Genomic DNA, 57,671 nt, shown 5'->3' with positions numbered 1-57,671 from the left:
CCGGTGGGCACCATGGACTGAATGTCCAGCCCCAGCAGACCGCCGTAAAAGTTCAGGCCGTTGTCGATGTAGTCCATGAAGCTGCCCACGGGCACCGTCTTGCTGCGCGAGACGCCGTGCAGATCGGCCTGTTCGAACCGCACGAAGTGGATGTCGTGATCCCTGATGGTCTTCTTGATGGTATCGATGATGTGGGACTTGGCCGGAAACGCGCTCATAGGGCTTCCCTCGCTGGAGTATTCGGACTCGTGGCCGGGCGTATGGACTTTTCCCTTGCCAGCAATGTCATTTGGCGAGCACCTATCAATTCCCGTGCCAGATCGGCCAATCCACATTTTCTCCTTATTTTTCAGTATATAATAGATAACTCTCCATAACGAGCCCCCATACACGCCATCCACTCCAATCTTCATTTCTCATTTTCAATAATTGTTCTATCGGAAACGAGAATGCAAATTCGCGCGCCATACTCAGCTATATTTCTATATTTTCAGTGTATTAGCACAAGCACATCGATCATTGCCAAGTCGCATGAGTTGGACTACATCTTGCGAAAGGGGTGAATTCTGAAAAATGTAACCTTTCACTCACCCCACCTGCGCCCGCCAGTTGCCGTAGCGGGCCGGAGCGTTGCGCCATGACCGCCCAGCCTTATTCCGCCCCCGTGCCCCCGCCCTCTTCCGCCTTTCTGCGCTACGCCGAAAATGCCCCCGGCGCGCTGGCCGTGTTCGATGCGCACAACCGCCTGACCTACGCCAACCGGGCATTCCGCGAAACGCTGCTGACCTTTCCATCAGGTTCGCGCGGCGGATGCGACGATGCGGACGACGCACGCCTGCGCAACCTGCCCCTGCCCGCTTCCTTCGCCACCGCCCTGGCGGGCGGGCTGGCCCTGGCCCGACAGGAAGGACACGAACAGCACTTCTCGTGGCAGGAAGCGGACGACGAGGAGCCTGGCCGCCGCTGGTGCCGGATAGTGCCCGCCGGAACGTCGGCCGGATCGTCCGCAGGAGCGGCAGCCTGCCAAGCCGCATGTCAGGCAGCAGGACTGGTCGGGACGTGTTGCGCCCCGGACGGAGCCGGACAGGATGCGGGCAAGCCCAGCGGCGTCATGTCGGATGGCGTCATGCCGACAGGAGCCATGATCGTCGAGGTGCACGACACCCCCGCCCCGGAACGGCTGAAGGAGGCGCTGAGGGCCGAACGCATCGTGCGGCGTCAGGCGGAATACCTGAAGCAGCGCGGGCGCGAGCTGTTCTTTCGGGTCATCGATCAACTGCCGGTGTTCGTGTACATGCAGCGGCCCGACTACCGGGTGGCCTACGCCAACCGCAAGACCACCTCGTTCTACGGCGAGGCGGAAGGCCGCCTGTGCTACGAGGTGTTCTGCAACCGTACCTCGCCCTGCCCCACCTGCCCCACCTTCCGGGTGTTCGAAACCGGAGAGCCGGAGGACTGGCAGTTCACCGACGGCAAGGGCCGCACCTTCCACATCTACGACTACCCGTTCGAGGACGAAAACGGCGCGCCGCTGGTGATGGAACTGGGCATCGACGTCACCGAGTTGAAACGGGTGGAGCGCGAACTGTTCCAGGCCCAGAAGATGCGCGCCATCGGCGTGCTGGCCGGGGGCATTGCCCACGACCTGAACAACAATCTGGTGCCCATCATCTTCAACATCGACCACGCCCTGGGAAAGACCGGCGAATCCGGCCTGTCCGAACCGTTGGGCGAGGCCCTGCGCGCCGCCTATCGCGCCGCCGACCTGGTGGAGCAGGTGCTGGACTACAGCCGCCAGCAGAACCTGAACCGCGCGCCGCTCCGGCTGGTCCCGCTGGCGCAGGAGAACCTGGAACTGTTGCAGGCATCCCTGCCGCGCAACGTGGAACTGCGCGTGGGCTACGCCACGGACAAGGACTGCATCCAGGCCAACCCGTCCCAAATCCAGCAGCTTCTGCTCAACCTGTGCCGCAACGGGGTGCAGGCCATGCCCGCGGGCGGCACCCTTACCGTCACCCTCAGCCACGCGCTCATCCAGCCATTGCGCCACAACACGCACCCCGGCGTGCAGCCGGGCGAGTACGTGGTGCTGCGCGTGACCGACACCGGCCACGGCATCGAGCGCGAGCGGCTGGAACAGATATTCGAACCGTTCCACACCACCAAGCGCAACACCGGCGGCACGGGCATGGGCCTGGCCGTGGTGCATGCCATCGTCACCAGCAGCGGCGGGCACATCTTCGTGGACAGCATGGTGCAGGTGGGCACCACCTTCACGGTGTACCTGCCGCTGTACCAGCCGGGCACCACGCCTTCGCGCCGGGCGGTGACCATGGGGGTGAGCCAGGATGCCCCATATGGCATGGCGGATGGCCTGAGGGATGGCGGCACGCGCGGCGCGGCTGATGGCGGGCTTGGGGTGCCCCCCACCGGAAGCGCGGCGGGCGGCATGGACGGCGGCATGGACGACGAAACGGACGGGACGGGGCGCAACGCCCCCCGCCGCCTGCTGCTGGTGGACGACGACAAGGGCGCCTCGCAGGCCATGCAGCGCGTGCTGCGCGATGCCGGGTTCCAGGTGGCCACCGCCGACAGCGGCGAGGCGGGCCTGCACGCCTACCGCGACGGCGGCCCCGGCTACAACCTGGTGGTGGCCGACCAGTCCATGCCCGGCATGACCGGCATCGCCATGGCCCGGCGCATCCTGCAACACGACCGGGCAGCGCGCATCGTCATCTGCACCGGGCACGTGGCCCCGGAACTGGAGGCAGAGGCGCAGGCCGCGGGCATCGCGGGCTTTCTGATGAAGCCCATGACGCCGGGCACGCTCATCGAGAACATCCGCCGCCTGTGCGGCGCGGCGCGGGGGTAGGCATGGGACGCGTACTGGTCATCGACGATGACATGCTCGTGCGCAACAGCCTGTCGCGCTGCATCGCCGACATGGGGCACCAGGTGCTGCTGGCGGGCAGCCTGGCGGAAGGGTTGGAACTGGCCGAAAGCGGCGTGGACGTGGTCTACCTGGACCTGAACCTGCCCGACGGGGACGGCCAGCACGCCATCGACACGCTGGCCGCCAGCGCCGGGCGGCCTGAAATCGTGGTCATCACCGGCCTTGGCAACAACTACGGAGCGCAGGGCACCCTGGCGCGCGGCGCGTGGGACTACATCACCAAGCCCGCCTCGCCCCGGCTGATCCGCGAATCGCTGACCGCCGCGCTGGAATACCGGCGCGAACGGGCCGCGCCCGCCGCAACCCGCCCCTTCGACCCGTGCGGCATCGTGGGCGACGGACCGGCCATGCGCAGGGCGCGCCAGATGCTGGAACGCGCGGCGCACACCGACGCCGGGGTGCTGGTGCTGGGCGAAACGGGCGTGGGCAAGGAACTGGCGGCCAAGGCCATCCACGCCAACAGCAGGCGCGCGGACGGCCCCTTCGTGGTGGTGGATTGTTCCAACCTTACGGAAACGCTGGTGGAAAGTGTGCTGTACGGCCACGTGAAGGGGGCCTTTACCGGCGCGCACGCCGACCGGCGGGGGCTGGTGGCCGAGGCCCACGGCGGCACGCTGTTCCTCGACGAGGTGGGCGAACTGCCGCCCGCGCTCCAGAAATCCTTTTTGCGGGTGTTGCAAGAACACCGCTTTCGCCCGGTGGGTGCCGGACGTGAACAGTCCAGCGACTTCCGGCTGGTGGCGGCCACCAACCGCGACCTGGAGGCCATGACCCGCGACGGGCGCTTCCGCCCCGACCTGCTGTTTCGCCTGCGCACGGTGGAAGTGCGCCTGCCCCCCTTGCGCGAACGCGGGGACGACGTGGTCCTGCTGGCCGCGCATCTGGCTGGGCAGGCCTGCCGCCGCTACGGCCTTGCGCCCAAGACGCTGTCACCCGCGCTGGTGCGCGCCCTGACGGGGCACCACTGGCCGGGCAACGTACGCGAACTGGGCAACGTGATGGAGGCGGCGGTGATCGAGGCCGGAGCCGACCCGGTGATCCACCCCAAGCACCTGCCGGGCCAGTTGCGCATGGCCGTGCTGGATGGCGGGACGGGAGGCGGCACCGGAAGCCGGACGGGCGAAAGCGCGAGGGCGGAATGGCCGGGCGGCGACGCCATGCAAGCCTTCGAGGGCGTGCCCGCCCATGACGACCGCTGGTCCGACGATGTCATTCCCGGCGCGCGGGTGTGGACGCCCCGCGCGAGCACGGGCGATGCGGGGAGAGACGGGACCGTCCCGGCCAGCGCGAACCTGCTCCCTGGGTATGACGATACTCCCTCCCTGCCGTACGGTCCGCACACGCCGCAAGACGTGACCCACGAGCATGCTGCCTTCCCCGCACCACCGATCGCCCGGGAACACCACCGGCAGTCCGAAAGCGAGGGACGGAGTGCACCGGGTACGCCGGGCATGGCGGGCTTGGCCGAAACGGAGGATATCTTTGCGGCGGGGGGCCTTTCCGTGGCGGGGCAGCAGCAGCCAGAGGCACCTCACCCTTTCCCGTCCGCATTCCCGCCCGCATTCCCGCCCGCATTCCCACAGGACATGCCCGCGCAGCCGCGCGGTACACGGCGGCCCGCCGGGCGGGACCTGCGCGCCGGGCGGGAGGTGCGTGACGGGCGGGAGGTGCGCGACGGGCGCGACGGGCAGGCCCAGCCCCGTGCAGCCTCGCCCGTGCCCCGCGCCCCCCGGCAGGATGCCGCCACCTGGAACGGCATGCCCTACCACGACTACAAGGCCGTCCGCGACCGCGCCTACTTCCAGCACCTCATGGACGTGTGCGAGGGCGACGTGGTGCGGGCCAGCCAGCTTTCCGGCCTGAGCATCGCCAGCGTGTACCGGCACCTGGCGCTAGCGGGCATTGCCACGCGCACCCGCGCCAAGCGCTGAGGGGGCAGCTGCCCGGCGGCCCTGGCCCGCCAGCCACGTCCATTGGGCACCCCCTCGACATGGTCCCAGCCGCCACCACCCAACGGGCCCTCTGGCACCCGTCCGGTCCCCTCCCTCCTCTTGTGCAGGGGACGCCCCGGCGCTACAACCATGGCGACACGGACCGCGTTTCGCGCCCCTCCCCGTGCGCGCCCGCTCGTACGCACGCGCGCCGATTGACACCCACGGCGCCATGGGGCAAGGGTGCCACAGGCTGCCGCCCCGCCGCGCGCACCGTTGCCCCACTGGCCGATATGGGCTGTTTCTGGCCGCAACGGGACGCACCGCGCGGCATCACACCGTCGCCACCAGCGCCGCCACCGTCACCACCCATATGGCGGGCCGCCCGGCCACGTGCCGCGCCCGCAAACCATACAGGAAGCCATCATGTCCAACGGCAAAATCCGCGTCGCGGTCTTCTTCGGCGGGCGTTCGCCCGAGCATGACGTCAGCATCGTCACCGGCTTGCAGGTCATCCAGGCGCTGGACGCCGCGCAGTACGAACCCGTGCCCGTCTACGTGGACCGCTGCGGCGCCTGGCGCACCGGCGAGAAACTGCTGGACCGCGCCACCTACATCCCCGCCCGCGATGCCGACGGCCTGTCCGCCGTCTCGCTGGAAATCGCCCCCGGCAAGGGCGGCATGCTGGTGGAGCAGACCTCCAAACTGTTCGGCAAGCCCAAACGCATTGCCTTCGACGTGGCCATTCCCGCCTTCCACGGCCCCTACGGCGAAGACGGCGACATGCAGGGCCTGTTCGAGGCTGCGGGCATTCCCTACACCGGCATGCGCGTGCTGGCGTCCGCCATTTTCATGGACAAGGCCGCCACCAAGCAGGCCCTGGCCGGTACGGACATTCCCATGCTGCCCTGCGCGGTGCTGCGCAAGCCCGTGGGCGGCCTGCTGCCCGCGCGCGCCGACATCGAGGCCGCGCTGGCGGGCATCACCCTGCCCGGCTGCCTGAAGCCCGCGCACCTTGGCAGCAGCATCGGCGTGGCCAAGGTGGATTCCGTCGAGGACATCGAGGCGGTGTTACCCGGCCTGTTCAAGAACGACACCGTGGCCATCGTGGAGCCGTACCTGGACGGCTGCGTGGAATACAACATTTCGGTGCGGCGCGACGGCGAGGGGCACGCCACCTCGGCCATCGAGCGACCCAAGCGCGACAGCGAACTGCTGGACTTTCGCCAGAAGTACCTTTCGTCGGGCGGCAAGACCGGCGGCAAGACGGGGGGCGGCACCAAGAGTGCGGGCGATTCCGGCAGTGCGGGCATGCTTTCGCTGACGCGAGAGATCAACCCCGACCTGCCCGAAAGCCTGGAAGGCCGCATCCGCGACCTTGCCGTGCGCACCTACGCGGCCTTTGGCGGCACTGGTGCGCCGCGCATGGACTTCATGTACGACGCCACCCGCGACGAGGTGTGGCTGAACGAGGTGAACCCCATCCCCGGTTCGTTCGCCTTTTTCCTGTGGGAAGCGGCGGAAACCCCGGTGCGCTTCACCCGGCTGCTCTCGCTGATGATCGACGAGGCGCGGGCCATGGCCCGGCACACCGCCTGCCCGGAAGATCCGACCCCGGAGGCTGCCCGGCTGTTCCCCCGCCGGTAGCCAGAGCGTCAGCTTGCCCGTTGGCTACGTCAAACCTCGCCTGCCATATCGGTCGAATACAAGAAGAGTATACTCCCTCATGGCAGACTTGTTTTCCTTGCCAACGAACAAGCTGACGCTCTGGCAACAGCCTCTGCCGGGGGTATGATCGCCTCCGCATGCAGCGCGCGCCGTCCCCACCGGGCGGCGCGCGTTTCGCTTATCCGCGCCTGACGCCTCCACCGCACGTAGGGACTTGCCGTCGCGCCCAACACCCGTCCGACGCCCGCCCCCCATCCGGCACGCATCAGGCCGCCCCTTGCCCCTTCGCGCACCCCCGGTGTACACCACGGGGCGCGCCACGCCGTTGGCCCCGCCCGTTTCCGCGGCACTTTCCGCACGCAGGCAATGGCCGCAGCGCCGAACACACCACCTTGAGGCCAGCATGGATTCCGCCCCGTTCACAGCCACGCCCCCCGCCGCCGCAGCAGACCCGGCAGCCCCGCACCTGCACGTGGTGCACCTGCCGAACGCCGCGCCCGCCCGCCGAAAGCCGGGGAACACCGGCGCTGCGGATGCCGCGCCCCCCACCGTCCCCCAGACCGCCCCGCAGACAGCCCCCCAAATCGTCCCCCAAATCGTCCCGCAGATCATATGGGCGCACGGCTGGATGCACACCCACGCCAACCTGCTGCCGCTGGCCAACACCTGCACCCACGGGCGCGACAACTACCTGCTGGACATGCCCGGCTTCGGTCGCTCCGGCATGCCGCCCGCCACCTGGGGCACGCAGGACTACGCCGACCATGCCGCCGCCTGGCTGCGCACCCTGCCGCGCGGCAAACGGATATGGGTGGGGCATTCCTTCGGCTGCCGGGTGGGCCTGCAACTGGCGGCCCGCCACCCGGACCTGCTGGACGGCCTGTTCCTGATGGCCGCCGCCGGGCTGCCCCGCCGCCGAACCCCCATGGAAAAATTCACGCGCGGGTGCCGCATCGCCGCGTTCAAGACGCTGAAGCACCTCAACTGGCTGGGCTTTGGCGCGGAGCGGGTGCGCCGCTTCTTCGGCAGCGCGGACTACGCCAACGCTGGCCCCTTGCGCCCCGTGTTCGTCAGCGTGGTCAACGAGAACCTGTCCGACGTGGCCGCCCGCGTGGCCTGCCCCGTGCACCTGCTGTACGGAGAAAACGACACGGAAACCCCGCCCTCCATGGGGCAGGACTTTGCCCGGCTGCTGGCGCACGCGCACTTGCAGGTGCTGCCGCGCTTCGGGCATCTGGACATTCTGACGGCGGGCGGCCATCAGGCCGTGTACGCCCTGGACACCTTCTGCGAGGAAATCTTCGGTGGCTAGCTCTCTGTTTCTGGGCGCGGCGTTTCTTGCGTTCGCCGTGCGGCGCAGCCTGACCTGGCTGCACATCTTTCAGCAGGAAGAATACGACGGCCCGCGCTTTTTCCGCTGGATGGCCGCCGCCCGCGCCTTCGACAAGCGCGCCACCCTTCCCCTGCTGGCCTGCTGGGGCGCGGCGCTGGCCGCGCCTGAGTCCGCTGCGTACGCCAAATGGGCGGCGGGCCTTGTGCTGCTGGCCGTGGCCGCCGTGGAAGACAATCCGCTGCACGCCGCCAAGAAAAAACTGGTGCTCACCGCGCGGGTCAGGCGCATCCTGTCCGTGGCGCTGACACTGACGGCGGTGTACGCCGTGGCCCTTGCCCTGTGCCCGGCCACGCCCGCTGCGCTGCTGCCGTTCTGGATACTCGGGGTGCAGGCCCTGCCGCTGACGCTGGTGGCGGCCAATGCATCGCTGGCCCCGCTGGAGGCGCGCATCCAGCAGGGCTTCTGGAACGAGGCGCACGAAAAGCTGCTGCGCCTTGCGCCCACGGTGATCGCGGTCACCGGTTCGTACGGCAAGACCAGCGTGAAGCACATCCTGGCCCACGTGCTGGGCTGCTACCACCCCACGCTGATGACGCCGGGCAGCATCAACACGCCCATGGGCATTTCGCGGATCATCCGGGAAAAGCTGACCGACGCGCACCGCTTCTTCATCGCGGAAATGGGCGCCTACGGCATCGGCTCCATCGAACGGCTGTGCAGGCTGGCCCCGCCCGATTTCGCCATCATCACCAACGTGGGCCCGGCGCACTACGAACGCTTCAAGGATCTGGCCACCGTGGTGCGGGCCAAGTTCGAACTGGCGCACGCCACCGTGGCCCGTGGGGGCCGGGTGGTGCTGCCCGCCGCCCTGCTGGGTTACGACCATGCGCGCGACTTTGCCGCTGCCAATGCGGGCGCGGTGCTGCTGTGCGCGGGTACGGACGGGGGCGCCGGACCGGACGTTGCGGGCGCGCCGGAACCTTCCGTGCGCGTGCTGGAGGCCGGGCAGGACCTTTCCGGCATCCATGCCCGCCTGCTGTACCAGGGGCAGGAATACGAGTTGCGCGCGCCCATCCACGGCATGCACCACGTGGACAACGTGGCCCTGGCCTTTGCCGCCGCGTGCGGGGTGGGCGTGGAGCCGCAGCGGGTGGTCAGCGCCCTGCGCAGCCTGCCGCAGATCACCCACCGGCTGGAGGTGAAGCCCCAGCCCGACGGTTCCGTGCTCATCGACGATGCCTACAATTCCAACCCCTCCGGCTTCGCCTCCGCCCTCGACCTGCTGGACCTGTACCGCAAGTCCGGGCGGCGCGGCGTGCTGGTGACCCCCGGCATGGTGGAACTGGGCACCCTGCACGACAGCGCCCACGCCGACCTTGGCGCGCGCGCCGCAGCCTGCGCCGACGTGCTGCTGGCCGTGGCCCCGGCCCGCATCCCCACCCTGGTGGAGGCCTTCCGCGCCGCCGCCGGGCCGGACCAGCTTGTGATGGAATGCGCGGACTTCGCCACCGCCCGCGCCTGGCTGGCCGCCAACATCGGCCCCGGCGACGCCGTGCTGCTGGAAAACGACCTGCCCGACCTGTACGAGAAGAAGGTGCGGGTGTAGGGGACAGCTTCCCCTCCCGCCACGCATCTCCCGTCATCCCGCCCCCTTGACGGAACCGTTCCGGTACGCTCTACTGCCTCAGGCACGGTGACGGAGACGACACTACGGCGGGCACGAGTCCGCCCCGCAAAAGCACTCCGCGCGTGTGGCATCCGCGATGTGCAACTGCAACCGCATGTGGCCCCGTACGCACAGCAGGCACACACTTCATGACGTACCTGTCCACGATCCATGTCGACATCCTCATGTGTCTCGCATTGCTTCCCGCCATTGTCGTGGCGGGCATCAAGCTGGACAAGGGCATTCCCGCGCATCGACATCTTATTGCAGCCATGGTGTGCGTCTTCACACTGCTGGTACTTGAAGCATGCAGTGTGGCGCTGGATACCAATTTCAACGGCGCGATCCGCGACAACGCGCAGCTTGTGCCCTTCGGCAAGCTGGTCAACAGCATCGGCTTTCTGCTGGTGCCCGTGCCCGCCTTCCTGACGTGGACCTTCCTGCACCATTGGACCGGCACGCGCCTTGCCGCATCGTCCGTCCTGTTCTGGGCGCTTCCCCTGGCATGCAACGCGGCACTGGCCCTGCTCAGCTACCACGCGGGACTGCTGTTCTCCATCGCCCCGGACAACACCTACTCGCGCGGGCCGTGGTTCGCCGTATCCCCCGCCATGTTCTACGGTTATCAGGCACTGGCGGCGGGGTTGCTGATTCGCCAGCGCAACCGGCTGAAGCGGGAAGAAATGGCCCTGTTCGCCCTGGCCCTGGCCCTGCCCGCCGCCACCGCGATCATCCAGCTTACCTATTTCACGTTTCTTACAATATGGAGCAGCTGGGCCATCTCGTGCATCATCCTGCTGGTGTCCGTGTTCATCAATTCGTCCGAGCGCGATGAACTGACCAAGCTGGCCAACAGGACGGCATACCGCAACGCCATCGCAAAGGCCCGCCGCATGCGCGAACTGAAAATGTGCGTGGCCCTGCTGGACATGGACGGCCTGAAGGCCATCAACGACAGGTACGGGCACGCGGCCGGGGACCAGGCGTTGCTGACGCTTGCGGAAGGGCTGCGGGATACCTTTGGAGAGGGGTTCAGCGTGATGCGTTTTGGCGGCGACGAATTCGCCGTGGTCCAGTTCGACAACGAACCCGCCGCGTTCTACGAACGGCTCTGCACCCTTGAAAGCACCCTGGCAGATCAGGATGCGGCCTCCGGCAGGCCGTACCGGGTGGCCTTCAGCTACGGGCTGGCCTGCTCGCGCGACGGCGAATGCGTTGACGCCCTGCTGAAGCGGTGCGACACGCTGATGTACGACCGCAAGCGGCAGAAGCACCTGAAGGCGGGCGCGACTGCCCCCTGAGTGTCGCCTGCCCGTCGCCCGACTGGCCCCTGCGTGGCGTTTCGTCCGGCTGCCCCTGACGCAGCCGGGCAGAGCTGGCACCCCTTCCCGCTCCGGCCTTGGCGGGGCAGGCGCAAACCGCCGGTTCCCCACCCTTGCCCCACACCTGAACACACCCTGGGAAGCAGCATGCCCACCGCCCGCGCCTTCATCCCTTGCCCTGTCGCCCCTGCTTCCCGGCTGTCGGGCACTCCGCACATGCTCGCCCCGTTCCTGTATGCCCTGCTCCTGTCCGCCCTGCTCCTGTCTGGTGGATGCGCGACCCGGCACGCGAACGCGCCAGATGCTCCCCCCCCCACCCCCCAGGCATCCTCACAAGCCTCACCGCAGACCGCCAGCCAGGCCGTCAGTTCCGTCCAGTTGGTCCAGTCGGAGCGCAGTTGGGACGGCGCCATGCTGCCCGCCTATCCGCAGGGCCAGCCACAGGTCACCATCCTGCGCATCACCATTCCCGCCGGGGCGCGCCTGCCCCTGCACCATCACCCGGTGATCAACGCCGGGGTGCTGACGCGCGGGCAGCTTGTGGTGGTTACGGAGGACGGCAAGGAACTGCGCCTCGCGGCGGGCGACCCCATCGTCGAGGTGGTGAACACCCCGCACCTTGGCTTCAACCCCGGCAGCGAGCCCGCCGAGATCATCGTCTTCTACGCCGGGCAGGCGGGCACTCCGCTGGCCGTCAAGCAGGGGCAGTAACGAGCCCGCCCGGCCTGCCGCAGCGCCGCTGTTACCCCCAGCCCCCCAGCCCCCTACCGCCGCCCCCTCACCCGGCCCCCCCGATTTTCCACGCTCTCCACCATTGCGGCGGTTCCGGCTCCCTCGCTGTTCCGGTTCCGCCGCATTTGCCCTGCGCCTGTCCGGACACCGGCCCAAAAAAATCAGGGACTGCACATTCCCGCAGGATACACTACACTCAGGGCTTCGGGCGCAATCCCGGTGCGGGTTGGCGCATGCCAGGGCCTTTCGCACCCTGCCGCGCCCACAGGGCACAGGCGCTCGCATCATGCTGCCGCGCCGGAACACACCGGGACATTCCATGAGCACCAGCGCCCCCTGTCTCCGCTTCAGCCGCTGTCCCAGCCCCGGTCCCACCCCGCAGCGGTGCACCGGCCCTGCCTCGTGCCCCACGTCCGACAGCCCACGGCTTTCCGCCCCGCCATCCGCACCGGGCGGGGGGGCGGTCCGATACCGCATTCGCCCTGCCCCCCTCCCCATTCTCCGGGCCGTGCTGCTGGCCTGCGCGTGCTGCCTGGCCCTGGCCGCGCGGCCCGCACCTGGTCATGCCGCACCGCAACGCGCCCTGCTGATCAGTTCCTACCACCCGGCATTCCCCACCTTCTTCCAGCAGATCGACGGCATCCGCTCCGAGTTGGACCCGGCGGGCGTGCCCCTGGACGTGGAGTTCATGGACAGCAAGCGCTTCAACGATCCGCCCAATCAGGCCCACTTTCTTGATCACCTGCGCTACAAGCTGTCCCGCGTGGCCCCGTACGACGTCATCATCACCTCGGACGACAACGCGCTGAACCTCGCCCTGGAGCACCGGGACGCCCTGTTCCCCACCACCCCCGTGGTCTTCTGCGGGGTCAACAACGTGGCGCTGGCCCAGGGCCTGAGCGGCGGCGCCGCCTTCACCGGGGTCATCGAGGCGGTTTCCATGCAGGAAACGCTGGACCTGATCCACCAGTTGCGCCCGCGCGGCACCATCCACGCCATTTCGGACACCACGCTGTCCGGCCGGGCGGACGCTCTGACCTTTCGCGAACTGGCGGCCCACAACGCCCCGGCGCCCAGCGGAGAACTGTCGCTGGAAGACCTGACCTGGGACGACCTGGCCCGCCGCATGGCCGCCCTGCCCCCCGGCGACGCCATCCTGCTGCTTTCGGCCTACGAGGACGCGGTAGGCACGCCCAAACAATTCGAGGAAAGCCTGGCCTTCATCCTGCGCCACGCCGGGGTGCCGGTGTTCCACCTGTGGGAACACGGCCTGGGCAAGGGGCTGGCGGGCGGCAAGGTCATCTCGCATTTCGAGCAGGGACGCGTGGCGGCACAACTGGCCCTGCGCATCATGAACGGCACCTCTCCCGCCGACGTTCCCGTGGTGGGGGGCGACGCGGCCAACCGCTACACCTTCGACCACCACGTGCTGGCGCGCTTCGGCATCGCGGAAAGGCAACTGCCGCCGGACAGCCGCATCATCAACGCCCCTTCGTCGCCGTGGATCATCTACCGGCGCGAACTGCGGGTGGCGGCGGCATCGCTGGTGGTCATCCTGGCCCTGACGATATTTCTGGTCTTCCACGTCATCCGCCTGCGCCAGGCCAAGACGGACATCCGCCACAGCCAGGAGCGCTACCGCATCCTGTTCGACCAGTCGCCCGTGGGCATCGCCCACTTCGATGACGAAGGCCGCATCATCGACCTGAACGCCAAATTCCAGGAAATCGTCGGCGCGCCTCGCCAGAAGGTGCTGGGGCTCGACCTGCGGCACGACCTGCGCGACCCCGAGATGCTGGGGGCCGTACGCACCGCCTTCCAAGGCGGCATAGGCCTGTACGAAGGCAACTACACTTCGGTAACGGGCCGCAAGACCACGCTGGTCAGCTGCATCCTCAAATGCATCATCGCGCCCGACGGCGGTCACCTGTACGGGCTGATCATCGCGGAAGACATCACCGAACGCCGCCGGGCGGAAGACACCCTGCGCGAACACGAAATGTTCCTGATGGAAACCCAGCGCATCGCCCGCGTGGGCGGCTGGAAGGCGGGCATCCGGTCCGACACGCTGGTCTGGACCGACGAGGTCAACCGCATCCTTGAAGTGCCGCCGGACTACAAGCCGGGCCTTGCCGAAGGCATTTCGTTCTACGCGCCGGAATACCGGCCCAGGGTGCGGGAGATGCTGCAAACCGTGGCCCGTGACGGCACCCACGTGGAACTGGAATGCGAGATCATCACCAGCCGGGGCACCCGCAAGTGGACCCACCTGCGCGCGGTGGGCCGGGTGGAAGAGCACGGGGAACAACTCATCCTGGGGACGTTCCAGGACATCACCGAGCGCAAGACGGCGGAGATCGAACTGGTCAACGCCAAGCTGCGGGCAGAGGCGGCCAGCAAGGCCAAGAGCGAGTTCCTGGCCAACATGAGCCACGAAATCCGCACACCGCTCAACGGCATTCTCGGCATGCTCCAGCTCATGCACACCACGCGGCTGAATGCCGAACAGAAAGACTACGCGGACATCGCCATCCAGTCCGGCAGACGGCTGGCGCGCCTGCTTTCCGACATGCTGGACCTGTCACGCATCGAATCGGGCAAGCTGGAAATCCGGCACGTTCCCTTCCAACTCGCGACATCGGTGCAGCAGGTGGTGGAACTGTTCCTGCCCATCTCGCTGCAAACGGGGATACAGCTCAAGATGCGCATGGACCCGGCCATCCCGGAAACGTTGCGGGGCGATACCGTGCGGGTGCAACAGGTGCTCACCAACCTGCTGGGCAATTCCTTCAAGTTCACCAGAAGCGGCGGCATCACGCTGGCGGCCCGCCGCCTGCCACCGCTGCACGGCCCTTCCTGCCGGGTGCTGTTCACCATTGCGGATACCGGGTGCGGCATTCCGGAAGACAAGCTGGGCGAGTTGTTCGAACCGTTCACCCAGGTCAGCAACGGAATGCGCCGTTCGCACCAGGGCGCCGGGCTGGGGCTTTCCATCTGCAAGCGGCTGGTGCACCTGATGGGCGGGGACATCACCATCGAGAGCGAGGAAGGCGCGGGCACCACGGCCTGCGTCAGCCTGCCCTTCACCGTGGTGTCCGACCCTGGCGAGGGGATGGATGTGCCCGATGCACCGGATACGCAGGATACGCAGAATGCCCCAGACAGGCCGGACAGGCCGGACAGGGCAGACAGGCCGGACAGGCCGGACAGGGCAGACAGGGCGGACAGGCCGGACAGGGCGGATACGCAGGACTGGACGGGCGTGATGCCCGGCGCCATGCCGGACGTTCCCCCTCCCTGCCGGATCCTGCTGGTGGAAGACGACCCGGTGACCCAGATGGCCCTGCGCCGGATGCTGGAAAAGGCGGGACACGCCGTCACCGTGGCGGGCGACGGACGCGCGGGCCTGCAAGCGTTGGCCGCCGAAGCCTTCGACATGGTGCTCATGGACATCCAGATGCCCATCATGGACGGCATGGAGGCCGTGGAACGCATCCGCAAGGGCGAGGCCGGGCCGGACAGGGGGGGCATCCCCATCGTGGCGCTGACGGCCTATGCCATGGAGGGCGACCGGGAACGGTTCCTGGGCGCGGGCATGGACGCCTACGTCACGAAGCCCGCGGACATGAATACCCTGAATGCGGTCATCGGTCGCTTTTGCGAACCGGGACAGATCACGGGACAGGGGTAGAGCCCCCTGCACGGGGCTTCGGGGGCGCCCGCCGGTACGGTGCCGGGCGGGCACGGCACCCGGCGAAAGCGCGCGGGAAAGGGGCGGAAGCCTCAGTCCGCCAGGGCGGGCGCCGGGGCAAAGGGCAGGTAGTCCCCCGGCATGTCGTCCTTCAGGTTCACGCCGGTCAGCCCGGCCGCAAAGGCTCCCTGCACCAGGTAGCACAGCTTGCGCACGCCGTCTTCGATGGGGAGACCGCCGGGGCGCACGTTGGAAATGCAGTTGCGTGCCTCGTCCGTACAGCCGGGAACGGGCGCGAAGGTCAGGTAGACCCCCAGCGAATTGGGCGAACTGAGGCCCGGTCGCTCGCCGATCAGCATCACCACCAGCCGGGCGCCCAGCAAGTGGGCCACCTCGTCGGCCACGGCCACGCGCCCGTGATCCACCAGCGCCACGGGCGTGGTGGTGTACCCTGCGGCGCGGGCCTGTGCCAGGAACCGGGTGGCGAAGGGCACGGCGTTCTCGTGCACCGCGCGGGCAGACAGTCCGCTGCTGACGACCACGCAGATGTCCGCCCCCCTTGCGCCCGTGGCCTGCGCGGCCACGGTCTCGCGCAGGATGCCCCGCGAGGCCTCGGAAAGCTGGCGCCCCTTGTCGGGCCGGGCCAGGAATTCCGCCGTGTCCGCCGCCGCGCTGTGCAGTTCCAGACACTGCTCGCCGCCCTGTTCCAGAGCAGCGCGTACCCCCGCCATGTCGAAGGGGGTCAGCACCGCGTCACGCGCCTTGGCGTGGGCCATGCGAAAATCCAGCCACCGGCCATGCGGCAGGCTTACGCCACAACGGCCCAGGGCAATGCGGGCGTCAGTGTGGCGGCGCAGGTCGCTCCACGTATCGTCGGTCACCGGCGCGGGCCGCGCCGCAGGCTCGTCGTGTCGTGCGCTGTCCATGGCGTTCCTCCTCAGTCGTCCTGCCGCACGCGCTGCTCAAGCCCCAGCAAGGCCCCGCCCGGCGGCAGCAGGTTGCCGTCCCCGTCGTGGATGCCCATGCGTTCCAGCCACGCCTCGAACTCCGGAGCCGGGCGCTTGCCCAGCAGCTTGCGCAGGTAGGCGGCATCGTGAAACGACGTGGACTGGTAGTTGAGCATGATGTCGTCCGCGCCGGGCACACCCATGATGAAATTGCAGCCCGCCGTGCCCAGCAGGGTCAGCAGCGCATCCATGTCGTCCTGGTCCGCGTCGGCGTGGTTGGTGTAGCAGATGTCCACGCCCATGGGCAGGCCCAGCAGCTTGCCGCAGCAGTGATCCTCCAGCCCGGCCCGAATGATCTGCTTGCCGTTGTAGAGGTATTCCGGGCCGATGAAGCCCACCACCGTGTTCACCAGCAACGGGCGGTACCGGCGCGCCACGGCGTAGGCCCGGCATTCCACGGTCTGCTGGTCCACGCCGTGGTGGGCGTTGGCCGAAAGCGCGCTGCCCTGCCCCGTTTCGAAGTACATCACGTTGTCGCCCAGCGTGCCGCGCTGCAATTCCAGCGTGGCCTGGCTCGCCTCGTCCAGCAGGCCGAGGTTGATGCCGAAGCTGGCGTTGGCCTTTTCCGTCCCGGCAATGGACTGGAAGCACAGGTCCAGCGGGGTGCCCCGCCGGATGAGTTCCATGGCGCTGGTCACGTGGGTGAGCACGCAGCTTTGGGTGGGTATCTCGTACCGGGCAATCAGTTCGTCCAGCAGGTGCATCAGCCGGGCGATGTTTTCCAGGCTGTCCGAGGCCGGGTTGATGCCGATGACCGCATCGCCCGAGCCGTAGTACAGCCCGTCGATGGTCGAGGCCAGGATGCCCCGGGCGTCGTCCGTGGGATGGTTGGGTTGCAGCCGGGCCGAAAAGTGGCCCGGCAGCCCGATGGTGTTGCGAAAACGCGTGACCACCCGGCACTTGGAGGCCACCAGCACCAAGTCCTGCAAGCGCATCAGCTTGCTGGCGGCCGCCACCATTTCCGGGGTCAGGCCGGGGGCAAGGGCGGCAAGGCTGGCATGATCGACCGCGTCGGTAAGCAGCCAGTCGCGGAACTGGCCCACGGTGTACGAGCCTACCGGCGCGAAGGCCGCCGCGTCGTGGCTGTCCAGGATCAGGCGGGTGATCTCGTCGTCCTCGTAGGGAATCACCGCCTCGTCGAGAAAGCGCTTCAGCGGCACGTCGGCCAGCAACATCTGGGCGCGCACGCGCTCTTCGTCGCTGGCCGCCGCCACACCGGCCAGGACGTCCCCCGAACGCAGGGGGGACGCCTTGGCCAGCAGTTCGCGTAGCGGACTGTGCACATTCATGGCTGCCTCTCTTACAGGAGCACGCGGGGCAGGAACATGGCGATGTCGGGGAAGACCATGACAAGCACCAAGCCTATGAGCATCAGGATTACCATGGGGATGATGGAGCTGTATATGTCGCTCAGGGTCACGCCCTTGGGCGCCATGGCCTTCATCAGGAACAGGTTGTAGCCGAAGGGCGGGGTCATGTAGGCTATCTGGCAGGTGATGGTGTACAGCACGCCGTACCAGATGGGGTCGAAGCCCAGCGCCTTGACCAGCGGAATGTACAGCGGGGCCACGATGACCAGCATGGCCGTGTCGTCCAGGAACATGCCCATGACCAGGTAGGACAGTTGCATGATGATCAGCACGCCCCACGGGCTGAGGTGCCAGCCATCGAGAAAGAGCGTCTTGATGGCGTGCACGGCGCCCAGGCCGTCGAACACGGAGCTGAAGCACAGCGCGGCCATGATGATCCACATGAACATGCAGCTCACGCTCAGCGTCTGCACCAGCACCACCCGCATCACCTTGCCGTTGAGGCGCCGTTTGACCAGCGCGGCCAGGGTGGCCACCAGCGCGCCTACGGCAGAACTTTCCACCAGGCTGGTGATGCCGGTCATGAAGGCCCCGGTCACGGAAAAGATGATGGCCAGCGGCAGCAGGCCCGCCCACAGGCTGCTCCACTTTTCGGCGCTGGTGATGGCGTCGCGCTCTTCCTTCGGCAGGGCCGGACCCATGGCCGGGTTGAGCTTGCAGCGGATGACGATGTAGCCGATGAGCATGACCGCGAACATGATGGCCGGGCCAATGCCCGCCAACCACAGGTTGCTCACCGGCTGGCGGGCGATCATGCCGTACAGCACCAGCACCACGCTGGGCGGCATCATGATGCCGAGCGAACTGCCCGCCTGGATGACCCCGGAAACCATGCGCTTGTCATAGCCGCGCTTGAGCATTTCGGGCATGGCGATGGTGGCGCCGATGGCCATGCCCGCCACGCTCAGGCCGTTCATGGCCGAAATGGCCACCATCAGCACCACCGTGCCGATGGCAAGGCCGCCGGGCAGCGGCCCCATCCAGACGTGGAACATGCGGTACAGGTCGTTGGCGATGCCCGATTCCGACAGCATGTAGCCCATGTAGATGAACAGCGGCAGCGTGATCATGGGGAACCATTTCATCAGGGTCATGCTGGCGTTGAACGCCATCTGCGACCCGCCCGTGCCCCACAGGAACACGGCCGCCACGGCACCCACGAAGCCGATGGCCGCAAAGACACGCTGCCCGGTGAGCATCAGCATGCCCATGGAAGCGAAGAGAAGAAGAGCTATGCTCTCGTGCGATAGCGTGAAGGTGATGTCGAACATATCCTCGCGTCCTTTACCGCGTCCACATGCACTGAAGCCGGGAGTGTACTCGAAGTGAACAGTTAGCGCGGGCTGCCCAGCGCATGGGCAGGGGCCAGTTCGGAAGCCAGGGCGGCGCCGTCCGGCATGCCTGCGGACTCGCGGTCCTCTGCCGGTTCGGCACTGCCGGTTTCCACGATCAGCCGTTCGGGAATCTCCTCACCCAGCAGCAACCCGCGCGACCGGGCAACGGCCTTGAAGAATTCCGAGATGGACTGCAACAAGGTCAGCGCTATGCCGATGGCCATCAGAATCTTGATGGGTGCAAGCGACGGCCCCCATGCGGTGTTGTTGCGCTGGTTGAATTCTATGGAATACCACGTGCTGGACAGGCCGCCGTACAGCAGCATCACCAGATAGACCACCAGGAAGAACGACGTGAAGACGTCCATTTTTGCCTGGTTGCGCCATTTCAGGCGCCCGTAGAACACGTCCATGCGCACGTGCGAATTGACCAGCAGTGCGAAGCCGCCGCCCAGCAGGTAGTAGGCGACCATGCAGAACTGGGCCATCTCCACCCCCCAGATGACCGGGGAATGGAAGAAGTACCGGGAAACGGCCGAGTACAGCAGAACGGCCATCATCACGAAGACGAGATACAGCACCACCCGCCCCACGAGGCGGTTCACCGCGTCCACATACCGGACAAACAATCTGATGCAATTGGGCATGTCAGCACCCTCCGCGACGTGGCGACCGTGCACGACCTGTCATGGCCGGTCAGGGCTGATCGGGACTGGTCAGGACTGGTCAGGGCCGGTCAGGGCCGGTCAGGGCCCGTCGCATATTCGTGTCGATAAACGGCGTTGCACGCCGCCGCCCCACCGGCCAGGCAAGCGGCGGTCGGACGGCGGCGCGACCGGGCGGGCGGAAGGTCCGCCCGCCCCGTGAAACCACGATCAATACCGGTAGGGGCGGCCAGCCTTGACCATTTCCGCGTTGTACTTCTTCAGGATGTCCACGACCTTGGCGCACCGGGCGCTCTTCTTGGCCGTTTCATCCCAGAACTTGTGGGCGGCGGCTTCCACCTGGCCCCATTCGGCATCGGAAATGGAGGTCATCTCCATCTTGCCGCCGTTGACGCGGTAGTGCGCCTCGCCCCACCAGTACCAGTGCTGGCGGAAGTAGTTGGAACTGTCGCAGGTGAGCTTGAAGAGGGTCTTGAGATGCTCGGGCACTTCCGCCCACTTCTTGCTGTTGGCGAAGTACGAGCCGATCCACGCGCCGCAGATGTTGTTGGTGAGGTAGTACTTGCACTGCTCGGACCAGCCGGAAGTATAGTCTTCCGTGATGCCGGACCAGCACACCCCGTCCAGTTCGCCGGTCTGCAAGGCCACCTGGATGTCTTCCCAGGGCAGGCTGACGGGCACCACGCCGAACTGGCTCATGAACTTGCCGCCGGTGGGGAAGGAGAACACCCGCTTGCCCTTGAGGTCGGCCAGCGAACGGATGGGCTTGGTGGTGGCGAAGTTGCAGGGGTCCCACGCGCCCACGCCCAGCCATTCCACGCCCTTGATTTCGCTGTAGGCTTCCTTCCAGATGTCGTTCAGGCCCCAGTGCTCGAACAGGGCGGGCACGTCCAGCGAGTAGCGGGTGGCAAAGGGAAAGTACGCGCCGAAGATGGCCACGTCGGAGGGCGAGGACATGGAGTCCTCGTCGCACTGCGCCGCGTCGATGGTGCCGTCCTGCACGGCGCGGAACAGTTCGCTGGTGGAGACCAACTGGTCGGACGTGAACAGTTCGATGACCATCTCGCCGTTGGCGGCCTTGTTGAAGGCATCGATCTGCGGCTTGATGACGTATTCGGCTAGCGCGGCCCCGGCATAGGTCTGCATGCGCCACTTGATGGGCGCCTTGGCGGCGCGGGCGTCTGTCGCCTGCATGATGCCCGTGGACGCCGCCACCGCTGCCGTGGCCCCGATGCCCGCCGTCCTCAGAAACTCGCGTCTTTCCATACGTTCCTCCGGTCTGGAGCCAAAGCCCACTGGTTGATCAAGCATGCTGCCGTCCGGACCGACGACCCATCGCGGTCCGCAACAGCGCCGCATCGTAGCTTTTCACCAAAAAGCAATCGGCATGCCAAGAAACCGGAGCAAAACGGAACACTCAAAACAATGCAGGATATATGAAAAAATTAATGGACGAGGATCGCCCCCCGCCCATTCCCGACACATGCGTCACCAATATTACACAAAACTGTAAACAACTATTTCAGAAACAGTCCTCCTACCTTAAAAAATATCAAACAAAAACAGTGTCATGAAAAATCTCTGCTCGGACATGGAATTAACATTTTTGTATCTCGATGCTATAATCGATAAATGGGCATTTATGCATGATACACGTGAATATATTTCCGATAACATTACAACTCATTCATACGTAACAGATGATATAACATCTTTCAAACTTCAGATTCAAATCTAACGACAATTGCATTGCACTTTTTCAGACAAATCAAAACGATTCACCATAGAATAATCATTCATATTTTCATTTTCGAATTTGAAAAACATTCACCAAGAGAAACCATCCCCGCTTTTTCTGCACAACAATCACAATACACAATCTCGCCAGCAATCAGCAGCTTGGCGAGAATGGACAACCCCATGGCGTGGTTGCGTCGCACGACGGGCGGAACACCGGAACAATGCTGCCCACCGCACCCCTTCAGCGTTGACGTTTCTGTCAAAGCTGTCGGGCAGATTCGAACCGGCCGACTGCCCAGGGAACAGACGGCGTGACGGTACCGAGATCGGGGGCACACAGGCCATTAGGGATGCCCCGCACGGGAGGGACGTCTGCACCCCATGGAGCTGACCGCGCGAGTTCGGACTGCCGCCCTTGCGCCGACGAACTCGCCTGGCGGAACAGGAACGGCGCAACGTGGACGAGCAGGTCCACAAACCTTGGGCGCACATCACGGCGGACGCCCCCTGCGTTGCCGGGTTCACCACCAGCACCAGTTGCAACGACGGCGCCGGGCAAGGCAGCCCCCGCGCCCGTATCAACCTCATCCCGCGCAGCAAGGCCAATTCCCCGGCCCCACGCAGAGCGTGCGCGGCGTTGTACCGGGGCGTATGGGATATTGAGAGGGCTGACCGTGCGACAACAAGTGCAGAAAAACGAAAAGGGGGCTCGCAGCCCCCTTTTCCCAGCGCACGGGCCGTTGCCCTGCGCGTCATGCCTTTTTCGGTCTGCCCTTTGCCTTGGGTTTGCCCGGAGCGGCCTGGGCAACCATGCCAGCGGCCGGTGCCGCTTCTTCTGCCTTGAGCTTCGCCCCAACGGCCGACTTGCGCCGCTCCCAGAGCTGCATTTCCTTCATCTTCTTGCGGCGGGCCCGCACGAGCGACTTGCAGGCAAGCGGGGTGCCTTCCTTGATTCCCCACTTCTCGCGATAGGCATCGGCATCCAGACCGTGCAAGGCAAGATGCTTCGCCGTGATGATCTTGCACACCTTGCCGCATTCCAGACAGGTGACGGCCGATTCCCTGATGGCCTTCGCAACATCACCCTTCGGTACGGGGGCAGATTCAGCCGCAACGGCACCTGCGGGGTCCTGCGACAGAGCCTGGAGGCTTCTGGCCAACGTGCCTACCATGCTGGTCATTTCATCCACAGTCATCGCGCGAACGGTTGCCTGCGCCTTCACCAGCTCCAGTGCCTGCTTGAACATGTCATCCATATCAACCTCGATAATTTATTGACGGTTTGCACAACTCACTGATGCACATACATTGTTGTGCGCACCTGTCAATGTTTTACATGCATGTTTCACAATATAATCGGCACGGGGTGTGGTTGCGCACGCAGTCCGAGTGCTGACCGTGCGCGCGTTCACAGGGTGACTGGCGCAAAAGAATGGCCCAGTACCTCGGCTTGTGCCGTGCAAGGCGTGCGCCTTACCTGCAACCGCAAGAAACCTCAAACCGGGCAGCATCCGAACCGACAAAGGGCGGATCGCGCCGCGCTCCAGTTCACGACCATCACCTTCAAACGCAGAACCTCACCGACCAGTTGCCCGCACACACCGCAACATGCCATCTTCGGCATCCCGTCCGGCACGGGTCCGCAAACCCGCATCCCGTGGGGAACATATACAGGCCGACATCCAACGCCACCCGGCAGGCTGAACGGACGATCCCCCCCGGCAGCATGCGTCCGCAGAAGCACAACGCACCGGCAGGACGCATGGCAACGCCACGCCTGCCGACCCAGCCCTGACACGACGAACCAACCCACCTTGTCGATGCCGTTGCCCGGACATGGTCGTGACGCCACAATCGACCTCCCGCAGTTGTCCCGGCACGCTCCAGCCCCCGAGTCTCTCCTTTCGCGAAGCCGTGCGAACCACCAGCCCGGCGCCACATGACTGCCACCGGCACCGCAACGCGGGCCAAGCCCTGGTTGCCCGTATCCGGGGCCAGTCGTTTTTTTGGGCTATCAGCCTTGACATCTGCATGGGGCGCGTGGCATTGGGCTAAAAAGTTCGTTTGATCAAACTTTGTGAGCACAGTAAAACACGCTGCCTGTAGCGGGGCCAGCCGGGGTACACCGCATGACTCGTACGGTTTCAGACGCCGCCATGTTGCCCATCAGCGATAATGAAATCCAAAATCGTATGTACGGCAAGCAGGGCCTGCCGGGTGGAGAAGCGACCGCTACCACCGCCGCCATATCCACCGATACCGCCGCCGACACCACCCCGCATGACGCCGGGCAGCGCCTGCGGGCCTGCTTTGCCGCGACCGATGGCGACCCGCTGGGCAATGCCTTCGCGCGCAAGCTGGCCATCCATGCGGGGTTGGGCGGCACCCCGGTGGAAGAAGACCGCAGGGCCGACCTGCTGGGCCACCTGCTGTCCCGCCCGCGCGCGGGCAAGACGGCGGCCTACGTGCACGTGCCGTTCTGCGAAACGCATTGCCTGTACTGCGGCTTCTACACCAAGGCATACGGCCCTGGCGAAAGCGCCCGCTACACCGATGCCTTGCTGCGCGAACTGGACATGTGGGCCCACGCCCCCGCCCAGGACCAGGGGCCGGTGCACGCCGTGTACATTGGCGGCGGCACCCCCACGGCGCTGGAAGCCCCGGATCTGCTGCGGCTGCTTCAGGGCATTGCGGTGGCCCTGCCCCTGGCCAACGACTGCGAAATCACCGTGGAAGGACGCATCCACAACTTCGGGCCGGAGAAAATGGAGGCCTGCCTGGCGGGCGGGGCCAACCGCTTTTCGCTGGGGGTGCAGACCTTCGACACCGAACTGCGCCGCCGCATGGGCCGCCGCGCCCCGCGCGAGGAGATCGTGGCCGCGTTGCGTCGCCTTGCCGCCTACGACCAGGCGGCGGTGGTCATCGACCTGATCTACGGCTTTCCCACCCAGACCGCCGATTCGTGGCGGCGCGACGTGGAAACCCTGCTGGAACTGGAACTGGACGGCGCGGACTTCTACCAGCTCAACGTGTTCCGGGGCACGCCGCTGTTTGCGGCGGTGGAAGCGGGCAAGCTGCCCCCTGCGGCGGACATGGCGGAACAGGGCCGCCTGTTCGCCGAGGGCATCCGGCTGATGCACGGGGCGCGCTGGCGGCGGCTGTCGTCCAGCCATTGGGGCCGCACCACACGCGAACGCAATCTTTACAACCAGTTGGCCAAGGGGCAGGCGCACTGTCTGGCGTATGGCCCCGGGGCCGGGGGCATGCTGCACGGTCACGCCTTCTTCATCCAGCGAACCTACGCCGATTGGCTGGCGGCGGTGCAGGGCGGCGGCAAGCCCGTCATGGCCCTGATGCTGCCCCCGGCCTCCGCCGGGCTTGCGCGGGCCGTGGCCTCCGCCTTCGAGGCGGGGCGCATCGACCCTGCCCGGCTGGACGCGGAACTGGGCCAGCCCGTGGCGCGCCATGCCGCGCCCCTGCTGGAACAGTGGCGCGGCGCCGGGCTGCTGGAACGGGACGGCGACTGGCTGGAACTGACCGTAGCCGGACAGTTCTGGCAGGTGACCATGGCGCACCTGCTCATCAACTATCTGATCCGCGAGATCGAGGAGGAACAACCATCGTGAGAGAAGACATCGCACCGGGTCGACTGAAGACCGCCCACGGGCACATGCCCGCCCGACGCACGAGGGGGGCCGCCCGCCTGTTGCTGGCCGCCGCCACCGTGCTGCTGCTGTCGCCCGCAGCCGCCCTGGCCGAGGAAACCACCGCAGAGGCGGAGGAACAGCCCGCCCGTACCCGCGACGTGGTGGTCACCGCCACCCGCACGGAACACGACCTGAAGGACGTGCCCTCGTCCGCCGCCGTGGTGGACCAGGAAGACCTGAAGCGCAGTCCCGCCATCAACGTGGCCGACGCCCTGCGCGACGTGCCCGGCGTGGAGGTGTTCGACCTTTCCGTGCCCGGCGCCAAGCGCGTGCAGATTCGCGGTGAAAGCGGGCAGCGCGTGCTGGTGCTCATCGACGGACAGAAGATCTCCGAGCAGAAGTCCATGGACGGCGCGGCCCTGCTCATCGACCCCAACCGCATCGAACGCATAGAGGTCATCAAGGGCCCGGCCTCCGTGCTGTACGGGTCAGAGGCCATCGGCGGCGTCATCAACATCATCACCAAGAAGGGCGGTGAAAAGCCCATCAGCGTGGAAACCAGCCTCACCTTCGACTCGTCCACCGACGGCTTCACCGAATACCTCTCGGCCTTCGGCGGCATGAACGGCTTCAAGTACCGCGTGTCGGGCAGCTACAACGACCAGGGCAACCGCCGTTCCGCCGACGGCGAGATGGACGACACCTCGTACATGTCCCGCGACAACTCGGCATTCCTGGGCTACGACGCGGACAAGGCGTCCTTCGGGGTCACCTACGACGAATACTGGAGCAACCTGAACTCCATGACGCCGGAAGGCACCACCGGCGACACCCTGTACAACTTCGACCTGGACATCCCCGTGTGGGAACGCCGCAAGGCAGGCGCCTACGCCGAGTTCCGCGACATCAGCGAGCTGGTCTCGCGGGTGCGGGTGGATGGCTTCTACCAGGAAGTGACCAAGGAGATGATCAACATCATCGGAGTGAAGCCCACGGCCTTCCTGACCGTGGACCAGGACCAGTGGACCCGCAACGAACAGGCAAGCTGGGGCGGCACCATGCAGGTGGACCTGCTGCCGCACGAGAACCACCACGTCATCCTGGGCTACGACATGAACCTGGACGACCTGGACGCCACCACCGAGATTCTCCAGACCACCACCATGTTCGGCTCGTCCACGTCCACCTTCACCAAGTACGACTACGACGCCACCATGGACACCCACGCGGTGTACCTGCAGGACGAATGGACCCTGCCCGCCGACTTCGCCCTGACCCTTGGCGTGCGCCAGACGTGGGTGCGTTCGGAACTGGAAGACACCAACAACCCCAGCCTGGACACGGACACCCGCTCCGCCTCGCACCCGGTGTTCAGCGCGGGGCTGACCTGGGCGGGCATCGAGGATACCACCCTGCGCGCCCTGTTCTCGCAGGGGTACCGGTTCCCCAACCTGCAACAGCTGTACATCGGCACGGTGCACGGCAGCTCGGACCCCACCTACCCCAACCCCGACCTGGATCCGGAAACCTCGAACAACTACGAGGTGGGCGCCCGGTATGACAACGGCGCGCTGAACCTGGACGTGGCCTTCTTCATGTCCAACGCCAAGGACTACATCACTACCACGGCGGTCACCGGCGGCAGCCAGTTCACCAACGTGGACGAGGCCGACACCTACGGCATCGAGGCCTCGGCGGGGTACACCTTCCGCTCGCTGTTCCTCACCCCGTACGCCAGCGGCACGTGGCTGAAACGCCACTACGACTCCGGCACGCTGGACACCTGGGATACCGGCCACCCGGAATACATGGGCCGCCTTGGCGTGCGCTTTGACCGCGACCTGCCGGAACGCAAGCTGAACCTGTTCGCCGACCTGTACATGCGTGCCGCCGTGGACGCCCGCGAGGAATATTCCGACGGCACCAGCGACAACTACGAGGCCTGGGAAACGCTGAACCTCTCGCTGGGCACCAAGTTCGGCGAAGAGCGGCAGCACTTCGTCAGCCTGGAGCTGCTGAACATCCTGAACCGGGACTACCAGACGGCGGCCTCGTCCATCGACGAACCGGGCATGCACGCGGTGGTCAAGGTGGGAACCACGTTCTGATTTTCTGACGGCATCACACTTGATGTTGAAAATGGAAATCGTTTTCAGTATGTCAAAGGCGGGTGCCGGGCAACCGGCACCCCCCCACACATCTCCGGTCGTGACGCCGCAATGTGCCCCCCCCCACAGTGTGCCCCCACAGTGTGCCCCCACAGTATGCCAAAGATACCGCCCGACGCATCCCGCCGCCCCGCCGGTCGTCCGGCACCCGCCTTCAACCCAACGGATGTCGACGCATGAAAACCACCGCAAGCGCCCCCGGCGCGCCGCACCTGCCCGCTCTGGAGGTCCCGGAGATCCCGGAGGCCCCGGCCCGCTTCTCATCGGTCCAATCCCCCCCCGCCCCGTCCCCGTCTGTCCGGTCCGGCGCCATCCGCAGGTCGGGGACACGGTACTGGGCCGTACGCGAACTGGTGACGGTGGGCGTGTTCGCCGCCTTGACCAAGGTGTCCAGCCTGCTGGTGGCCCTGGTGGGCGGCGGCATGAACCCGCTCACCCTGGTGCTGAAGAACCTGGTGTTCACGGTGCTGGCGCTGGTGCTGCTGTTCAAGCTGCGCAAGCCGGGCACCCTGCTGCTGTTCACGCTGGTCAACGTGCTGGTGTCCATGCTGCTCATGGGCGGCGGGTTCTTCCTGCTGCCGTCCATGCTGGTGGCGGGCATCGCGGCGGAAGGGATCATCCTGCTGCTGGGCGGCTACCGCAACGAGATGGCCCTGGTGGCGGGCATCGCCTGCTACGACCTGCTGTTCAAGGCCGGGTCGTTCGGCGTGTCGTGGCTGTTCGTGCGCGAGCAGCCGGAACTTTTGCTGTTCACCGGGGTGGTGGTGGCCATCGGGTACGTGGGTGCCCTGGCCGGGCTGCCGGTGGGCCTGCGTTTTCTGCGGGAGCTGCGCCATGCGGGCATCGTCCATGAATGATCGCTGGACCGTCGGCGGGGGGGCGTCCGCGCCCGGTGGTGGCCTGATGCACCGGCTGGATGCGCGGACCAAGATGGCCATTTCGCTGCTGGGGTCCGTGGCGGTAATGGTGCTGGCCGACCCCGTGGCGCTGGGCCTGCTGCTGGCCGCGTCCGTGGCCTATGCCCTGACCCTGGGCCGCTGGCGCATGCTGCTGGCCTGTCACGCGGGCATCGCGGCCATGCTGTGCGTGGCCTTTGGCCTGATGCACCTCATGCACCTGGCCGTGCCGCGCATGTCCCCGCTGGAGCCGGTGCGCCTGCTGGTGCCGTTCCTGCGGCTGGCCATCATGGTCAACGTGGTGCTGGCGCTGGCCCTGTCCACGCGGGTGCAGGCCATGCTGTCCACCCTGAAGTCGTTGCACCTGCCGTTCTGCGTGTACATTCCCACGGCGGTGATGGTGCGTTTCGTGCCGTCGTTCGTGGCCGACGTGCGTCAGGTGTCGGAAACCCTGAAAACGCGCGGCTATCAGGTAAATCCGCTGTTCCTGCTGCGCCACCCCCTGCTGTCGATGCGCCTGCTGTTCGTGCCGCTGGTGTTCCGCGCCCTGCGCGCGGCGGACGAGTTGGGCATTGCGGCGGAGCTGAAGGGGCTGGGCTACGCCGACAGGCTGCGCCCGTGCCGCACGGTGCATCTTGCCCGGCGCGACTGGGCCGCCATGGTGGCCGCGCTGGTGCTGGTGGCGGCGGGCGTGGGGCTGCAACTGCGCGCGGGCTGGGGCGGGGGAGGCATGTTCTGATGCTGTGCCTGACCGACGCCACCTATACCTATCCCCACGCCACGGAACCTGCCGTACGCGACCTTTCCCTGCGGGTGCGCCCCGGCGAGGCGGTGCTGTGCACCGGCCCCAGCGGGTGCGGCAAATCCACCCTGGTGCGCCTGGCCAACGGCCTGTGCCCCCACTACTACCGTGGACGGCTGGAGGGCGACGTCACCGTGGGCGGCCAGCGCACGGCGGAAACGCCCCTGCACGAACTGGCCCGCATGGTGGGCACCCTGTTCCAGGACCCGGAAAACCAGTTCTTCGCCCTGACCGTGGGCGACGAGATCGCCTTTGCCCACGAATGGCGCGGCAGCGAACCGGCCCATACCCTGGCCGCCGTGGACGAGGCCGCCCGCCGCTTCGGTATCGCCCATCTGCTCGACCAACCCATCCACGACCTGTCCGAAGGGCAGAAGCAGAAGGTGGCGCTGGCCTCCATCCTGTCGCTGGGGCCGCGCGCCGTGGTGCTGGACGAACCCACCGCCAACCTGGACCCGGAAGCCACCCTGGCCCTGGCCGACGAGATTCGCGCGCTGAAGGCTGCGGGCATGGCCGTGCTGATCGTCGATCACCGCCTGTACTGGCTGGAAGGCGTGGTGGACCGGGTGGTGGTGATGGCCGAAGGCCGCATCGTGGAGGAAGGGGAGTTTTCCCTCCTGCACGACGACGGGCTGCGCACCGCGCGCGGCCTGCGCGCCGCCCGCGTGGCCGACCCGCGCACCGCCCTGCCCGAGGCCAGCGGCCGGGGCGACGCCCTGTGCGTGGCCGACCTGCGCTATGCCCACAAACATGGACCGGAACTGTTCCACGGGGCCTCGTTCCTGCTGCCGCGCGGGGTCATCGGGGTGCTGGGTGACAACGGCACGGGCAAGACCACCCTGGCCCGGCTGCTCACCGGGCTGCACCGCATGCACTCCGGCAGGCTGCACCTGCACGGCGTGCCGGTCCGGCCGGACCGCATGCTGCGCCACGGCAGCATCGTGCTGCAGAACACCGACCACCAACTACACATGAAGAGCGTGCGCGAGGAAATCGCCGCGTCCATCATTGCAGGTGGGGCGGGAGGGGCGGGAGGGGCAGGCACGGCGCGGAACGCCAACGGCTCCGCATCCCCCCCTGCCCAAAGTGACCTGCCGCGCCTGCCCGATTTGCTGGACCTGTTCAACCTAGCCCACCTGGCCGACCGCCATCCCCAATCCCTGTCGGGCGGGGAAAAGCAGCGGCTGGTCATCGCCTGCGGCATGGCCAAGCAGCCCGAGGTGCTCATCCTCGACGAACCCACCAGCGGCCTCGACGGCCACAACATGCGGCTGGTGGCCGACGCCGTGCGCGCCGCCGCTGCGCGGGGCGCGGTGGTGCTGCTGATCAGCCACGACCTGGAACTGCTTTCCATCACCTGCGACGCCGCGCTGCGCCTGCCGTTGCGCGGCCCGCGCATCCCCAAGGAGAATCCCCAATGTTCGACCATCTCGTGACGCCGGAACTGCGCGACGCCGTGCAGACCGCCGTGCAGGACAGCCCGGACATCATGCTGCACACCCTGGCCCAGCGCTGCGGCGCACCCGAAGGCGCCGTGGCCTGCGCCCTGCCCGCCGACATGCGCCGCTTTGCCCCGGCAGCGTCCTTTGACGCGGTGTGGGACGACATGACCGGCTGGGAGAAGGTGACCCTCATCGCCATGACGCCGGGCGCGGTGATGGAGGTGAAAGGCAGGCTGCCCAAGGGCCGCCGGGGCCATGGCATGTTCAACCTGCACGACGCGGACAATCCCCTGGGCGGGCACGTGTTCATCGAGCGGCTGGGCACGGTGTGCTTTCTGTCCAAACCGTTCTTCGGGCTGGAGAGCCACTCCGTGCAGTTCTACGACACCGACGGCGCGGCCATGTTCTCGGTGTACGCGGGCCGCGAGGGCCGCGCACTGATCCCCGCCGTGCGCGAGGCGTTCCTGGCCCTGCGCGACCGGGTCTGCGCCGGTCCGGCCCTGACTGCCGACAGCATGGATGCGGGCAAGAACGCGGGCGAGGTGGCGGCATGAAATCGCTGGTCGTCTATTCCTCGCGCACCGGCAACACCGAAAAGGTGGCCCGCGCCATCGCGGCCAGCCTGCCCCAGCCCTGCGACCTGTGTCCGGTGGACGAGGCCCCGGACCTTTCCGGGGGGGCCGGAACTCTCGGCTATGATTTCGTGGCCCTGGGCTTCTGGGTGGACAAGGGCGGCCCGGACGCGGCAACCGCCAGGTACATGCAGACGGTGAAGGGCTGCCGGGTGGGCCTGTTCGGCACCCTGGGGGCATGGCCCGATTCCGACCATGCCCGCGACTGCATCCACCGCGCCGAAGAAATGATGGAGGGCAACGAGGTGCTGGGCTCGTTCCTGTGCCAGGGGCGCATCGACCCTGCCGTGGTCGCCATGATGCAGAAGATGGCCTCGGACGCGCACCCCATGACTCCGGAACGCATCGCGCGCATCCGGGAAGCGGAGCGCCATCCCGACCAGAAGGACCTTGCCGACGCGCAGGCCGCCTTCCTGGCCATGGTGGACCGTGCCCGGACCGCGACCGTCCCGGCGGAGGCCCCGTGCGCGAAATGACCGACGCGGAAATGCGCGCCCTGGTGGCCCGGGTCCGCTGGGCCACCATCTGCACGGTTTCGCCTGGGGGCGAGCCGTATGCCGTGGAGGCCACGCCGTACCGCGAGGGCGACGAGGTGTGCTTCATGATCAACCCGCGCGGCACCACCTGGCGCAACCTGTGCGGCGCGGGGCACGACGCCGGGCTCGCTCACGGACGGGGTGCGGGACAGGACGGCGCGGATGCCCCTTCCGGCGGCGGCCGCGTGCTGCTCAAGTTCACCCTGACCAACCGCACCCTGACCTGGTGGGCCGGAGTGAGTTGTTACGGCAAGGGCCGGTTCGACAGCGACCCGCAGGCCATCCGGCGCGGCTTCCGCCTGCTGGGCGATGTCATGACCAGCGACTATTCCGGCGTGGGCGAACAGTTTGCCGCCACGCCAGGCAGAAGCCCGCTGCTGCGCGTGCGCGTGGAGCGGATGACGGGCCGGTGCAGCGTCGACGAAGATCAGGCGCTGTTCGGCGCGACCATGGAGATGTGAACATCATGAACTGGAAGGAACTGGTGGACGTGCTGGGGCCCGCAGGCATCGCCCTGGTGGTGCTTTCGTGTTGCAGCCTGTATTTCGCGCTGCGCAACGGTATCTACCTGCACCTCGTGGGGCGCGACTTCAAGTGCGCGCTCCACGACATGGAGACGCGGGGCGAGGAATACCTGCGCTGCCTGTGCGAGGCCTCGTCCAACCCGCTGGTGGGCATCATCAACGGCATCGTGCATACCCACGCCAAGCATTCCAAGGACATCCGGGCAGAGGTGGCATACCTGTTCCACCGCAATTTCGCCTCGGTGTCGCAGGGGCTGGCGTACCTGCGGCTGATATCCATCCTGGCGCCGCTGCTGGGGTTGCTGGGCACCATGCTGGGCATGGTGGACGTGTTCCGCGAACTGGCGAAATCGCGCGCCTCGGCAGACCCGGCCATGCTGGCGGCGGGCATCTGGGAGGCGCTGCTGACCACCATCATCGGGCTGAGCGTGGCCATTCCCACCCTGGTGGTGTTCTACCACCTCAGCCTCAAGGTGCGCGGCTTCCGCATCGAGGCGGTGGAGCACAGCTACCGGGCCCTGGAGTTGTGCGGACGGCTGTGCGCGCACGGCGATGAGGGGGGCCGCGACGGAGAACCTGACCGGGGGTACGACGGGAGACATGACGGCGGTCCCACGCGGCCGGAAGGCCGCCGGAGCACCGATGCCCCCGTGGCGTGCCCGTGCGGGGGGCGTGACGCCGCAGCCGGGCATGCTACAGCCCGACCTGCCACCGGACCTGTCGCCACCGGGACGGGGCGCTTGTCATGAACGGCGATTTCGGCGCGGACGACGATTTCGGCGGGGTGGACGCGGGGCTGGACCTTACGCCCATCATCGATGCCGTGTTCCTGCTGCTGATCTTTTTCATCATGGCGTCCACTTTCTCGCAGCCGGTGCTGGAGGTGGCGCTGCCTGCGGCATCTTCCGCCGCCGTGCCCGAGGAAGCGCGCGAAGAAATCACCCTGGCCATCGACGCGGAGGGACGCATCTTTTCCGGCACCGGGGAAATCACGCGCGAGGAGCTGCCCGCGCTGCTGACGGCGGAGCCGGACAGGCCGCTGGTGCTGCATGTGGACGAGCGGGCGCCCTTCGAGCCGTTCGTGAAGGTACTGGACGAGGCCAAACTGGCAAGGAGGAGCAATGTCTCCATCACCACGAAACCCGCGCGGTGACACCCGCTGGAGGGCCAGCGGCCGGGCCGCCTCGGTGGGCACGCTGGCCCTGCATGCCGGGGTACTGCTGGGCCTGCTGCTTACCCAGGGGCTGGCCACCCGCCCGACATTGCCCCCCCTGCCCGCCGGGGTGATGGCCCTGGAACTACGACCGGAACCTGCCCCACCACCGGCGGCGGCAACCATGCCGGAACCCATGGCCCCGGCGCCTGCCGTGCCCGCCCCGGCGGAACCCAGACCCCGGCGCGAGGTGACGCCCCCGCGTCCCGCACCCCGCCCCCGCCCGGAACGGGTGGCTCCGCGCCCCGTGACAGCCCCGGCCATGGCAGTGGACGAGGCGCAGGATGTGGCCCCGGCCCCGGACCAGGCATCCCTGTCCGCACCCGCCACGGCACAGGCCGGAGCCGTGCGCGGCACGCCCGCCCCCGGCCATTCGCGCGGCGTGGACATGCCGGAGGCAACGCCCATGCAGCGGGTGTTGGCCGCGCTGGCCGAACTGGTGGAACGGCACAAGGAATATCCGCGCGCCGCGCGCCGCGCGGGGTACCAGGGCACGGTGCTCATGGAAGTCACCCTGCGGGGCGACGGCGTCATCGGCAATTTCGGCCTGGCCGAAGGCAGCGCGTACAGCCTGCTGGACAAGACCACGGAACGGGCCTTTGCCCGCATGCAGGGCATGCGGGTGCCCGGAATCACCCTGCCTGGCGAAGTGCGGGTGCGGGTGCCGGTGCGCTACGAACTGCACTGAGCCGAACCGCCAAAGGCGCCGCCGGATGGAGTCGCGCCGGAACGCACAGCGCCCGGACATGTTCCGGGCGCTGTGTTCGCGGCGTATGATCTGCGGGTGGGGGGGACAGACTGGGGCAGGGACAGGCGGGGCCGACGCGTGGGACGGTCCCTGCGGGCGGTGCGTCACGCCTTGTCGGGCTTGTCTTCCGGGGTCCCCCTGGTGGAGCGGACGCGCGGCCCCGGCGACGGCGGGGGGTCTGCCTGGGTCTCCGGTCCGGGGTGGGGCTGGCGTTGCATGAAGGCCGCGTAGTCCTCGCGCCAGCGGTCCAGTTGCAGCCCGGTGCGTTCGAGGTACAATAGGAACTGCCCAAGCCGCTTGATGACCTGCGCATCCACGGCGTGCTCCACGCGACAGGCGGTGGCCTCGGCCAGTTGCCGATCCAGTTGCAGCACGTCGCCGAACAGGCGGCGCAGGATCATGTTGCGGTGGGCGATTTCGCGCGCCAGCGGCTCGCCCTGCGGGGTCAGCCGCACCAGGCTGTACGGCTGGTACTCGATGAGTCCGCGCGAGGCCAGGGCCTTCAGTGCGCTGGTCACCGTGGAGCGCGAAACCCCCTGGGCATCGGCGATGTCGCGCGAGCGTGCCGCGCCGCGTTCCATCTCCAGATGAAAAATGGTGACCAGATAATCTTCAAGCGTGTTGGACAGCGGCGGGGTATGCTCTGCCGACATGTCGGCCCCTTGCGTGTAGTGTTGTCCGCGCCGTCGTGCGCGTTTCGCCCCTGTATCGTAAAACCCTTCCGGATGCACCCCTTGAACGCCACCGTACCGGGGCCCGCCGCCCCCATTCCCGCGACCGCCGGAGCCGAATCGGCTCCCTTCTCCGCCGCACCGCCCTCCCCCCCCACGGGGCGGCACCTGATTGCCGCGCTGCTGCGCCCCCTGCGCGCCCGCTTTGCCCTGGGCCTTGCGGGAAGCCTGCTGGCCCGGCTGTGCGACCTCATTCCCATGGCCCTGCTGGGCGTGGTGGTGGACGCCGTCACCAGGGGGCAGACCGCGCCCGAAACCTACCTGCTGTACGGCATGCTGGTGCTGGGGGCCTTCAGCGGGCTTGCCGCCTTCCAGTGTGGCAGCGACTACATGCTGGCCGACGTGGCCCAGCGGCTGCGCCATGCACTGCGCATGGCCCTGTACGGCCACCTGCTGCGGCTGGACGCCGGATTCTACGCAAGCCGCCGCAAGGGCGACCTGATGAACGTGGTGTCCGGCGACGTGGATACCCTGGAGGCCGTGGTGTCCGACACCCTGCCCGGCGCGGTGCGCGTGGGCATGATGGTCTGTGGCACCTATGGGTGGATGCTCTGGCTGGACTGGCGGCTGGCCATGCTGCTGCTGGTGCCCGTGCCCGGCGTGGCGTGGCTGATGGTGCACTTTGCCCGGCGCATCCGGCCCCAGTACCTGCATGCCCGCAAGGCGGCGGGGAGCTTTGCCGGGGTGCTGGAAAACAGCCTGCACGGGGTGGCCGAATTGCAGGCCGCCAACGCCCAGGACCACGAGATGGAGCGGCTGCGCGCCCGGTCCGCCGAATATCGCGATGCGGGCATTGCCGCCGCGCGCACACGGGCCCGGTTCATCCCGGCCATCTTCATCGCGGCGGGGCTGTCCTTCGCGCTGCTCATCGGCGGGGGCGGGTGGCTGGCCGCCCAGGGCGACGGCCCCAGCGTGGGCGCCTACACCACCTTCGTGTTCATGGGCATGCGCCTGGTGCTGCCCATCTTTGCGGCGGGCATGGTGGCCAACCAGGTGCAGCAGGCCCGCGCCGCCCTGACGCGCATCGACGAACTGCTGCTGGCCCGCCCCACGGTGGTGGACGCGCCGGATGCCGAGGACCTGCGCGAGCCGCCCCGGCGCATCGAACTGCGCGGTGCGGGCTACGGCTACGGAGAGGATCACGGTAACGGGCGCGATGGAGGGCGCGATGGCGCAAGGGACGCCCTGCACGGCATGGACCTGACGGTAACCGAGGGCATGTCGGTGGGCATCGTGGGGCCGTCGGGCGCAGGCAAGAGCACCCTGGTGCGCCTGCTGCTGCGGCTGCACGATCCCAAACGCGGCGAGGTGCTGGTCAACGGTCGCCCGCTGGCGCACTGGACCCTGGCCTCGTACCGGTCGCACATCGGCTACGTGCCGCAGGACCCGTTCATCTTCCACGGCACGGTGGAAGAAAACATCCGCCTTGGCGCGCCGCATGCCGACGACGCGGCGGTGCGCGAGGCTGCGCGCATGGCCGACGCGCACGACTTCATCGCCGAATTGCCCGACGGCTACGCCACCTTCATCGGCGAACGGGGGCTGAAACTGTCCGGCGGGCAACGCCAGCGCATCGCCCTGGCCCGCGCCCTGCTGCGCGACCCGGCGGTGCTGATCCTGGACGAGGCGACATCCGCCGTGGATTCGCTGACCGAACAGCGCATCAAGCGCAACCTCTCAACCGGGTTCGGCTCTCCGCAGGGCAAGGCACGCGATGCGTCCGAAGCCAATTCCCGGAATGAACATGCTCCCGGCCCGAATGAACATGCTCCCGGCCCGAATGAACATGCTCCCGGAATGTTCGCGGGACGCATGGTTATTGCTGTCGCGCACAGGCTTTCGACGCTGAGCGACTTCGACCTTGTGGTCGTCCTGGACAACGGGCGGGAAGTGGAACGCGGCTCACCCCAATATCTCCTTGGCAAGGGGGGGCTGTACGCCGAGATGTGGAGCCCCGGAGGCGAAGCGTGACCGGCCAGCCCACGGCAGGGCGGGCAACATCAAACCAGAGCGTCTGCCGCACCGGAACGCTCGAATGTGCCAACATCCAAGGACGAAGCGCAACATCCCCATCGGAAACGCGCTGGACAGCCCCCCCCCCTCAGCCTTCCCTCACGCTGGCGTGGTGCGTATGCGGTTGATACGCCGCAGCCGGAACCACGCAGCCCTGCCGCAAGCCCCCCTGCCCTGGCATTCGCCGGGCGACGGGCAAACCCATACCGGAAAAGCGCCGGGCGGACTGAGCCCGCCCGGCGCGGCAGACATCAGCAGCCCAGCCGACGCGCTATCTCCTTGGCTGCCAGGCGCCCGGCCCCCATGGCCAGGATGACTGTGGCAGCGCCGGTGACGATGTCGCCCCCGGCAAACACGTTGGGCATGCTCGTCTCGCCGGTGTGCTCGTCCACCTCGATGTAGCCCCATTTGTTCAGGGCAAGGCCCGGCTCGTTCTCCAGCAGCACGGGGTTCGAACGGGTGCCCACGGCAATGACCGCAAGGTCCGTGTCCCGTTCGTAGACGTCATCCGGGACGGGCCTGGGGCTGCGCCGCCCCGAGGCGTCCGGTTCGCCCAGTTCCATGCGCTGCAAGCGCACCGTGCCCAGGTTGCCGTCCTGCCCCGGCAAAAATTCCAGGGGCGCGGCCAGGCATTCCATGATCACCCCTTCCTCGATGGCGTGTTCGACCTCCTCGCGCCGGGCGGGCATGGCCTCCACGGTGCGCCGGTACACGATGCGCACCGATTCCGCCCCCAGGCGCCGGGCAGTGCGCGCGGCATCCATGGCCACGTTGCCGCCGCCGTAGACGGTGACGTTGCGGCCCCGGACGATGGGCGTGTCGAAGTGCGGAAAGTCGTAGGCCCGGCCAAGGTTGACCCGGGTCAGGTACTCGTTGGCCGAAAACACGCCGTTCAGGTTCTCGCCGGGCACGTTCATGAACCGGGGCAGCCCGGCACCCACGCCGATGAACACGGCCTTGCAGCCCTGTGCGAACAGGTCGCGGATGCCGAACGTCTTGCCGCCCACGGCGTTGCGGACAAACTCCACTTCCAGTTCCTGCAGGGCGTTGACCTCCTTGGCCACGATCTTGTTCTTGGGCAGCCGGAACTCCGGAATGCCGTAGACCAGCACGCCGCCCAATTCGTGCAACGCCTCGTAGACCGTCACCTTGCACCCGCGCGAGGCCAGGTAGCCCGCCACGGTCAGGGACGAGGGGCCGGAACCGATGCAGGCCACCTTTTTCGCGGGATCGATGAGCGGACATTGCGGCCTGTCGGAAATGAGGTCGCAGGCATCGCGGTGGAAGAACTCGTCGGCGACGAAACGTTCCAGGCGACCAATGGCCACCGGCTCCCCCTTGGCGCCCAGCACGCAGCCGCCCTCGCACTGGCTTTCCTGCGGGCAGACGCGCCCGCAGATGGCCGGCAGGCTGTTGGTGCTCTTGATGATCTTGTAGGCCTTTTCCACGTTCCGTTCGGCCAGCGCCGCGATGAACTGGGGAATGGGCACCTCGACGGGGCAGCCCCTGACGCACTGGGGCTTCTTGCATTGCAGGCAGCGCTGCGCCTCCTGCACGGCCATGTCCATGCTGTAGCCCAGGGCCACCTCGTCGAAATTGTTCACCCGCTGCTCCGCAGGCTGGTGCGGCATGGACACGCGCGGGGCAAGCGCCTTCTTCTGCTTCTTGCCCTCTGCTTCGGCGCACTGGCATTCGTGCCTGCGGGCCATGCTTTGCCCTTCCAGGGTTTTGAAGAAATTCAGCCGCTTGCCAAGCTCCACAAAGTCCACCTCGTGCCCGTCGAACTCGGGCCCGTCCACGCACGCGAACTTGGTGCTTCCGCCCACGCTGACGCGGCAGGCACCGCACATGCCGATGCCGTCCACCATGATGGAGTTGAGCGAAACGGTGGTCTTGACCCCGAAAGGTTTGGTCGTGCGCGCCACGGCGGCCATCATGGGCACCGGCCCCACCGCCACCACCTCGCCCACGCCCTGGTCCCGTTCCAGGCGTTGCCGCAGGAGTTCCGTGACCAGCCCCTTGTGACCGTAGCTGCCGTCGTCGGTGGACACCAGCACCTCGTCGGCGAACAGCTTCAGCTCGTCCTCGAAGAGCAGCAGGTCCTTGCTGCGGGCACCTATGATGGCCACGACCCGGTTGCCCGCCTCGTGGTGGCCCTTGGCGATGTGGTGCATGGCCGCGATGCCCGTGCCGCCGCCCACGCAGATGACCGTATCCATCCGGTCGATATGGGTGGCCTTGCCCAGGGGACCGCACAGGTCCAGGATGTCGTCGCCCTGTTGCAGTTCCTCGAGCATGGCGGTGGTCTTGCCAAGGACCAGGTAGACGATGGTGATGGTACCCTTTTCCGGGTCGGCGTCGGCGATGGTCAGGGGAATGCGCTCGCCCTTGGGGTGCACGCGCAGGATGACGAAGTTCCCCGGTTGCGCCCTGGCCGCGATGTCCGGCGCATGAATGACGAGCTTGGAGGTCTGGTCCGGAATAAGCTGTTTCTTTTCGAGGATGGTATTCGGCATGGTTCCTTCCTGTCGATTGCGGTCAGGGATCGTGGTCCGGCCAACTCCGGCCATGGCTGGCCTGATCAGACCAGGCCAGGTCCGGAGGGGCCGGGCGGCCGCGAAAGTGCGCCCCTGGCCCGGGGGCGTCCGAGGACAAATGCACCGGACATGCCAGTGGGCCCCGTTTTGCAACGCACCAGAATACCACCACTAAAATCGACAAAAAGACCGGCGGAGGCCCGAATTCCCAGGTGACGGGAACAGTTTCCTGCCTGGCAGGAATGCACACGCCAGCCTCTACCCTCCGTCCTGTGGCGCTTGCGCAACATCGTGAAATAAAAATATTTTTAAAAGTTCCGCCCGGCATGCGCCACCGGCACGGTACTTGTATGCGTTTTTGGTAGAAAGCCCCCCGGAAGGCCAAGGGGGGCCGCTCCTTGCCGAAATGTCCACGGCAGGGGGCCACGCGGCAGACGTGCCCCCCTGCGCCCTTGTGGCCGGGGGCATGCTCGACTAGACATATTCGCAGGTATTTCAGGCGCGGCAACGCAACCAGAAGCAGAACGACCACATGCGCAGCATCAAGAAATACATTCCGTTGCTCAGCTATTCCGTCATCAGCCGGATAGCGCTGCTTGTCGTGTTCATGATCGTGTTCGCCACCGCCATCAGCTTCGTCTACAGCTTCTACATCAACAAGACGCTGGAAGAAACGAAGATTGCGGCCAGACAGATGATGCTCGAAAACATGCGCCGTACGCTCAGGACGTCCGTGCAATCCATGACCGGTTCAATCGGGGAAATCGCGAAGTACAGCGACGAGAGCAAGGAACAAACCGTCCGCAAGATCGTCAACCACGCCAAATACGACGACAGCGGATATTTTTTTGCCTACAGCACCAACGGAACAAACGTCGCGCATCCCATATTTCCAGATTTCCAGGGGCAACAACGCCTGGAGACGGAAGACGACACAGGCACGAAATACATCAGGGAGCTTACCGAAAAGGCCATCTCTGGCGGCGGCTTCGTGCAGTACAATTTCTACAAGCCCGGGGAATCGTTTCGCAGGACCAAGCTGGTGTACGCCCAGCTCATTCCCGAAACGGACTTCTGGCTCGGCTCCGGCCTGTACATAGACGACATAAACCGGGACCAGCAGACCTTTTCGGACATCTTCACCAAGATCCACCGGCGCGCCATCTTCACCGTGGGCACGGGCGTCGCCCTGCTGCTGGTTTTCGTGGTCGCGCCCATCAGCCTGATCATGATCAACTCCATTCTCAAGCCATGGCGCCAGTTGGAGCGGGAGCTGATGCAGGCCCAGAAGATGGAGGCGGTGGGCATTTTCGCGGGCGGCATCGCCCACGACTTCGGCAACGTGCTGGGCGCCATATCCTCCTGCGCGGCGCTGGCCCTGATGGACATCCCCCCCGGCTCGCCCGCGCACGACGACCTGGAGCACATCTCCAAGGCGGCCAAGCGCGGCAAGAACCTTGTGCGGCGGATCAAAAACTTCAGCAGCAAGGCCGATGCCCCCCGGCAGCCCGTCAACCTGGCCCGCATCGCCCATGAGTGCACGGACTTCGTGCAGACGCTCATTCCGGCCAGCATCGAGGTGCGCAGGCGGATAGAGGACCACGACATCTGGGTGGAGGCCGACCCCGACCAGCTGCTGCAGATCATCATGAACCTGTGCACCAATGCCGAGCAGGCCATGCGTGGCTTCAACGGGGTGCTGACGGTGGAGCTGGCGGCGGTGGAACTGGACGACGACGAGGCCCGGACCATGGGGTTGCAGGTGGGGTCGTACGCCCGGCTTTCCGTCACGGACAACGGCGCGGGCATGAAGCCCGTCATCATCAAGCGCATTTTCGAGCCGTTCTACACCACGCGCAAGAAGTCCGGCGGCACGGGCCTTGGCCTGTCCATGACCAAGAGCATCGTCACCATGCACGGCGGGGCCATCACGGTGGCCAGCGCCCCCGGCAAGGGCTCCACCTTCCACGTCCTGCTGCCCTGCGCCACCCCATCGGAAGAACACACCCTGCACGAACGGCACCTGGAACTGCCCGAAGGCACGGAGCACATCATGCTCCTTGACGACGACAGCGACCTCATCGCCTCGCTGCACAGGCTGTTCAGCCGGGTGGGCTATACCGTCACCAGCTGCCTGGACAGCACCAAGGCCCTGGACATCTTTTCCGCAAGTCCGGGCAGTTACGACCTGATCATCACCGACCAGCTCATGCCGAAAATGAACGGGACCGAGTTCATCAAAAGAGTCCGCAAGATCCGCCCGGACATCCCGGTCATCCTGTGCAGCGGCTTCGAGGGAGACGGGCTGCTGAACAGGGTGCCGACGGACCTGGAAAAGGCCGGGGTGTCGGCCTTCTTCCGCAAGCCGTTCGACACGGTGGAGATATGCCGGGGAGTGCGGGAAGTTCTGGAGAGCAACCCTTCGCGCGTGCAGCGCACGGAGCACCATGCCGCGAATACTCATCATCGATGACGACGAGTCGATCTGCCATGTGCTGTCCCGGACGGTGAAGCGCATGGGCTGCGACGTCGACAGTGTCGGCACCCTGTCCGCCGGGGTGGGCATGGCCAGGGCCAGGGCCTTCGACGTCGTGTTCCTTGACGTGAAGCTGCCGGACGGAAACGGGCTTTCCATCCTTGGCGAGCTGACGGCCATGTCCGCGAAGCCGGAAGTGATCATCGTCACGGGCATGGGTGACCCGGCAGGCGCAGAACTGGCCATCAAGAACGGGGCCTGGGACTACATCGAGAAGAGCTACAGCGTCGAACAGATATCCCTGACCCTCAAGCGGGCCCTGGACTATCGGCGCGCGCGCAGCAAGGAGGGCGGCAACACGCTGTGGTCCGTGCTGAGCCGGGACAGGATCATCGGCGAAAGTCCCGCCCTCACACGGGTTCTGGACGCGGTGGCCCAGTTCGCCGGGGCGGACTCCAACGTGCTGATCACCGGAGAAACCGGCACCGGCAAGGAACTCTTCGCCCATGCCCTCCACCAGAACAGCGGGCGCTCGGACGGCCCCTTCGTGACCGTGGACTGTGCCACCCTGCCCGAAAGCATCGCCCAGTCCATCCTGTTCGGCCACCGCAAGGGGGCCTTCACCGGGGCGGAAAAGGACCAGCTCGGCCTCATCCTGCAAGCCAACGGCGGCACCCTGTTCCTTGACGAGGTCGGCGAACTGCCCCCCACCGTGCAAAAGAACTTCCTGCGCGTCCTGCAGGAGCGCAGCGTCCGTTCGCTGGGGGACAGGGAAGAGCGCAGCGTCGATTTCCGGTTGGTGGCGGCCACCAACCGCAACCTCGACGACATGACCGTGGCAGGCACCTTCAGGTCGGACCTGCTCTACCGCCTGCGCGCCGCGCACATCCACCTTCCCCCGCTGCGCGAACGCGCCGGAGACATCCGGCTGCTGACCGAACACTTCCTCGAAGCCATGTGCGCGCGGGCGGGAGCGGCACCCAAGACGTGCAGCACGGACTTTCTGGAAACGCTGGGCGCCTACGAATGGCCGGGCAACGTCCGGGAACTCATCCATACCCTGGAGCACGCCTTCACGGCCGCGAAGCTCGACCAGTACCTCTTTCCCCAGCACCTGCCGCCCGGCCTGCGGGCCAAGGTGGCCAGGGCCAGGATCGCGGGGCCGGCGCATTCCGCCGCCAAGACGCCAGAAGACGCCAACGGCGGCGCTGGCGACGTCACCCCCTCGCAACCCCTGCAGGAATACAGGGACGCGGTTCTGGCCAGGGCCGAAAGCCGCTACCTCCAGAACCTGATGACAGCCACCAACGGCAACATCCGGGAGGTCATCAGGCTTTCGGGCCTTTCGCAGTCACGCCTATACGCGCTGCTCAAGAAGTACGGCATCACCACCCACTAGCCCCATCCACAGGTCCCTTCACGGCGCGGCATTCTGCCGCGCCTTTTTTTTGGGGCAGCACTCTCCCATCCGACAGGAATGTTCCGTCCTGTCCGGCAGGAAAGCTCGTTGCGCTGCCGCCATCACCATCCGCAATATACTGTTATTCAAGAGTATTTCCAGACATCATTTTTGGTACGCCCCATGCTGTGGGGGTGGCGACACGGTTCGCGCCCCGCATCCGGCCAGACGGGAAAAGGGAACACGAGGAGGTACGGCTGTCCGGTCCATCCCTTCCGGTTCCGGCAGATGAACAACAGACCGGAGCACCATGCGCGAACAAACGAAATGATCGTATCCGAGGAGCCATTGCCATGAACTTGAGCGCGATTACCCTGCACGTTCCGGATCAAAGCAAGATCGCCGGCCGACTGGACTTCGTCATGGTGGCGTCCGGCGCGCTGCTCATCCTCTTCCTGTGGGCCCACCTGCTGCTGGTTTCCAGCGTGGTCCTGAGCCCCGACATCATGAACGCCCTGGCCCACTTCTTCGAGGCCACCTACATGGCACAGATCGGCGGCCCGGCCATCTTCGTCATCATGGTCGTCCACTTCATCCTTGCCGCGCGGAAGATGCCCTTCGAACAGGGCGAGTGGAAGGCCTTCGTGACGCACAGCAGGATGCTGCACCACAAGGACACCACCCTGTGGCTCGTGCAGGTGGTCAGCGCCATCATCATCCTGGTCCTTGCCTCCGTGCACGTCTTCACCGTGCTTTCCGACCTGCCCATATCCGCCGCCAAGAGCGCGGCGCGCGTCCAGGGCGGCACCTGGCTGCCCCTGTACCTGGTCCTGCTGCCCATGGCCGAGATGCACGTCGGCATCGGCTTCTACCGTATCGGCATCAAGTACGGCTTCATCTCCAGCGCGCGCCGCGCCTGGTACCAGCGGGCCGAGGTCGTGATGATGGGCGGGTTCGTCGCCATCGGCCTGCTTACCCTTGCCCGGCTCTACTGGCTGAGCATCTAAGCACGAGGAACACCATGCAGATCTTCTACACTGACGTACTGTGCATCGGTGCCGGCCTGGCCGGTGAACGCGTGGCCGTGGAGGCCGCCATGGCGGGCTTCAGCACCATCTGCCTGTCCATCGTTCCGCCACGCCGCTCCCACTCGTCCGCCGCCCAGGGCGGCATGCAGGCCGCGCTGGGCAACGCCATCATGGGCGATGGCGACTGCCCGGACGTCCACTTTCTGGACACGGTCAAGGGTTCGGACTGGGGCTGCGACCAGGAAGTGGCCAGGATATTCGCGGACACCGCGCCCATCGTCATGCGCGAAGTGGCCCACTGGGGCGTGCCGTGGAACCGCGTGGAAGCGGGCATGCACACCTACTACAAGGGCGGCAAGCCCTTCGAGGCCGAAGAAAAGCGCGAAAAGCACGGGCTCATCCACGCCCGCGCCTTCGGCGGCACAGCCAAGTGGCGCACCTGCTACACCGCCGACGGCACGGGCCGTTCCGTCCTGAACACCCTGGACAGCAAGTGCCTGCAGTACGGCGTGACCATCCATGACCGCACCCAGGCGGAAGTGCTGATCCACGACGGCGAGCAGTGCATGGGGTGCATCGCCCGCTGCCTGCGCACCGGCGAACTGCGCGCCTACTTCGCCACCGCCACCCTCATCGCCACGGGCGGGTACGGCCGCTGCTACAGCGCCACCACCAACGCGGTCATCTGTGACGGCGGCGGCCAGATCTGCGCCCTGGACACGGGCATCGTGCCCATGGGCAACATGGAGGCCGTGCAGTTCCACCCCACGGGCACCGTGCCCACGGACATCCTGGTGACCGAAGGCTGCCGGGGCGACGGCGGCACCCTGCTGGACGTCAACGAATACCGCTTCATGCCCGACTACGAGCCGGAAAAGGCCGAACTCGCCTCGCGCGACGTGGTTTCGCGCCGCATGACCGAGCACATGCGCAAGGGCCTGGGGGTCAAGTCCCCCTATGGCGACCACCTGTGGCTCGACATCCGGCACCTCGGCGTCCACCACATCACCCACAAGCTGCGCGAAGTCTACGACATCTGCATGAACTTCCTGGGGGTGAACCCCATCGAGCAGCTCATCCCCGTGCGCCCCACCCAGCACTATTCCATGGGCGGCATCCGCACCAACCGCGACGGCGCCGCCTACGGGCTGAAGGGCCTGTACTCCGCGGGCGAGGCCGCCTGCTGGGACATGCACGGCTTCAACCGCCTGGGCGGCAATTCGCTGGCCGAAACCGTGGTGGCCGGGCGCTACGTGGGCAAGCAGATCGTCAAGTACCTCAAGGGCAGCACGGCCACCTTCTCCATGGTGGCCATGAACGACGCCCGCCGGACGCTCGAGGAGCGCATCAAGGACATCGTCACCGGCCGCAAGGGCAAGGAAAGCGCCCTCAAGCTGCGCGACGAGATGCATTCGGTGATGATGGACTATGTGGGCATCTTCCGTAACGGCGCGGACCTGCAGAAAGCCGTGGACAAGCTGGCCGAACTGCACGAACGCGCCGGGGGCATCGCCCTGCAGACAAACCCCCGCGGCTTCAACCCCGAAATGTCCACGGCCCTGCGCATGCGGGGCATGATCAAGCTGTCCCAGTGCACGGCCTACGGCGCCCTGATGCGCACCGAATCGCGCGGGGCGCACACGCGCGAGGACTTTCCCGAACGCAACGACCGGGAATGGCTGAAGCGCACCCTGGCCTACTGGAAGGAAGGCGACCATCTGCCCACCCTCGAATACGAGGATGCCTCCCCGTACTACGAGATTCCCCCCGGCGAACGCGGCTACGGCGGCGGCAAGATCATTCCCAACGAGCTGCCCGAGGCGCGCTTCGGCATTCCTCAGGACGCCATCGACAATCTGAACAAGGCCAAGAGCAAGGGCTAGGGGAGGAAAACAGATGAACCGCAAGCTGCACATCAAGATATTCCGGTACAACCCGCTGGATCCGGATTCCCGTCCGCACATGCAGTCGTTCCACATCAACGAGTACGACTCCATGACCCTGTTCATCGCCCTTACCCAGATCCGCGACGAGATGGACCCCTCGCTGAAGTTCGACTTCTGCTGCCGGGCCGGCATCTGCGGGTCGTGCGGCATGGTCATCAACGGCCGCCCCGGCCTTGCCTGCCACACCCAGACCAAGGACCTGCCCGCCGAAATCACCTTGCACCCCCTGCCGGTCTTCAAGCTGCTGGGCGACCTGTCCGTGGATACGGGCACGTGGTTCCGCGACGTGGGCACCAGGATAGAGGCCTGGGTGCACGGCAATGACGCCGCCTTCGACCCGGCGGCGGAAGAAGTGCGGATGGAAAACGCCCTGGCCGAGGAAATCTTCGAACTGGACCGCTGCATCGAATGCGGCTGCTGCATCGCCGCCTGCGGCACGGCCCGCATGCGCGAGGACTTCCTGGGGGCCGCGTCCATCGCGCGTATCGCCCGCTTTGCCATGGACCCGCGCGACCTGCGTTCCGACGACGCCTACTACGACGTCATCGGCAACGACCAGGGCGTGTTCGGCTGCATGGCGCTGCTGGGCTGCCAGGACGTCTGCCCCAAGCACCTTCCCTTGCAGGACCAACTGGGCATCATGCGCCGCATGCTGGCGCTGCATTCGGTCAAGGGCATCCTGCCCAAGGCCGTCATGGCCGCTCTCCAACACAAAGGGCACAAGGGATGCTGCCATGAAAAGCATTAGCGCCAAGGCCATCCACGAAGCGGTCCGGGACATGATCATGGACGCCTGCCGACTGTTGTCGGACGACGTCTACGCCGCCTTCACCAAGGCCCACGCGGAGGAAGAATCCGCCTCGGCCAAGGAGGTCATGGCCCAACTCATCGAAAATGCCGACCTTGCCCGCAACACCCAACTGGCCCTGTGCCAGGACACCGGGTCCGCCGTGTTCTTCGTGGACTACGGCGAGGACGTGAAGATCGAGGGCGGGAGCCTGGAACAGGTGCTCAGCGACGCCATGGTCGAGGCCTACGACAAGGGGTACCTGCGCAAGTCCATGTGCCACCCCCTGACGCGCAAGAACACCGGCGACAACACCCCGCCCATCATCCACGCCCACGTGGTGCCCGGCGATGCCCTGAGGATCCGCTTCATGGCCAAGGGGGGCGGCTCGGAGAACATGTCGCGCGTGGCCATGCTGAAGCCCGCCCAGGGCTGGGCCGGCATTCGTGACTTCGTGGTGCGCACCATGGCCGAGGCCGGTCCCAACCCCTGCCCCCCCACCGTGGTGGGCGTGGGTATTGGCGGCACCTTCGACCTGGCCCCCACCCTGGCCAAGAAGGCCCTTTTCCGGCCCATCGGCGTGCGCAACGCCGACCCGGAAGTGGCCGCCATGGAAACCGAGCTGCTCGCGGCCATCAACGACCTGGGCATCGGCCCCATGGGGCTTGGCGGCAAGACCACCAGCCTGGACGTGAAGGTAGAGATGCACCCCTGCCACATCGCCAGCCTGCCCGTTGCCGTCAACGTGCAGTGCCACTCATCCCGCACCAAGGAGGTCGTGTTCTGATGGCCACGTACAACCTCACCACCCCCCTCGGGGACGAAGACGTGGTCCCGCTGCGCGCGGGGGACGTCGTCTACCTGACCGGCACCATCTACACCGCCCGCGACGCGGCCCACAGGAAGCTGATGGAGGCGCTGGACAACGAGGAACGCCTGCCCTTCGAACTGCAGGGCGCGATCATCTACTACGTCGGTCCGGCCCCGGCCCCGCCCGGCTGCGCCATCGGCTCCGCCGGTCCCACCACCAGCGGCCGCATGGACAGCTACGCCCCCCGCCTGCATGCCCTCGGCGTCAAGGCCAGCATCGGCAAGGGCAAGCGGAGCCAGGAGGTGCGCGACGCACTGCAAGAGCACAAGGGCGTGTACTTCGGCGCCACCGGCGGCGCGGGTGCCCTGCTCTCCCAGCGCATCACCGCGTCGGAAGTCATCGCCTACCCGGAACTTGGCCCAGAGGCCATCCGCAAGCTGACGGTCAAGGACTTTCCCCTGCTGGTCGTCAACGACGCCCACGGCGCGGAACTCTACGCCAAGCCCAGGTACGAACCCTAACCACCCCGCTGCCAGGGAGGAATCGACATGGCGCTGTTCACCAAGGAAGAAGCCCTCAACTATCACCAGTTTCCCCGCCGCGGGAAGGTCGAGGTGGTGCCCATCAAGCCCTGCAACAACCAGAAGGACCTTTCCATGGCCTATTCGCCGGGCGTGGCCGAGGCCTGCAAGGCCATCGCGGCGGACCCGGCCATGGCGGCACAGTACACCGGGCGGTCCAACCTGGTGGCCGTGGTTTCCAACGGCACCGCCGTGCTCGGCCTTGGCAACATCGGCCCCCTGGCCGGCAAGCCGGTGATGGAAGGCAAGGGCGTGCTGTTCAAGACCTTCACGGACATCGACGTCTACGACATCAATCTCGACTGCAACGACCCGGACAAGCTGTGCGAAATCGTCAAGGCCCTGGAACCCACCTTTGGCGGGATCAACCTTGAGGACATCAAGGCGCCGGAATGCTTCCACATCGAAGAACGCCTGAAGGCGGAGATGAACATCCCGGTGTTTCATGACGACCAGCACGGCACCGCCGTCATTTCCGGCGCCGGGCTGATCAACGCGGCCGAAATCCTCAACCGGCGCCTGGAAGACATGAAGGTGGTGGTCGTGGGCGCCGGCGCGGCGGGCATTGCCTGCTCCAAGTTCTATGCGTCCATCGGCATCGACCCCAGGAACATCCACATGTTCGACTCCAGGGGGCTCATCTACAAGGGCCGCGACGGCGTGAACAAGTACAAGGCCGAATTCGCGCAGGACAAGCCCGCCACCCTTCAGGAATGCATGAAGGGCGCGGACATCTTCCTGGGCCTGTCCAAGAAGGACCTGGTCAGCCAGGACATGGTCCGGTCCATGTCCCCGAACCCCATCATCTTCGCCATGGCCAACCCGGACCCGGAAATCACGTATGTCGACGCCAAGGCGGCCAACCCCAACTGCATCATGGGCACCGGCCGCACCGACTTCCCCAACCAGGTCAACAACGTGTCGGGCTTCCCCTACATCTTCCGCGGCGCGCTCGACGTGCAGGCCACGGAAATCAACGAAGCCATGAAGATCGCCGCCGCGAAGGCCCTGGCCGCCCTGGCCAAGGAGCCCGTGCCCACGGCCATTTGCGACATGTACGGCGTGAAGGAGATGACCTTCGGGCGCGACTACATCATTCCCAAGCCCCTGGACCCCCGCGTGCTGGAATGGGAAACCCCGGCCGTGGCCAAGGCGGCCATGGAAACCGGTGTGGCCAGGACCCCCATCGCCGACCTGGAAGCCTACAAGATCAGCCTGCGCGAACGTGTCGCCACATCACGCGCGCGGATCAACGCCTTTGTCCAAAGCTACGAATAGCCGCAAATGCAATGCAACTCCCGGCCGTCCCGTGGCGACCGGGAGTGCGCCAGCGGCGGTCCGCGCAGCCCGGCATCGAATACTGCGACAGCGGCGCGACACGCGCCCGCATCCCGCTGCCTGATTCCGCCGTCCGGCCATGGTGGTCAGCAATGATAACCATCAACCAGGTGAGGGCCTGAGCATGTTTGGAAAGAGAAAGATATACAAGTCGCTCTACTTCTGGGTCATCTTCGCCATTGTCACCGGCATCCTGTTCGGCATCGTGCAGCCCGAAACCGCCAGGACGATGAAGCCGCTGGGCGATGCCTTCATCCGCATGGTGAAAATGATCATCGCGCCCATCATCTTCTGCACCGTGGTCGTCGGCATCGCCAAGATGGGCGACATGGGCAAGGTGGGCCGCGTGGGCCTGAAGACCATGCTCTACTTCTGGACCATGACGCTGCTTGCGCTGACCATCGGCCTGGTCGTCGTGAACGTGTACAAGCCGGGCGTGGGCATGAACCTGGACGTGGCCTCGCTGGACGCATCCAAGGTGGCCACGTACGCCGGTGCCGCCAAGAAGATGTCCACCGTGGATTTCATGATGAACATCATCCCCCACTCGGTGGTGGATGCGTTTGCCAAGGGTGAAATCCTGCAGGTGCTGTTCTTCTCCATTCCCTTCGGCCTGGCCATGGCCTCGCTGGGGTCGAAGGTGACGGTGGTGGTGCAGTGGATCGACCAGTTTTCCAAGGGCCTGTTCAAGGTCGTCCATTACATCATGTACTTCGCGCCGTTCGGTGCATTTGGCGCCATGGCGTACGTGGTTGGCGCACACGGGGCAGGCACCCTCAAGCAACTGCTAGCCCTGATGGCCGGGGTCTACACGACCTGCATCATCTTCATCTTCGTCGTCCTGTGGATCGTGGCCAGATGGGCAGGCTTCAGCCTGATGAAGTACCTTCGGTACATCAAGGAAGAGCTCCTGCTGGTGCTCGGCACGTCCTCGTCCGAATCCGCCCTGCCGCGCATGCTGGCGAAGCTGGAAAATGCCGGCTGCGACAAGTCCGTAGTGGGCCTTACCCTGCCCATGGGCTACTCCTTCAACCTGGACGGCACCTGCATCTACCTGACCATGGCCTTCGTCTTCCTGGCCCAGGCCACCAACACGCCGCTTGATCTGGGGGCGCAACTGTACGTGCTGTTCATCCTGCTGCTGACCTCGAAGGGCGCGGCCGCGGTGACCGGCGGCGGCTTCATCACCCTGGCCGCCACCATGCAGAGCCTGGAAACCGTGCCCATCGCCGCCCTGGCCATCCTGCTGGGCGTGGACCGCTTCATGTCCGAAGCGCGGGCCATCACCAACCTGATCGGCAACGGCGTGGCCACCATCGTCGTGTCCAAGTGGGAAGGGGCGCTGGACGTCCACCGCCTGCATGCCGTGCTGGACTGCCCCTCAGACGTTGCCGCCGACAATCCGGAAGAGTTGATCGTCGAAGACGCAAGCCTGAAGGAATTGGCCCAGGCCTGCGAAGTGGCGAAATAACCGACAGGCCGACACGCCGGGGCCTGCGGCACGACAGGTTCCGCAGGCTTGCCGGGCCGACCGGCCATCCGCCAATGTCGGTGCCCCCCGCGCACCCGGTGGCCCGCAGGAGCCCGCCGATTCCCGCACCTGCCCACAACCGGCCCGCACCCTTCCGCACCGTTGCACTTCCACGGGGGGCAACTCCAGCAACCGCCCCGGCACCACCCGTGCCGGGGCGGTTCCCGTGTACGGTGGGGGATGGCGACAGCCGGAAGAGGCGAGGCGCGACGACGTGATGAAGACCGGCAAACGCGCCTTCGTGCTTGCCAGCCCCCTGTACGAACGCGAAATGCCCAAGCTGCCCAGGGCGGACGAGGAACACGTCATTCCCAGCCGATACCGGCGCATCATCGCCGTGCCCGTGCCGCAACGCACCAAAGACAGCCACTGCATGACGGGTACGTTTGCGCCGTATGAGCAACCGGTCACCGGAATCTGGCAACCCGCTCTTCGATCCAAAGCGCACACACCAAGCCCCCCACCCACCGCACTGGCATTTTGACGCCCTTCGCGTTATCTGCTGATTGGCGCAGACAACACGAACAGGAACAGCGCATGCCCTCTCTCCGCTCGCCCTTCGCGTCATTCCCCTTCATCGCCCTGTGCCTGATAGCGCTGTTCGGCTTCGGCAACATCGCCGTATTCTACGGCCTGCATCCCTACCTTGCCTCCATTGGCATCCCGTCATACTGGGCAGCGTGGATCCTTGCGGCGGAACCCATGGCTGCCTTCCTGCTCCGTCCCCTGATCAGCCCGTGGCTGCGGCTTTCGAACGCGCTGCCCGTCATGCGGGCAAGCCTGCTGCTGATTGCAGTGGCCCTTTCCGCCTACCCCTTCGCGCGGACCATTCCCGCCCTGCTGCTCCTGCGGGTGTTCCACGGCGCGGCCTTCGTCACGCTGGTTTCGGCCACCACGGCCCTGCTGGTACATTTCATTCCACCCGACAGAAGCGGACAGGGGTTCGGCATCTTCTCGCTCACCACCATGTTGCCGTTCGCGCTCATGCCTGCCTTCACCGAAGCGCTGCTGCCCCACGTGGCCGATGCCTCGCATGCCTATGCATGGATGGCACTGATGGTGGTGCCCGCGTTCCTCCTGCTGTTTCCGCTCGGTCCCGTTGTCCGCACGATCAACGCCGCAGCCGCTCCATCCCCCCGTCCGGACCTTGCCGGCATTCGCCATGCACTGCGCCCGCGCGGCGTTGCTCCCATGCTGGGGGCCAGCCTGTGCATCTTCACCGCGTCCACCCTGCTGTTCTTTTTCATGAAGGATTTCGGCGCCAGCCTCGGCCTTGCCAACGCCGGACTGTTCTTCACCGTGTCCACCGGGGCCACCGTGCTGACGAGGGCGGTGGCCAATCCGCTGTTCGACAGGGTGGACAGGGGCCGCCTGCTGGTTGCCACGCTGGTGCTGCTGGCCTTCTGCTATGCGGGCTATGCGGTGGTTCGCACTCCCGTGGTCTTTCTGCTGGCAGCTGCGCTGTTCGGAACCTGCATGGGGGTGGCCCTGCCGCTGGCGCAGGCCAGCCTGTTCCTGCTGGCAGACCCGACACGGCGTGGTCTGACCACAAACCTCGCCTTGTCGACCATGGACGCAGCATATTTCGTCGGCCCATGGCTTGGCGGCATCATGCTGGCCGCCGGAATGCCCCGAGCGACGCTGTTCGCGCTTTCCGCAGCCCTCGCGCTTGCGGCGGCCCTGCTTGTGGCACGGGCCGGGCTGCGGCGCACCACATCCTGAATCCGCAACGGAACCGCCATGCACAAAAGCAGACAACAGAACATGGAATGGCTGCGCGCCAACCTCCGGACCATCGAGCCGGGGCAGGGCGTGGAGGTGGGCCTGTTCCGCCCTGAAGACGGCGAAGGCGTGGCCTTGCTCTATTACGCCATCTACGGGGAGAACTTTCCGCTGGATTACGTGTACGATCCGGACAGGGTGCGTGCGGCCAATGCCGCAAGGGACTTGTACCAGTATGTGGGACGCACGCCCGGCGGCGAGGTGGTGGGCATATCCGCCCTTTTTCCGGCCGCGCCCAATCCCGCGATTCTCGAAACCGGCGGGCTGATGATCCTGCCGTCCTATCGCGGCGGCATGCTGGCCATGCGCCTGGGCAAGGCAACCCTGGGCACCCTGCCGGAAGAACTGGGCCTGGCAGCCGTCTTCGGGCAGAGCGTCTGCGACCACGTCCTCTCCCAGAAGCTGACCCGACACTTCGGCTATCGCCCCTTCGGGCTGGAGCTGGAAGCCATGCCCGAGCGCCCCGAAGACAGCACGGACGGCGTTGGCGGGCGCATATCCCTGCTCGACGAACTGCGACTGCTGGACGACTGCCCCCACACCGTGCACCTGCCGTCATCATATGCGGACCATCTGCGGGCAACATACGCAGCCAACGGATTGCAGCGGCACTTCGCGGATGGGACGCCACCGCAAACCCCGACAGAAGGCACCCGGTCCGCCATGGACCACGCGGCGCTGGCGAAACTGCACGTGACCGCCCCCGGAACGGACATTGACGATGCCCTTGCCGCGTTCGAAGCAGCACACCCCGGGCGCCACGCATGGCACCTGCACCTGCCGCTGGCACACCCTGCCACGCCGCATGCCGTGGAAGCCGCACGCGCGCGGGGGTATTTTTACGGCGGCTTGCTGCCGCTGTGGACCGGCACGGACGTGCTGCTCATGCAGAAGCTGGCAAACGCGCCGGATTTCAGCCTGCCCCGGCTGCTCTCGGAAGAGGCCCAGGCCCTGTTATCCGTGATACGTGGCGATTACGACAAGATGGTCGGCGGGACGGAATCCGCCGCCTGAAGCTCCAGCCACCCCGCCCGGTTGCCCCTGTCCGGCTGCCCCCGCCCGGCTGCCCCTGTCCGGCAGCGCGCGTTGATGGGCGGGCGCGGGCAACATCCGCAGCGGCATGCCGCCATTCGGGACAAGGAGTCCTCATGTCTGAAGGGCCTTACGATATCGGTCCGGGACGTCCCCGTCTGGACGCACTGGCCAAGGCCTGCGGCACCGAAAGGTTCAGTGCGGACGTGTACCCGCCGGACCTGCTGTGGGCCGGGGCGTGCCGCGCGGGCATTCCGCACGGCCGCATCCGGGCCGTGCACACGGCCGAAGCGGCCCGGTTGCCGGGCGTGCAGGCCGTGCTTGTCCGTTCCGACGTGCCGGGCACCAACCGGCAGGGCATCGTGCACAAGGACATGCCCGTGCTGTGCGGCGACAAGGTGCGCCACGCGGGCGACCCGGTGGCACTGGTGGTGGCGGAAAGCCGCACGGTGCTGCAACAGGCGCTGGCCCTCGTCCGCGCGGACATCGACCCGTTGCCCGTGCTGGGCGACATGGACGCCGCCCTTGCCGACGGTGCCCCGCTGGTGCACGAGGGCCATGGATCCAACATCCTGCTGGCGGCGGAAATCCGCAAGGGCAACGCGGAAGCGGCCCTGCGCGAATGCGACGTGGTCATCGAGGAGACCTTTCACACCCCGTCGCAGGCCCACGCCTTCCTCGAAACGGAAAATGGCGTGGCGCATCTGGACGGCAACGGGGTGCTGCACCTTACCGTATCCACGCAGGCCCCCTTCCGTGATCGGTTCGAAATGGGCCATGCCCTCGGGCTGCCCCCGTGGAACATCCGCATCCGCAACCCGTTCCTGGGCGGTGGCTTCGGCGGCAAGGACGGGGCCACCGTGCAGTGCCTGCTGGGGCTTGCCGCGCTGCGCCTGCCGGGCCGCACCATCAAGATGTGGTGGGACCGGGAGGAAAACCTGCTGGCAGGCTACAAGCGCCATGCAGCGCGCATGCACTACACGCTGGGCGCCATGCGCGACGGCACCCTGAAGGCCGTGGCGTGCAGGCTGCACTACGATACGGGCGCCTACGCCCACCTTGGTGGCGAGATCATGGAACTGGGCATGGAGCACGCCGCAGGGCCTTACCGGGTGGGGCACATGGACTGCAAGGGGTGGTGCGTCTACACCAACAATCCCGTTGCAGGGGCCTTCCGGGGGTTCGGCGTGGCGCAGGTGAGCCTGGCCTTCGAGGGCATGATGGACCGGCTGGCCGACCGGCTGGGCATGGACCGGCTGGAACTGCGCCAGCGCAACGCGCTGCGCCGGGGCGACCGCAACTGCGCGGGCGTCACCCTGACGACTTCCACGGGCCTCGGAGAATGCCTGCGTCGTGTGGCGGAACATGAATTCTGGACCGGGCGCGAGGCGTGGAAACGGGCCGCTCCGCCCTTCGCACGGCGCGGGGTGGGCGTTGCCGCCGTGTTCAACGGCATGGGGTACGGCAGGGGCCTTGCGGACAGCGCCATCGCCAAGATCGAACTGACGCCCGAAGGGCGCTTCGTCATCCACAGCGGCGTCACCGACATGGGGCAAGGCAATGCCTCCACCTATGCCCAGATCGCGGGCGAGGTGCTGTGCCAGGATGCGGACCGCCTGACGGTGCTGCAACCCGACACGGAAACCGCGCACCCGTCCGGGTCTGCATCGGCGGGGCGTACCACCTACACCTTCGGCAAGGCGCTCATCGCGGCCTGCGAGCGCATGGCGGAAAAGCTGTTCCGTCGCGCTGCGCTGGTGCTGCTGGCGGATACCCCGGAAGGCTTCACGCTGGTTCCCGGTGCGGTGCGCCATCTGCCCACCGGGCGCGACGTACCGCTGACCATGCTGGGCACCATGCTGCCGCGCGACGACCGCATCTGCGTGGGCGAGTACATGATGCCCGTATCGCGCGAGGTACCCGACACCGGGAAGGACTTCGTCATCGGTTTTCCGCACCTCATATTTCCATACGCCGCCCACCTCGTGCGCATCGAACTGGATGAGCTGACCGGGGCCATCCGGGTGTGCGATTATCTGGCCGCCACCGACGGGGGCCGGGTGCTCAATCCGGTGAACTTCCATCAGCAGATCGAAGGCGGCGTGGCGCAAGGGCTCGGCTTTGCCCTGATGGAAGATTTCGCCACGCACGATGGGCACATCCGCACCCGTGACCTGTCCACCTATCTCATTCCCACCAGTCTCGACCTGCCTGACACCGTTTCCGTGGCCGTGGACACGGTGGAGCAGTCCGGCCCGTTCGGCATGAAGGGCGTGGGCGAGGTGGGGCTGAACGGCCCGCTGCCCGCCGTGGCATCCGCCGTGGCCGATGCCACGGGCGCGCACCCCAACCGGGGTCCGCTGGACGCGGAAACGGTCTTGCATCTTTTGGCCAGGGGGGCACGGGCATGATCATTCGATTCCGCCTCAACGGCACGGACACCCGGCTTGAAGTCGCAGGTGACGAGAGGGTCGTGGATCTCATCCGCGAACGGCTCGGACTGACGGGCACCAAGGAGGGATGCGGCAGCGGGGAATGCGGCGCCTGCTCCGTGCTGGTGGATGGCGAAGCGCGCCTGTCCTGCCTCATGCTGGCGGCCCAACTGGACGGCCGCAGCCTGACCACCATAGAGGGGCTGGGCACGCCGGACGCGCCCCACCCCCTGCAACGCGCATTTGCCGAACATGGCGCCGTGCAGTGCGGTTTCTGCTCACCGGGCATGGTGGTGGCCGCAGCCGACCTGCTGGCCCGCAATCCCCATGCCTCGCGCGAGGAAATCCGGGAGGGGCTTTCCGGCAACCTGTGCCGGTGCACCGGCTATGGCCGCATCGTGGACGCCGTGGAAAAGGTGAAGCCATGATCGTGCATCTTCCCCGTTCCCTGGGCGAGTTGTGGAACCTGCTGGCCGAAGCCCCCGGCGCGCGCGTCATGGCGGGCGGCACGGACCTGCTGGTACGGTTGCGGGCCGGACTCGACCGGACGGGCACAACAGAGAGGACAGGCAAGGCCGATGCCGCCACGGCGCTGTGTTGCCTGGAACGCATTCCCGAACTGCGCGGGGTGGACTGCGACAAGGGACAACTGCGCATCGGCGCGGCCACCCCGCTGACCACCATTCTCGAAAATCAGGATGTGGCAACGCGCCTGCCCATGCTGCACGCCGCCTGCCGCTGCCTGGGCTCGCCGCTGATCCGCCATCAGGCCACGCTGGGCGGCAACATCTGCACGGCATCGCCCGCGGGCGACACCCTGCCCGCCCTGTACGCGCTGGGGGCAGAGGTGGAACTGGCCACGTCCAACGGCACTCGCCGCCTGCCGATGGACGGATTCATCACCGGCCCGGGCCGCACCCTGCTGCAACCGGCGGAACTGCTGACGGCGGTACACATTCCCCTGCCCGCGCCGAACGCGCTGCAACACTACGAGAAAGTGGGCAAGCGCCGCGCGCTGGCCATCAGCGTGGCCAGCCTTGCGGCCCTGCTGCGGCTGGAAGGCCAACGCATAACCGAAGCCCGGCTGGCACTGGGCAGTGTGGCCCCCACGGTGGTGCGCTGCACGCAGGTCGAACACTGGCTTGCGGGTCGGCCGCTGGACGCGGAAACTCTGCACCACGCTGCGGGCATGGTGCGCGAGGTGGTGCGCCCCATCACTGACGTGCG

General features: G+C 66.6%; 44 protein-coding genes and 1 pseudogene (2 of these 45 only partly in view). 35 read left to right on the top strand and 10 right to left on the bottom strand.

The window, feature by feature from the left end; all coding sequences use genetic code 11:
* Window positions 1-218, bottom strand: partial view of a glutamine synthetase family protein gene (locus ABWO17_RS02005; RefSeq protein WP_353115541.1) — the 5' portion only. 1,165 nt of this gene lie to the left of the window's left edge; only the first 218 of its 1,383 coding nucleotides appear in the window; the start codon lies at window positions 216-218; the stop codon falls past the left edge of the window.
* Window positions 219-637: 419 nt separating this feature from the next.
* Between ABWO17_RS02005 and ABWO17_RS02000 the strand changes: the two genes are divergently transcribed.
* The 8 genes from ABWO17_RS02000 (at window position 638) to ABWO17_RS01965 (ending at window position 15,296) form a co-directional block, all read left to right on the top strand.
* Complete coding sequence (locus ABWO17_RS02000) at window positions 638-2,872, top strand: hybrid sensor histidine kinase/response regulator (protein ID WP_353115539.1); 2,235 nt, start codon at window positions 638-640, stop codon at window positions 2,870-2,872.
* 2 nt (window positions 2,873-2,874) lie between these two features.
* Window positions 2,875-4,884 carry a sigma 54-interacting transcriptional regulator gene (locus ABWO17_RS01995; RefSeq protein WP_353115537.1) on the top strand — a complete coding sequence of 670 codons (2,010 nt, stop codon included), beginning with the start codon at window positions 2,875-2,877 and terminating at the stop codon, window positions 4,882-4,884.
* A 426-nt stretch (window positions 4,885-5,310) separates the two neighbouring features.
* Window positions 5,311-6,531: a D-alanine--D-alanine ligase gene (locus ABWO17_RS01990; RefSeq protein WP_353115535.1), complete on the top strand. Its 1,221-nt coding sequence runs from the start codon at window positions 5,311-5,313 to the stop codon at window positions 6,529-6,531.
* A gap of 424 nt (window positions 6,532-6,955) precedes the next feature.
* Window positions 6,956-7,864 carry an alpha/beta fold hydrolase gene (locus tag ABWO17_RS01985; protein WP_353115533.1) on the top strand — a complete coding sequence of 303 codons (909 nt, stop codon included), beginning with the start codon at window positions 6,956-6,958 and terminating at the stop codon, window positions 7,862-7,864.
* Window positions 7,857-9,491, top strand: coding sequence for a Mur ligase family protein (locus ABWO17_RS01980; RefSeq protein ID WP_353115531.1), 1,635 nt, complete (start codon window positions 7,857-7,859; stop codon window positions 9,489-9,491). Before ABWO17_RS01985 ends, ABWO17_RS01980 begins: the two co-directional genes overlap by 8 nt.
* A gap of 209 nt (window positions 9,492-9,700) precedes the next feature.
* Window positions 9,701-10,852, top strand: coding sequence for a GGDEF domain-containing protein (locus tag ABWO17_RS01975; protein WP_353115529.1), 1,152 nt, complete (start codon window positions 9,701-9,703; stop codon window positions 10,850-10,852).
* 168 nt (window positions 10,853-11,020) lie between these two features.
* The gene (locus ABWO17_RS01970; protein ID WP_353115527.1) at window positions 11,021-11,584 is read left to right on the top strand and encodes a cupin domain-containing protein; all 564 of its coding nucleotides are present in this window, start codon (window positions 11,021-11,023) and stop codon (window positions 11,582-11,584) included.
* Between the two features lie 340 nt (window positions 11,585-11,924).
* Window positions 11,925-15,296: an ATP-binding protein gene (locus ABWO17_RS01965; RefSeq protein WP_353115525.1), complete on the top strand. Its 3,372-nt coding sequence runs from the start codon at window positions 11,925-11,927 to the stop codon at window positions 15,294-15,296.
* A 92-nt stretch (window positions 15,297-15,388) separates the two neighbouring features.
* Here the strand turns inward: ABWO17_RS01965 and eutC are convergent, their stop codons facing one another.
* The 6 genes from eutC to ABWO17_RS01935 all read right to left on the bottom strand — a co-directional run bounded on the left by eutC (window position 15,389) and on the right by ABWO17_RS01935 (window position 22,668).
* Window positions 15,389-16,222 carry an ethanolamine ammonia-lyase subunit EutC gene (gene eutC / locus ABWO17_RS01960; protein WP_353115523.1) on the bottom strand — a complete coding sequence of 278 codons (834 nt, stop codon included), beginning with the start codon at window positions 16,220-16,222 and terminating at the stop codon, window positions 15,389-15,391.
* Between the two features lie 11 nt (window positions 16,223-16,233).
* On the bottom strand, window positions 16,234-17,592 hold the full coding sequence (locus ABWO17_RS01955) for an ethanolamine ammonia-lyase subunit EutB (protein ID WP_353115521.1): 1,359 nt from the start codon (window positions 17,590-17,592) through the stop codon (window positions 16,234-16,236).
* 11 nt (window positions 17,593-17,603) lie between these two features.
* Window positions 17,604-18,944 (bottom strand): TRAP transporter large permease, encoded by a 1,341-nt coding sequence (locus ABWO17_RS01950; RefSeq protein WP_353115519.1) that lies wholly within the window; start codon window positions 18,942-18,944, stop codon window positions 17,604-17,606.
* A gap of 62 nt (window positions 18,945-19,006) precedes the next feature.
* Window positions 19,007-19,654 carry a TRAP transporter small permease subunit gene (locus tag ABWO17_RS01945; protein WP_353115517.1) on the bottom strand — a complete coding sequence of 216 codons (648 nt, stop codon included), beginning with the start codon at window positions 19,652-19,654 and terminating at the stop codon, window positions 19,007-19,009.
* 228 nt (window positions 19,655-19,882) lie between these two features.
* The gene (locus ABWO17_RS01940) at window positions 19,883-20,938 is read right to left on the bottom strand and encodes a TRAP transporter substrate-binding protein (RefSeq protein WP_353115515.1); all 1,056 of its coding nucleotides are present in this window, start codon (window positions 20,936-20,938) and stop codon (window positions 19,883-19,885) included.
* A 1,226-nt stretch (window positions 20,939-22,164) separates the two neighbouring features.
* Complete coding sequence (locus ABWO17_RS01935; protein ID WP_353115513.1) at window positions 22,165-22,668, bottom strand: Ros/MucR family transcriptional regulator; 504 nt, start codon at window positions 22,666-22,668, stop codon at window positions 22,165-22,167.
* Between the two features lie 936 nt (window positions 22,669-23,604).
* Here ABWO17_RS01935 and hutW point away from each other — a divergent pair.
* The 11 genes from hutW (at window position 23,605) to ABWO17_RS01880 (ending at window position 33,960) form a co-directional block, all read left to right on the top strand.
* Window positions 23,605-25,038, top strand: a complete 1,434-nt coding sequence (hutW, locus tag ABWO17_RS01930) for a heme anaerobic degradation radical SAM methyltransferase ChuW/HutW (protein WP_353115511.1) — start codon at window positions 23,605-23,607, stop codon at window positions 25,036-25,038.
* Complete coding sequence (locus ABWO17_RS01925; RefSeq protein ID WP_353115509.1) at window positions 25,035-27,167, top strand: TonB-dependent receptor plug domain-containing protein; 2,133 nt, start codon at window positions 25,035-25,037, stop codon at window positions 27,165-27,167. The genes hutW and ABWO17_RS01925 overlap by 4 nt, the downstream gene beginning before the upstream one ends.
* Before the next feature lie 236 nt (window positions 27,168-27,403).
* The gene (locus ABWO17_RS01920) at window positions 27,404-28,084 is read left to right on the top strand and encodes an MptD family putative ECF transporter S component (protein WP_353115507.1); all 681 of its coding nucleotides are present in this window, start codon (window positions 27,404-27,406) and stop codon (window positions 28,082-28,084) included.
* Window positions 28,062-28,862 (top strand): energy-coupling factor transporter transmembrane component T family protein, encoded by an 801-nt coding sequence (locus ABWO17_RS01915; protein ID WP_353115505.1) that lies wholly within the window; start codon window positions 28,062-28,064, stop codon window positions 28,860-28,862. Before ABWO17_RS01920 ends, ABWO17_RS01915 begins: the two co-directional genes overlap by 23 nt.
* A complete protein-coding gene (locus ABWO17_RS01910; RefSeq protein ID WP_353115503.1) occupies window positions 28,862-30,361 on the top strand; it encodes an ATP-binding cassette domain-containing protein in 1,500 nt (499 codons plus the stop codon). Before ABWO17_RS01915 ends, ABWO17_RS01910 begins: the two co-directional genes overlap by 1 nt.
* On the top strand, window positions 30,343-30,921 hold the full coding sequence (gene hutX, locus ABWO17_RS01905; protein ID WP_353115501.1) for a heme utilization cystosolic carrier protein HutX: 579 nt from the start codon (window positions 30,343-30,345) through the stop codon (window positions 30,919-30,921). The genes ABWO17_RS01910 and hutX overlap by 19 nt, the downstream gene beginning before the upstream one ends.
* Window positions 30,918-31,475, top strand: coding sequence for a flavodoxin family protein (locus ABWO17_RS01900; RefSeq protein WP_353115499.1), 558 nt, complete (start codon window positions 30,918-30,920; stop codon window positions 31,473-31,475). Before hutX ends, ABWO17_RS01900 begins: the two co-directional genes overlap by 4 nt.
* Window positions 31,463-31,996: a hypothetical protein gene (locus ABWO17_RS01895; RefSeq protein ID WP_353115497.1), complete on the top strand. Its 534-nt coding sequence runs from the start codon at window positions 31,463-31,465 to the stop codon at window positions 31,994-31,996. The genes ABWO17_RS01900 and ABWO17_RS01895 overlap by 13 nt, the downstream gene beginning before the upstream one ends.
* A 5-nt stretch (window positions 31,997-32,001) precedes the next feature.
* Window positions 32,002-32,808 (top strand): MotA/TolQ/ExbB proton channel family protein, encoded by an 807-nt coding sequence (locus ABWO17_RS01890; protein ID WP_353115495.1) that lies wholly within the window; start codon window positions 32,002-32,004, stop codon window positions 32,806-32,808.
* The gene (locus ABWO17_RS01885) at window positions 32,805-33,212 is read left to right on the top strand and encodes an ExbD/TolR family protein (RefSeq protein WP_353115493.1); all 408 of its coding nucleotides are present in this window, start codon (window positions 32,805-32,807) and stop codon (window positions 33,210-33,212) included. Before ABWO17_RS01890 ends, ABWO17_RS01885 begins: the two co-directional genes overlap by 4 nt.
* Window positions 33,181-33,960, top strand: a complete 780-nt coding sequence (locus ABWO17_RS01880; protein WP_353115491.1) for an energy transducer TonB — start codon at window positions 33,181-33,183, stop codon at window positions 33,958-33,960. Before ABWO17_RS01885 ends, ABWO17_RS01880 begins: the two co-directional genes overlap by 32 nt.
* 164 nt (window positions 33,961-34,124) lie before the next feature.
* Here the strand turns inward: ABWO17_RS01880 and ABWO17_RS01875 are convergent, their stop codons facing one another.
* Entirely contained in the window at window positions 34,125-34,673 is a 549-nt protein-coding gene (locus ABWO17_RS01875; RefSeq protein ID WP_353115489.1) for a metal-dependent transcriptional regulator, read from the bottom strand.
* A gap of 81 nt (window positions 34,674-34,754) precedes the next feature.
* On the opposite strand from ABWO17_RS01875, the gene ABWO17_RS01870 reads away from it, so the two are divergent.
* The gene (locus tag ABWO17_RS01870; RefSeq protein WP_353115487.1) at window positions 34,755-36,722 is read left to right on the top strand and encodes an ABC transporter ATP-binding protein; all 1,968 of its coding nucleotides are present in this window, start codon (window positions 34,755-34,757) and stop codon (window positions 36,720-36,722) included.
* Between the two features lie 293 nt (window positions 36,723-37,015).
* On the opposite strand, the gene gltA is transcribed toward ABWO17_RS01870, so the two are convergent.
* Window positions 37,016-38,395: an NADPH-dependent glutamate synthase gene (gene gltA / locus ABWO17_RS01865; RefSeq protein WP_353115944.1), complete on the bottom strand. Its 1,380-nt coding sequence runs from the start codon at window positions 38,393-38,395 to the stop codon at window positions 37,016-37,018.
* Between the two features lie 48 nt (window positions 38,396-38,443).
* Window positions 38,444-39,280 (bottom strand): annotated as a pseudogene (locus ABWO17_RS01860) (sulfide/dihydroorotate dehydrogenase-like FAD/NAD-binding protein); the annotation flags it as partial.
* Between the two features lie 553 nt (window positions 39,281-39,833).
* On the opposite strand from ABWO17_RS01860, the gene ABWO17_RS01855 reads away from it, so the two are divergent.
* The 15 genes from ABWO17_RS01855 to ABWO17_RS01785 all read left to right on the top strand — a co-directional run.
* A complete protein-coding gene (locus ABWO17_RS01855; protein ID WP_353115485.1) occupies window positions 39,834-41,774 on the top strand; it encodes a cache domain-containing protein in 1,941 nt (646 codons plus the stop codon).
* Window positions 41,749-43,176 (top strand): sigma-54-dependent transcriptional regulator, encoded by a 1,428-nt coding sequence (locus ABWO17_RS01850; protein ID WP_353115483.1) that lies wholly within the window; start codon window positions 41,749-41,751, stop codon window positions 43,174-43,176. The genes ABWO17_RS01855 and ABWO17_RS01850 overlap by 26 nt, the downstream gene beginning before the upstream one ends.
* A 353-nt stretch (window positions 43,177-43,529) precedes the next feature.
* Entirely contained in the window at window positions 43,530-44,183 is a 654-nt protein-coding gene (locus ABWO17_RS01845) for a succinate dehydrogenase/fumarate reductase transmembrane subunit (RefSeq protein ID WP_353115481.1), read from the top strand.
* 14 nt (window positions 44,184-44,197) lie between these two features.
* A complete protein-coding gene (locus ABWO17_RS01840; protein ID WP_353115479.1) occupies window positions 44,198-46,087 on the top strand; it encodes a fumarate reductase flavoprotein subunit in 1,890 nt (629 codons plus the stop codon).
* A 13-nt stretch (window positions 46,088-46,100) separates the two neighbouring features.
* The gene (locus ABWO17_RS01835; protein ID WP_353115477.1) at window positions 46,101-46,898 is read left to right on the top strand and encodes a fumarate reductase iron-sulfur subunit; all 798 of its coding nucleotides are present in this window, start codon (window positions 46,101-46,103) and stop codon (window positions 46,896-46,898) included.
* Window positions 46,885-47,724, top strand: a complete 840-nt coding sequence (locus ABWO17_RS01830; RefSeq protein ID WP_353115475.1) for a fumarate hydratase — start codon at window positions 46,885-46,887, stop codon at window positions 47,722-47,724. Before ABWO17_RS01835 ends, ABWO17_RS01830 begins: the two co-directional genes overlap by 14 nt.
* On the top strand, window positions 47,724-48,269 hold the full coding sequence (locus ABWO17_RS01825) for a Fe-S-containing hydro-lyase (RefSeq protein ID WP_353115473.1): 546 nt from the start codon (window positions 47,724-47,726) through the stop codon (window positions 48,267-48,269). The genes ABWO17_RS01830 and ABWO17_RS01825 overlap by 1 nt, the downstream gene beginning before the upstream one ends.
* Window positions 48,270-48,296: 27 nt before the next feature.
* On the top strand, window positions 48,297-49,607 hold the full coding sequence (locus ABWO17_RS01820) for a malic enzyme-like NAD(P)-binding protein (protein ID WP_353115472.1): 1,311 nt from the start codon (window positions 48,297-48,299) through the stop codon (window positions 49,605-49,607).
* Window positions 49,608-49,791: 184 nt separating this feature from the next.
* The gene (locus ABWO17_RS01815; RefSeq protein WP_353115470.1) at window positions 49,792-51,138 is read left to right on the top strand and encodes a dicarboxylate/amino acid:cation symporter; all 1,347 of its coding nucleotides are present in this window, start codon (window positions 49,792-49,794) and stop codon (window positions 51,136-51,138) included.
* Between the two features lie 274 nt (window positions 51,139-51,412).
* Entirely contained in the window at window positions 51,413-51,682 is a 270-nt protein-coding gene (locus ABWO17_RS01810) for a hypothetical protein (protein ID WP_353115468.1), read from the top strand.
* Window positions 51,683-51,735: 53 nt separating this feature from the next.
* The gene (locus ABWO17_RS01805; protein WP_353115466.1) at window positions 51,736-52,920 is read left to right on the top strand and encodes an MFS transporter; all 1,185 of its coding nucleotides are present in this window, start codon (window positions 51,736-51,738) and stop codon (window positions 52,918-52,920) included.
* Between the two features lie 18 nt (window positions 52,921-52,938).
* Window positions 52,939-53,994, top strand: coding sequence for a GNAT family N-acetyltransferase (locus ABWO17_RS01800; RefSeq protein WP_353115464.1), 1,056 nt, complete (start codon window positions 52,939-52,941; stop codon window positions 53,992-53,994).
* A gap of 134 nt (window positions 53,995-54,128) precedes the next feature.
* Window positions 54,129-56,423, top strand: a complete 2,295-nt coding sequence (locus tag ABWO17_RS01795) for a xanthine dehydrogenase family protein molybdopterin-binding subunit (RefSeq protein WP_353115462.1) — start codon at window positions 54,129-54,131, stop codon at window positions 56,421-56,423.
* Window positions 56,420-56,872 carry a (2Fe-2S)-binding protein gene (locus ABWO17_RS01790; protein ID WP_353115460.1) on the top strand — a complete coding sequence of 151 codons (453 nt, stop codon included), beginning with the start codon at window positions 56,420-56,422 and terminating at the stop codon, window positions 56,870-56,872. The genes ABWO17_RS01795 and ABWO17_RS01790 overlap by 4 nt, the downstream gene beginning before the upstream one ends.
* On the top strand, window positions 56,869-57,671 hold the 5' portion of the coding sequence (locus tag ABWO17_RS01785; protein WP_353115458.1) for an FAD binding domain-containing protein. The gene runs 67 nt beyond the window's last position; only the first 803 of its 870 coding nucleotides appear in the window; the start codon lies at window positions 56,869-56,871; the stop codon falls past the right edge of the window. The genes ABWO17_RS01790 and ABWO17_RS01785 overlap by 4 nt, the downstream gene beginning before the upstream one ends.

It is taken from the genome of Nitratidesulfovibrio sp. (assembly GCF_040373385.1).
Taxonomy (GTDB): Bacteria; Desulfobacterota; Desulfovibrionia; order Desulfovibrionales; family Desulfovibrionaceae; genus Cupidesulfovibrio.
The sequence above is the reverse complement of the archived record's forward strand: the minus strand, read 5'-3'. Positions and strand labels throughout refer to the sequence as shown.

Excerpts from the sequence above, each read along its gene's own strand:
- ABWO17_RS02000 (WP_353115539.1), top strand. The coding sequence starts at position 638 with ATGACCGCCCAGCCTTATTCCGCCCCCGTGCCCCCGCCCTCTTCCGCC.
- ABWO17_RS01995 (WP_353115537.1), top strand. The coding sequence starts at position 2,875 with ATGGGACGCGTACTGGTCATCGACGATGACATGCTCGTGCGCAACAGC.
- ABWO17_RS01990 (WP_353115535.1), top strand. The coding sequence starts at position 5,311 with ATGTCCAACGGCAAAATCCGCGTCGCGGTCTTCTTCGGCGGGCGTTCG.
- ABWO17_RS01985 (WP_353115533.1), top strand. The coding sequence starts at position 6,956 with ATGGATTCCGCCCCGTTCACAGCCACGCCCCCCGCCGCCGCAGCAGAC.
- ABWO17_RS01975 (WP_353115529.1), top strand. The coding sequence starts at position 9,701 with ATGACGTACCTGTCCACGATCCATGTCGACATCCTCATGTGTCTCGCA.
- ABWO17_RS01970 (WP_353115527.1), top strand. The coding sequence starts at position 11,021 with ATGCCCACCGCCCGCGCCTTCATCCCTTGCCCTGTCGCCCCTGCTTCC.
- ABWO17_RS01965 (WP_353115525.1), top strand. The coding sequence starts at position 11,925 with ATGAGCACCAGCGCCCCCTGTCTCCGCTTCAGCCGCTGTCCCAGCCCC.
- eutC (WP_353115523.1), bottom strand. The coding sequence starts at position 16,222 with ATGGACAGCGCACGACACGACGAGCCTGCGGCGCGGCCCGCGCCGGTG.
- ABWO17_RS01955 (WP_353115521.1), bottom strand. The coding sequence starts at position 17,592 with ATGAATGTGCACAGTCCGCTACGCGAACTGCTGGCCAAGGCGTCCCCC.
- ABWO17_RS01950 (WP_353115519.1), bottom strand. The coding sequence starts at position 18,944 with ATGTTCGACATCACCTTCACGCTATCGCACGAGAGCATAGCTCTTCTT.
- ABWO17_RS01945 (WP_353115517.1), bottom strand. The coding sequence starts at position 19,654 with ATGCCCAATTGCATCAGATTGTTTGTCCGGTATGTGGACGCGGTGAAC.
- ABWO17_RS01940 (WP_353115515.1), bottom strand. The coding sequence starts at position 20,938 with ATGGAAAGACGCGAGTTTCTGAGGACGGCGGGCATCGGGGCCACGGCA.
- ABWO17_RS01935 (WP_353115513.1), bottom strand. The coding sequence starts at position 22,668 with ATGGATGACATGTTCAAGCAGGCACTGGAGCTGGTGAAGGCGCAGGCA.
- hutW (WP_353115511.1), top strand. The coding sequence starts at position 23,605 with ATGTACGGCAAGCAGGGCCTGCCGGGTGGAGAAGCGACCGCTACCACC.
- ABWO17_RS01920 (WP_353115507.1), top strand. The coding sequence starts at position 27,404 with ATGAAAACCACCGCAAGCGCCCCCGGCGCGCCGCACCTGCCCGCTCTG.
- ABWO17_RS01915 (WP_353115505.1), top strand. The coding sequence starts at position 28,062 with ATGCGGGCATCGTCCATGAATGATCGCTGGACCGTCGGCGGGGGGGCG.
- ABWO17_RS01910 (WP_353115503.1), top strand. The coding sequence starts at position 28,862 with ATGCTGTGCCTGACCGACGCCACCTATACCTATCCCCACGCCACGGAA.
- hutX (WP_353115501.1), top strand. The coding sequence starts at position 30,343 with ATGTTCGACCATCTCGTGACGCCGGAACTGCGCGACGCCGTGCAGACC.
- ABWO17_RS01900 (WP_353115499.1), top strand. The coding sequence starts at position 30,918 with ATGAAATCGCTGGTCGTCTATTCCTCGCGCACCGGCAACACCGAAAAG.
- ABWO17_RS01890 (WP_353115495.1), top strand. The coding sequence starts at position 32,002 with ATGAACTGGAAGGAACTGGTGGACGTGCTGGGGCCCGCAGGCATCGCC.
- ABWO17_RS01885 (WP_353115493.1), top strand. The coding sequence starts at position 32,805 with ATGAACGGCGATTTCGGCGCGGACGACGATTTCGGCGGGGTGGACGCG.
- ABWO17_RS01880 (WP_353115491.1), top strand. The coding sequence starts at position 33,181 with ATGTCTCCATCACCACGAAACCCGCGCGGTGACACCCGCTGGAGGGCC.
- ABWO17_RS01875 (WP_353115489.1), bottom strand. The coding sequence starts at position 34,673 with ATGTCGGCAGAGCATACCCCGCCGCTGTCCAACACGCTTGAAGATTAT.
- gltA (WP_353115944.1), bottom strand. The coding sequence starts at position 38,395 with ATGCCGCACCAGCCTGCGGAGCAGCGGGTGAACAATTTCGACGAGGTG.
- ABWO17_RS01855 (WP_353115485.1), top strand. The coding sequence starts at position 39,834 with ATGCGCAGCATCAAGAAATACATTCCGTTGCTCAGCTATTCCGTCATC.
- ABWO17_RS01850 (WP_353115483.1), top strand. The coding sequence starts at position 41,749 with ATGCCGCGAATACTCATCATCGATGACGACGAGTCGATCTGCCATGTG.
- ABWO17_RS01845 (WP_353115481.1), top strand. The coding sequence starts at position 43,530 with ATGAACTTGAGCGCGATTACCCTGCACGTTCCGGATCAAAGCAAGATC.
- ABWO17_RS01840 (WP_353115479.1), top strand. The coding sequence starts at position 44,198 with ATGCAGATCTTCTACACTGACGTACTGTGCATCGGTGCCGGCCTGGCC.
- ABWO17_RS01835 (WP_353115477.1), top strand. The coding sequence starts at position 46,101 with ATGAACCGCAAGCTGCACATCAAGATATTCCGGTACAACCCGCTGGAT.
- ABWO17_RS01830 (WP_353115475.1), top strand. The coding sequence starts at position 46,885 with ATGAAAAGCATTAGCGCCAAGGCCATCCACGAAGCGGTCCGGGACATG.
- ABWO17_RS01825 (WP_353115473.1), top strand. The coding sequence starts at position 47,724 with ATGGCCACGTACAACCTCACCACCCCCCTCGGGGACGAAGACGTGGTC.
- ABWO17_RS01820 (WP_353115472.1), top strand. The coding sequence starts at position 48,297 with ATGGCGCTGTTCACCAAGGAAGAAGCCCTCAACTATCACCAGTTTCCC.
- ABWO17_RS01815 (WP_353115470.1), top strand. The coding sequence starts at position 49,792 with ATGTTTGGAAAGAGAAAGATATACAAGTCGCTCTACTTCTGGGTCATC.
- ABWO17_RS01805 (WP_353115466.1), top strand. The coding sequence starts at position 51,736 with ATGCCCTCTCTCCGCTCGCCCTTCGCGTCATTCCCCTTCATCGCCCTG.
- ABWO17_RS01800 (WP_353115464.1), top strand. The coding sequence starts at position 52,939 with ATGCACAAAAGCAGACAACAGAACATGGAATGGCTGCGCGCCAACCTC.
- ABWO17_RS01795 (WP_353115462.1), top strand. The coding sequence starts at position 54,129 with ATGTCTGAAGGGCCTTACGATATCGGTCCGGGACGTCCCCGTCTGGAC.
- ABWO17_RS01790 (WP_353115460.1), top strand. The coding sequence starts at position 56,420 with ATGATCATTCGATTCCGCCTCAACGGCACGGACACCCGGCTTGAAGTC.